This window comes from Enterobacter sp. DSM 30060, from assembly GCF_013375955.1.
In the GTDB taxonomy this organism is placed as follows: Bacteria; Pseudomonadota; Gammaproteobacteria; order Enterobacterales; family Enterobacteriaceae; genus Enterobacter; species Enterobacter intestinihominis.
Window position 1 is genome coordinate 4,635,511 of the sequence record NZ_CP056118.1, and the last position, 54,449, is coordinate 4,689,959.

Annotated in this window: 61 protein-coding genes, 3 tRNA genes and 3 pseudogenes (2 of these 67 only partly in view); 36 read left to right on the forward strand and 31 right to left on the reverse strand. The window is 54.3% G+C overall.

All coding sequences use genetic code 11. From position 1 onward, the window contains the following. Window positions 1–168, forward strand: partial view of an anaerobic C4-dicarboxylate transporter gene (locus HWQ15_RS22085; protein ID WP_063148564.1) — the final stretch only. It extends 1,176 nt beyond the left edge of the window; 168 of the gene's 1,344 nt are visible here — the last part of the coding sequence; its start codon lies beyond the left edge, outside the window; its stop codon occupies window positions 166–168. A gap of 80 nt (window positions 169–248) precedes the next feature. On the opposite strand, the gene HWQ15_RS22090 is transcribed toward HWQ15_RS22085, so the two are convergent. Continuing rightward, complete coding sequence (locus HWQ15_RS22090; protein ID WP_003859683.1) at window positions 249–500, reverse strand: DUF2766 family protein; 252 nt, start codon at window positions 498–500, stop codon at window positions 249–251. A gap of 106 nt (window positions 501–606) precedes the next feature. Next, a complete protein-coding gene (azuC, locus tag HWQ15_RS22095; protein ID WP_003859682.1) occupies window positions 607–690 on the reverse strand; it encodes a stress response protein AzuC in 84 nt (27 codons plus the stop codon). Between the two features lie 214 nt (window positions 691–904). On the opposite strand from azuC, the gene HWQ15_RS22100 reads away from it, so the two are divergent. Then, a complete protein-coding gene (locus tag HWQ15_RS22100; protein WP_063148563.1) occupies window positions 905–2,323 on the forward strand; it encodes an MFS transporter in 1,419 nt (472 codons plus the stop codon). A 42-nt stretch (window positions 2,324–2,365) separates the two neighbouring features. On the opposite strand, the gene HWQ15_RS22105 is transcribed toward HWQ15_RS22100, so the two are convergent. Further along, a complete protein-coding gene (locus HWQ15_RS22105; RefSeq protein WP_003859680.1) occupies window positions 2,366–3,004 on the reverse strand; it encodes an RpiB/LacA/LacB family sugar-phosphate isomerase in 639 nt (212 codons plus the stop codon). 245 nt (window positions 3,005–3,249) lie between these two features. Here HWQ15_RS22105 and yecR point away from each other — a divergent pair, with 245 nt between their 5' ends. Both yecR and ftnA read left to right on the forward strand, forming a co-directional pair. Further along, the gene (gene yecR / locus HWQ15_RS22110) at window positions 3,250–3,588 is read left to right on the forward strand and encodes a YecR family lipoprotein (RefSeq protein ID WP_022648524.1); all 339 of its coding nucleotides are present in this window, start codon (window positions 3,250–3,252) and stop codon (window positions 3,586–3,588) included. 200 nt (window positions 3,589–3,788) lie between these two features. After that, a complete protein-coding gene (gene ftnA / locus HWQ15_RS22115) occupies window positions 3,789–4,286 on the forward strand; it encodes a non-heme ferritin (RefSeq protein WP_022648525.1) in 498 nt (165 codons plus the stop codon). A gap of 36 nt (window positions 4,287–4,322) precedes the next feature. On the opposite strand, the gene HWQ15_RS22120 is transcribed toward ftnA, so the two are convergent. Further along, window positions 4,323–4,562, reverse strand: a complete 240-nt coding sequence (locus HWQ15_RS22120) for a YecH family metal-binding protein (protein WP_063148562.1) — start codon at window positions 4,560–4,562, stop codon at window positions 4,323–4,325. A 188-nt stretch (window positions 4,563–4,750) separates the two neighbouring features. Between HWQ15_RS22120 and tyrP the strand changes: the two genes are divergently transcribed. Next, on the forward strand, window positions 4,751–5,962 hold the full coding sequence (gene tyrP / locus HWQ15_RS22125; RefSeq protein ID WP_063148607.1) for a tyrosine transporter TyrP: 1,212 nt from the start codon (window positions 4,751–4,753) through the stop codon (window positions 5,960–5,962). 28 nt (window positions 5,963–5,990) lie between these two features. On the opposite strand, the gene HWQ15_RS22130 is transcribed toward tyrP, so the two are convergent. After that, window positions 5,991–6,659, reverse strand: coding sequence for a YecA family protein (locus HWQ15_RS22130; RefSeq protein WP_003859671.1), 669 nt, complete (start codon window positions 6,657–6,659; stop codon window positions 5,991–5,993). 411 nt (window positions 6,660–7,070) lie between these two features. On the opposite strand from HWQ15_RS22130, the gene HWQ15_RS22135 reads away from it, so the two are divergent. The 6 genes from HWQ15_RS22135 to HWQ15_RS22160 all read left to right on the forward strand — a co-directional run bounded on the left by HWQ15_RS22135 (window position 7,071) and on the right by HWQ15_RS22160 (window position 12,680). Further along, window positions 7,071–8,192 carry a branched-chain amino acid ABC transporter substrate-binding protein gene (locus HWQ15_RS22135; protein ID WP_046619377.1) on the forward strand — a complete coding sequence of 374 codons (1,122 nt, stop codon included), beginning with the start codon at window positions 7,071–7,073 and terminating at the stop codon, window positions 8,190–8,192. 68 nt (window positions 8,193–8,260) lie between these two features. Continuing rightward, on the forward strand, window positions 8,261–9,175 hold the full coding sequence (locus HWQ15_RS22140) for a branched-chain amino acid ABC transporter permease (RefSeq protein ID WP_003859667.1): 915 nt from the start codon (window positions 8,261–8,263) through the stop codon (window positions 9,173–9,175). 11 nt (window positions 9,176–9,186) lie between these two features. Next, a complete protein-coding gene (gene livM, locus HWQ15_RS22145) occupies window positions 9,187–10,461 on the forward strand; it encodes a high-affinity branched-chain amino acid ABC transporter permease LivM (protein WP_176587413.1) in 1,275 nt (424 codons plus the stop codon). Continuing rightward, window positions 10,458–11,333 (forward strand): ATP-binding cassette domain-containing protein, encoded by an 876-nt coding sequence (locus HWQ15_RS22150; RefSeq protein WP_023300474.1) that lies wholly within the window; start codon window positions 10,458–10,460, stop codon window positions 11,331–11,333. Before livM ends, HWQ15_RS22150 begins: the two co-directional genes overlap by 4 nt. Next, on the forward strand, window positions 11,330–12,046 hold the full coding sequence (locus HWQ15_RS22155) for an ABC transporter ATP-binding protein (RefSeq protein ID WP_032671299.1): 717 nt from the start codon (window positions 11,330–11,332) through the stop codon (window positions 12,044–12,046). Before HWQ15_RS22150 ends, HWQ15_RS22155 begins: the two co-directional genes overlap by 4 nt. A 163-nt stretch (window positions 12,047–12,209) precedes the next feature. Beyond that, on the forward strand, window positions 12,210–12,680 hold the full coding sequence (locus HWQ15_RS22160) for a hypothetical protein (RefSeq protein ID WP_063148560.1): 471 nt from the start codon (window positions 12,210–12,212) through the stop codon (window positions 12,678–12,680). Between the two features lie 5 nt (window positions 12,681–12,685). Here HWQ15_RS22160 and HWQ15_RS22165 read toward each other — a convergent pair whose 3' ends face one another. After that, on the reverse strand, window positions 12,686–13,612 hold the full coding sequence (locus HWQ15_RS22165; RefSeq protein ID WP_063148559.1) for a LysR substrate-binding domain-containing protein: 927 nt from the start codon (window positions 13,610–13,612) through the stop codon (window positions 12,686–12,688). A 353-nt stretch (window positions 13,613–13,965) separates the two neighbouring features. Next, window positions 13,966–14,112 (reverse strand): annotated as a pseudogene (locus tag HWQ15_RS23505) (hypothetical protein); the annotation flags it as partial. Window positions 14,113–14,205: 93 nt separating this feature from the next. Here HWQ15_RS23505 and HWQ15_RS23385 point away from each other — a divergent pair. Beyond that, window positions 14,206–14,337 (forward strand): annotated as a pseudogene (locus HWQ15_RS23385) (integrase); the annotation flags it as partial. Window positions 14,338–14,463: 126 nt separating this feature from the next. On the opposite strand, the gene HWQ15_RS22170 reads toward HWQ15_RS23385, so the two are convergent. The 6 genes from HWQ15_RS22170 to uvrY form a co-directional block, all read right to left on the reverse strand. Then, window positions 14,464–14,550: transfer RNA gene (locus HWQ15_RS22170), tRNA-Leu, on the reverse strand. A gap of 11 nt (window positions 14,551–14,561) precedes the next feature. Beyond that, window positions 14,562–14,635, reverse strand: a tRNA-Cys gene (locus tag HWQ15_RS22175). Window positions 14,636–14,686: 51 nt separating this feature from the next. Then, a tRNA-Gly gene (locus HWQ15_RS22180) sits at window positions 14,687–14,762 on the reverse strand. A 163-nt stretch (window positions 14,763–14,925) separates the two neighbouring features. Next, window positions 14,926–15,474 (reverse strand): CDP-diacylglycerol--glycerol-3-phosphate 3-phosphatidyltransferase, encoded by a 549-nt coding sequence (gene pgsA, locus HWQ15_RS22185; RefSeq protein ID WP_003859652.1) that lies wholly within the window; start codon window positions 15,472–15,474, stop codon window positions 14,926–14,928. Window positions 15,475–15,530: 56 nt separating this feature from the next. Further along, complete coding sequence (gene uvrC / locus HWQ15_RS22190) at window positions 15,531–17,363, reverse strand: excinuclease ABC subunit UvrC (RefSeq protein ID WP_022648536.1); 1,833 nt, start codon at window positions 17,361–17,363, stop codon at window positions 15,531–15,533. Beyond that, entirely contained in the window at window positions 17,360–18,016 is a 657-nt protein-coding gene (uvrY, locus tag HWQ15_RS22195) for a UvrY/SirA/GacA family response regulator transcription factor (protein ID WP_017384478.1), read from the reverse strand. Before uvrY ends, uvrC begins: the two co-directional genes overlap by 4 nt. Before the next feature lie 465 nt (window positions 18,017–18,481). On the opposite strand from uvrY, the gene HWQ15_RS22200 reads away from it, so the two are divergent. After that, on the forward strand, window positions 18,482–18,706 hold the full coding sequence (locus HWQ15_RS22200; RefSeq protein ID WP_003859644.1) for a DUF2594 family protein: 225 nt from the start codon (window positions 18,482–18,484) through the stop codon (window positions 18,704–18,706). Between the two features lie 64 nt (window positions 18,707–18,770). Here the strand turns inward: HWQ15_RS22200 and sdiA are convergent, their stop codons facing one another. The 8 genes from sdiA to HWQ15_RS22240 form a co-directional block, all read right to left on the reverse strand. After that, window positions 18,771–19,493, reverse strand: coding sequence for a transcriptional regulator SdiA (sdiA, locus tag HWQ15_RS22205; RefSeq protein ID WP_032622448.1), 723 nt, complete (start codon window positions 19,491–19,493; stop codon window positions 18,771–18,773). Between the two features lie 223 nt (window positions 19,494–19,716). Next, window positions 19,717–20,469 (reverse strand): L-cystine ABC transporter ATP-binding protein TcyN, encoded by a 753-nt coding sequence (gene tcyN, locus HWQ15_RS22210; RefSeq protein WP_023300479.1) that lies wholly within the window; start codon window positions 20,467–20,469, stop codon window positions 19,717–19,719. Then, the gene (tcyL, locus tag HWQ15_RS22215; RefSeq protein ID WP_003859632.1) at window positions 20,466–21,134 is read right to left on the reverse strand and encodes a cystine ABC transporter permease; all 669 of its coding nucleotides are present in this window, start codon (window positions 21,132–21,134) and stop codon (window positions 20,466–20,468) included. The genes tcyN and tcyL overlap by 4 nt, the downstream gene beginning before the upstream one ends. A gap of 21 nt (window positions 21,135–21,155) precedes the next feature. Then, a complete protein-coding gene (dcyD, locus tag HWQ15_RS22220) occupies window positions 21,156–22,142 on the reverse strand; it encodes a D-cysteine desulfhydrase (RefSeq protein WP_022648541.1) in 987 nt (328 codons plus the stop codon). Between the two features lie 103 nt (window positions 22,143–22,245). Beyond that, window positions 22,246–23,046 (reverse strand): cystine ABC transporter substrate-binding protein, encoded by an 801-nt coding sequence (tcyJ, locus tag HWQ15_RS22225; RefSeq protein ID WP_023300481.1) that lies wholly within the window; start codon window positions 23,044–23,046, stop codon window positions 22,246–22,248. Window positions 23,047–23,132: 86 nt separating this feature from the next. After that, window positions 23,133–23,684, reverse strand: a complete 552-nt coding sequence (gene fliZ, locus HWQ15_RS22230) for a flagella biosynthesis regulatory protein FliZ (RefSeq protein ID WP_023300482.1) — start codon at window positions 23,682–23,684, stop codon at window positions 23,133–23,135. Between the two features lie 54 nt (window positions 23,685–23,738). Continuing rightward, a complete protein-coding gene (locus tag HWQ15_RS22235; RefSeq protein ID WP_003859623.1) occupies window positions 23,739–24,458 on the reverse strand; it encodes an RNA polymerase sigma factor FliA in 720 nt (239 codons plus the stop codon). Between the two features lie 163 nt (window positions 24,459–24,621). Continuing rightward, window positions 24,622–25,947, reverse strand: coding sequence for a FliC/FljB family flagellin (locus tag HWQ15_RS22240; RefSeq protein WP_023300483.1), 1,326 nt, complete (start codon window positions 25,945–25,947; stop codon window positions 24,622–24,624). 269 nt (window positions 25,948–26,216) lie between these two features. On the opposite strand from HWQ15_RS22240, the gene fliD reads away from it, so the two are divergent. The 4 genes from fliD (at window position 26,217) to amyA (ending at window position 30,027) form a co-directional block, all read left to right on the forward strand. Beyond that, window positions 26,217–27,629, forward strand: a complete 1,413-nt coding sequence (gene fliD, locus HWQ15_RS22245; protein ID WP_176587414.1) for a flagellar filament capping protein FliD — start codon at window positions 26,217–26,219, stop codon at window positions 27,627–27,629. Window positions 27,630–27,659: 30 nt separating this feature from the next. Next, entirely contained in the window at window positions 27,660–28,070 is a 411-nt protein-coding gene (fliS, locus tag HWQ15_RS22250; RefSeq protein ID WP_063148558.1) for a flagellar export chaperone FliS, read from the forward strand. Beyond that, window positions 28,070–28,441, forward strand: a complete 372-nt coding sequence (fliT, locus tag HWQ15_RS22255) for a flagella biosynthesis regulatory protein FliT (RefSeq protein ID WP_006811148.1) — start codon at window positions 28,070–28,072, stop codon at window positions 28,439–28,441. The genes fliS and fliT overlap by 1 nt, the downstream gene beginning before the upstream one ends. A gap of 98 nt (window positions 28,442–28,539) precedes the next feature. Further along, a complete protein-coding gene (gene amyA / locus HWQ15_RS22260) occupies window positions 28,540–30,027 on the forward strand; it encodes an alpha-amylase (protein WP_058677600.1) in 1,488 nt (495 codons plus the stop codon). 506 nt (window positions 30,028–30,533) lie between these two features. On the opposite strand, the gene yedD is transcribed toward amyA, so the two are convergent. Both yedD and fliE read right to left on the reverse strand, forming a co-directional pair. Continuing rightward, entirely contained in the window at window positions 30,534–30,947 is a 414-nt protein-coding gene (yedD, locus tag HWQ15_RS22265) for a lipoprotein YedD (protein ID WP_022648547.1), read from the reverse strand. 75 nt (window positions 30,948–31,022) lie between these two features. After that, window positions 31,023–31,337: a flagellar hook-basal body complex protein FliE gene (gene fliE / locus HWQ15_RS22270; protein WP_045308593.1), complete on the reverse strand. Its 315-nt coding sequence runs from the start codon at window positions 31,335–31,337 to the stop codon at window positions 31,023–31,025. A gap of 228 nt (window positions 31,338–31,565) precedes the next feature. Between fliE and fliF the strand changes: the two genes are divergently transcribed. The 14 genes and pseudogenes from fliF (at window position 31,566) to rcsA (ending at window position 43,088) form a co-directional block, all read left to right on the forward strand. Next, window positions 31,566–33,248, forward strand: a complete 1,683-nt coding sequence (fliF, locus tag HWQ15_RS22275) for a flagellar basal-body MS-ring/collar protein FliF (protein ID WP_045308594.1) — start codon at window positions 31,566–31,568, stop codon at window positions 33,246–33,248. After that, a complete protein-coding gene (fliG, locus tag HWQ15_RS22280; RefSeq protein WP_003859608.1) occupies window positions 33,241–34,239 on the forward strand; it encodes a flagellar motor switch protein FliG in 999 nt (332 codons plus the stop codon). The genes fliF and fliG overlap by 8 nt, the downstream gene beginning before the upstream one ends. After that, complete coding sequence (gene fliH / locus HWQ15_RS22285; protein WP_022648550.1) at window positions 34,232–34,939, forward strand: flagellar assembly protein FliH; 708 nt, start codon at window positions 34,232–34,234, stop codon at window positions 34,937–34,939. The genes fliG and fliH overlap by 8 nt, the downstream gene beginning before the upstream one ends. Beyond that, window positions 34,939–36,309 carry a flagellar protein export ATPase FliI gene (fliI, locus tag HWQ15_RS22290; protein ID WP_032624018.1) on the forward strand — a complete coding sequence of 457 codons (1,371 nt, stop codon included), beginning with the start codon at window positions 34,939–34,941 and terminating at the stop codon, window positions 36,307–36,309. The genes fliH and fliI overlap by 1 nt, the downstream gene beginning before the upstream one ends. A 21-nt stretch (window positions 36,310–36,330) precedes the next feature. Beyond that, a complete protein-coding gene (fliJ, locus tag HWQ15_RS22295) occupies window positions 36,331–36,774 on the forward strand; it encodes a flagellar export protein FliJ (RefSeq protein ID WP_006811155.1) in 444 nt (147 codons plus the stop codon). Beyond that, window positions 36,771–37,985: a flagellar hook length control protein FliK gene (gene fliK / locus HWQ15_RS22300; RefSeq protein WP_063148557.1), complete on the forward strand. Its 1,215-nt coding sequence runs from the start codon at window positions 36,771–36,773 to the stop codon at window positions 37,983–37,985. The genes fliJ and fliK overlap by 4 nt, the downstream gene beginning before the upstream one ends. Before the next feature lie 106 nt (window positions 37,986–38,091). Then, window positions 38,092–38,562, forward strand: coding sequence for a flagellar basal body-associated protein FliL (gene fliL / locus HWQ15_RS22305; protein ID WP_003859598.1), 471 nt, complete (start codon window positions 38,092–38,094; stop codon window positions 38,560–38,562). A 4-nt stretch (window positions 38,563–38,566) separates the two neighbouring features. After that, the gene (gene fliM, locus HWQ15_RS22310; RefSeq protein WP_006811158.1) at window positions 38,567–39,571 is read left to right on the forward strand and encodes a flagellar motor switch protein FliM; all 1,005 of its coding nucleotides are present in this window, start codon (window positions 38,567–38,569) and stop codon (window positions 39,569–39,571) included. Then, a complete protein-coding gene (gene fliN, locus HWQ15_RS22315; protein WP_003859592.1) occupies window positions 39,568–39,981 on the forward strand; it encodes a flagellar motor switch protein FliN in 414 nt (137 codons plus the stop codon). Before fliM ends, fliN begins: the two co-directional genes overlap by 4 nt. Before the next feature lie 2 nt (window positions 39,982–39,983). Beyond that, the gene (gene fliO / locus HWQ15_RS22320) at window positions 39,984–40,358 is read left to right on the forward strand and encodes a flagellar biosynthetic protein FliO (protein WP_022648553.1); all 375 of its coding nucleotides are present in this window, start codon (window positions 39,984–39,986) and stop codon (window positions 40,356–40,358) included. Further along, entirely contained in the window at window positions 40,358–41,095 is a 738-nt protein-coding gene (gene fliP, locus HWQ15_RS22325; protein ID WP_022648554.1) for a flagellar type III secretion system pore protein FliP, read from the forward strand. Before fliO ends, fliP begins: the two co-directional genes overlap by 1 nt. A gap of 10 nt (window positions 41,096–41,105) precedes the next feature. Continuing rightward, complete coding sequence (gene fliQ / locus HWQ15_RS22330; protein WP_003859587.1) at window positions 41,106–41,375, forward strand: flagellar biosynthesis protein FliQ; 270 nt, start codon at window positions 41,106–41,108, stop codon at window positions 41,373–41,375. A 6-nt stretch (window positions 41,376–41,381) separates the two neighbouring features. Continuing rightward, window positions 41,382–42,174 (forward strand): annotated as a pseudogene (fliR, locus tag HWQ15_RS22335) (flagellar biosynthetic protein FliR); the annotation flags it as partial. A gap of 290 nt (window positions 42,175–42,464) precedes the next feature. After that, on the forward strand, window positions 42,465–43,088 hold the full coding sequence (rcsA, locus tag HWQ15_RS22340) for a transcriptional regulator RcsA (RefSeq protein WP_022648556.1): 624 nt from the start codon (window positions 42,465–42,467) through the stop codon (window positions 43,086–43,088). A 98-nt stretch (window positions 43,089–43,186) separates the two neighbouring features. Here rcsA and dsrB read toward each other — a convergent pair whose 3' ends face one another. Then, entirely contained in the window at window positions 43,187–43,375 is a 189-nt protein-coding gene (dsrB, locus tag HWQ15_RS22345) for a protein DsrB (protein WP_003859583.1), read from the reverse strand. Between the two features lie 128 nt (window positions 43,376–43,503). On the opposite strand from dsrB, the gene yodD reads away from it, so the two are divergent. Together yodD and HWQ15_RS22355 are read left to right on the forward strand one after the other, a co-directional pair. Further along, window positions 43,504–43,731, forward strand: a complete 228-nt coding sequence (gene yodD / locus HWQ15_RS22350; protein WP_017383339.1) for a YodD family peroxide/acid resistance protein — start codon at window positions 43,504–43,506, stop codon at window positions 43,729–43,731. Window positions 43,732–44,027: 296 nt separating this feature from the next. Beyond that, window positions 44,028–44,828, forward strand: coding sequence for a mannosyl-3-phosphoglycerate phosphatase-related protein (locus HWQ15_RS22355; protein ID WP_023306524.1), 801 nt, complete (start codon window positions 44,028–44,030; stop codon window positions 44,826–44,828). Here HWQ15_RS22355 and dgcQ read toward each other — a convergent pair. The 3 genes from dgcQ to HWQ15_RS22370 form a co-directional block, all read right to left on the reverse strand. Continuing rightward, the gene (gene dgcQ, locus HWQ15_RS22360; protein WP_063148555.1) at window positions 44,813–46,513 is read right to left on the reverse strand and encodes a cellulose biosynthesis regulator diguanylate cyclase DgcQ; all 1,701 of its coding nucleotides are present in this window, start codon (window positions 46,511–46,513) and stop codon (window positions 44,813–44,815) included. The genes HWQ15_RS22355 and dgcQ overlap by 16 nt on opposite strands. A gap of 84 nt (window positions 46,514–46,597) precedes the next feature. Next, window positions 46,598–46,780 (reverse strand): YodC family protein, encoded by a 183-nt coding sequence (locus tag HWQ15_RS22365; protein ID WP_022648559.1) that lies wholly within the window; start codon window positions 46,778–46,780, stop codon window positions 46,598–46,600. Window positions 46,781–46,857: 77 nt separating this feature from the next. Beyond that, window positions 46,858–47,772 carry a DUF808 family protein gene (locus tag HWQ15_RS22370; protein ID WP_169441341.1) on the reverse strand — a complete coding sequence of 305 codons (915 nt, stop codon included), beginning with the start codon at window positions 47,770–47,772 and terminating at the stop codon, window positions 46,858–46,860. 175 nt (window positions 47,773–47,947) lie between these two features. Here HWQ15_RS22370 and yedA point away from each other — a divergent pair, with 175 nt between their 5' ends. Beyond that, complete coding sequence (yedA, locus tag HWQ15_RS22375) at window positions 47,948–48,862, forward strand: drug/metabolite exporter YedA (protein WP_058646935.1); 915 nt, start codon at window positions 47,948–47,950, stop codon at window positions 48,860–48,862. Here yedA and HWQ15_RS22380 read toward each other — a convergent pair. The 3 genes from HWQ15_RS22380 to HWQ15_RS22390 are packed head-to-tail and all read right to left on the reverse strand — an operon-like array spanning window position 48,834 to window position 51,484. Further along, a complete protein-coding gene (locus tag HWQ15_RS22380) occupies window positions 48,834–49,325 on the reverse strand; it encodes a very short patch repair endonuclease (RefSeq protein WP_022648562.1) in 492 nt (163 codons plus the stop codon). The genes yedA and HWQ15_RS22380 overlap by 29 nt on opposite strands. Continuing rightward, window positions 49,306–50,739, reverse strand: a complete 1,434-nt coding sequence (locus tag HWQ15_RS22385; protein WP_139153369.1) for a DNA cytosine methyltransferase — start codon at window positions 50,737–50,739, stop codon at window positions 49,306–49,308. Before HWQ15_RS22385 ends, HWQ15_RS22380 begins: the two co-directional genes overlap by 20 nt. 43 nt (window positions 50,740–50,782) lie before the next feature. Next, window positions 50,783–51,484: a phosphohydrolase gene (locus HWQ15_RS22390; protein WP_063215900.1), complete on the reverse strand. Its 702-nt coding sequence runs from the start codon at window positions 51,482–51,484 to the stop codon at window positions 50,783–50,785. Window positions 51,485–51,778: 294 nt separating this feature from the next. Between HWQ15_RS22390 and ompC the strand changes: the two genes are divergently transcribed. After that, on the forward strand, window positions 51,779–52,945 hold the full coding sequence (gene ompC / locus HWQ15_RS22395) for a porin OmpC (protein WP_022648565.1): 1,167 nt from the start codon (window positions 51,779–51,781) through the stop codon (window positions 52,943–52,945). Between the two features lie 55 nt (window positions 52,946–53,000). Here ompC and HWQ15_RS22400 read toward each other — a convergent pair whose 3' ends face one another. Next, window positions 53,001–53,864, reverse strand: a complete 864-nt coding sequence (locus tag HWQ15_RS22400; protein ID WP_023300495.1) for an N-acetylmuramic acid 6-phosphate etherase — start codon at window positions 53,862–53,864, stop codon at window positions 53,001–53,003. A gap of 153 nt (window positions 53,865–54,017) precedes the next feature. Here HWQ15_RS22400 and HWQ15_RS22405 point away from each other — a divergent pair, with 153 nt between their 5' ends. Continuing rightward, window positions 54,018–54,449, forward strand: partial view of a sensor histidine kinase gene (locus tag HWQ15_RS22405; protein ID WP_063148552.1) — the start only. Its footprint extends 1,185 nt past the window's final position; the window shows 432 of its 1,617 coding nt (coding positions 1–432); its start codon is at window positions 54,018–54,020; the stop codon falls past the right edge of the window.

The window sequence follows — 54,449 nt, forward strand, 5'->3', positions numbered from 1 at the left end:
TTTGTGCTGCCCACCTATCCGAGCGATCTGGCCTGTATTGGATTCGATCGCTCCGGCACCACCCGCATCGGTAAATTCATCATCAACCACAGCTTTATTCTGCCGGGTCTGATTGGCGTCAGCTGTGCCTGCGTGGTGAGCTATCTGCTGGTGCAGACGTTCTTTTGAGCCTTCTGTGGGCGACAGACTCTGTCGCCCTTCGACGTAAAATCAGAAAACGGTTTCTAATTTTAAAACATCGGTTTATTTTAATGTGACTCACCCTGCGGCGTGAAGCGCAGTTCAATCAGCGCGATCGCTTTCTGGATCGCGCGGAGCGTAACCGGGTCCGCCGCAGCAGGATGATTGGTGAAATCGATGTTTTTTAGCTGGGTCGACATCTTTTCGCGTACCTCAACCGGCGCGATAACGTCAATCACATCAAGGATTTGTTTGATAACCAGCTGGCAGGCGACGACGTCAGATACCAGTTCCTGATCGGCGCTCAGGTTTTGTGACATGGGGTTCTCCTTATTCAAAGGCCGCCATAGTAGCAAAACAGACGCCCTTCCATCTCCCTCTCGTCGTCCGCAGACATAAAAAAACCTGCCGAAGCAGGTTTTTTTATCAGAACATCGCACCCGGTGGGACGTCTTTAAACGTTGTGCAGTAGTTAGCCCACATGCTTTTCAGGATTTTGCGCAGTTTCATTATGTTGCTCCAGTAACGTGTTATGCAGGTGTTATTATCAATACGCTTATAATATGACCGTCATCACAAAAATCAACCATTTTGTGACCTGCATCACGGTTAACAAACCCTCAGTGCTGCCGGTTTGTTAAAAAAAGGCACGATAAATCCGCACGTTACAGACTTATAAATTCCAGTAAATTTTTATAAAATTTTTTGAGCGGGCAGGAAGAGAATGAGTGAAAACGTATCCGGCAAAGAGAGCCGTGGATTATCGCCTGCGGCACTGCTGGTAGCCGGTGCTTTCTTTATGGAGTTTCTGGACGGGACGGTGATCGCCACCGCATTGCCGGATATGTCAAAAAGCTTCGGCGTACAGGCCGTGGATCTGAATATCGGCATCAGCGCCTACCTGATCACCCTTGCCGTGCTGATCCCCGCCAGCGGCTGGATCGCCGACCGCTTCGGCGCGCGAAAAGTATTTGCCCTCGCGCTGGCGATCTTCACGCTGGCCTCGGTATTTTGCGGCCTGTCCACCACGCTCGAGGAGTTTGTCGCAATGCGCGTCTTCCAGGGCATGGGTGGCGCGCTGATGGTGCCCGTGGGTCGCCTGGCCGTGTTACGTACAACGCCAAAGCATCAGCTCATCACGGCAATCGCCACCCTGACGTGGCCTGCGCTGGTCGCGCCGATCATCGGCCCGCCGCTGGGCGGGTTCATTACAAGCTATGCCGACTGGCGCTGGATCTTCTTTATTAACGTGCCGCTGGGGATAATCGCCATTTTGCTGGCACTGCGAATCATTCCAGACCTGCATGAAGATACGCGCCGACCGTTTGATTTACCGGGTTTTGTGGTCACCACCCTTGCCATGGTGAGCCTGGTTTATGCGATGGAGTTGATGGGCGCAGAGCCTCTGCGGACAGGATTAACCGCCACGCTGTTTATCGTCGGTGTCGCCGCGTTGAGCCTGGCGCTGCGCCACTTTAAGCGGGCAACCTGGCCGATGATCAGGCTCGATGCGATGCAAGTGCCGACGTTTCGCGTCACCCTGTACGGCGGATCGCTGTTTCGCGCCTCCATCAGCGCGGTTCCGTTCCTGTTACCGCTGATGTTCCAGGTCGGCTTTGGCATGGACGCGTTCCATTCTGGCCTGCTGGTGCTGGCCGTTTTCGTAGGCAATCTCACCATTAAACCGGCGACGACGCCCCTGATCCGCAGCCTGGGGTTTAAGCGGCTGTTGCTGATTAACGGTTCACTGAATGTCCTGGCGCTGCTGGCCTGCGCCTTTCTTACGCCGCAGACTCCTGTGTGGCTCGTCATGCTGATCCTCTATCTGGGTGGCGTTTTTCGTTCGATCCAGTTTACAGCCATCAGTACGCTGGCCTTTGCGGATGTACCCTCTGCGCAGATGAGCTATGCCAATACGCTGTTTTCAACCGCAACGCAGCTTGCCGTGGGACTTGGGATCACACTCGGGGCCATTGGTATTCGTATCGGGGAAAAAGTCAGTGAGACGATGGGGATTGCCGGCATGCCGGGAATGAGCTTCCGGCTGGCATTTGTGGCGATCGCGCTGATCTGCCTGGTGGGAATGGTTGACACGCTGCGTCTGACCAAAAATGCAGGCAGCGCGGTATCATTGAAAAAGTAAGGCTCTGTGCCGGGCGGGCAACGCACCGCCCGGCAAAGGAAATCAGCCAACAATACCGCGCACGAAGGCTTCGATCTCTTTGTCCTGGCAGTTCTCGAAGAAGCACTGCTGGAAGCGCTGGCCTGAGACGGCGGTTTTAACCAGCTCAGGATCGATTGCACGCAGGGTATCCAGATAGTTTTCTTTTACCACCGCCGCTTTCACCTGGTTCAGAATACCGGCGTTACGCACCTGCGGCTCCTTACGCTCTGGTGGATAGCCTTCGCCATTGCGTCCGGTAAACGCTTTCTCAAAAATAAAGCGTACGTTCAGTTCTGCCCCCCAGCCGAAGCCCTTCGCAAACGGCAGAGAAAGCGCGTTACCGTTGTTGATTTGCGCGAACAGGAAAGCATCCGCAGGATCGATGCAGTAACCGCAAATCACACCCGGATGGATGTTCAGGGACATTAACGCGCCCTGCCCGGTACCGCAGCCGGTGACAACAAAATCAACGGCTTTAGCGTTAAGCAGAATGCTCGCCATGATGCCCAGGTGAATATAAGTGAGATGATGATCGTTCTCATCACTCATACCGACGTTATAGACCGGGAAACCTTTCTCATCAGCAACGGCTTTCAGCTCATTAAGGATGATGGGATTCTTAGCGGCCTGGCTGTTTTCCATCATCAGTGCAATTTTCATCTTGTCTCTCCTGAATGCATGGCGGGCGATCCCGCTGTGGATACCTTTTCAACTTAACCTTACTATCAAACAAACGCACTTTCAAATTAAGTGAAAACTTGTTTTAAAAAACAAAGATGCGCTCACAATTTCGCTCGGTGGCCCGGCTCGTTGTAGAGTGAAAGGGCAGATCCTCCGGCTATTCCGGCCATTGCGTCCCGTCGCGTTGGTTACAATGGCGTATTTCCCGTCACGCAGAGTGAAACATGAAACGTGTAATCATAGCCGGAACGATCCTGTTGCTCGCCGGGTGCAGCATCAACCGTCAGGCAGAAGTCAGTAGTACGGATGCCCCAAACGGAATTGTGCGCCTCGACTATGGCCAGACCATGCTCCAAAACGCCTGGTCTGATGACTATGTTAATAACGGTACGGCAACAAAGGCCTGCCAACGCATGGGCTACGCCTCCGCGTCAGCCTACGGGCAGCCGATTAAAACCTGCACCCTGATCAGCGGTTCACTCTGTCTGAACGAAAGTGTGACCATTCAGTATAAATGTCAGGGATATGCCGTTACCTCTTCCAGCCAGAATCCGTGGTATTAACCGCGACTGCCAGTCACGCTGGCAGTTTATTTAATAAGAACAAAAACAATTCTCATTAATAAATACAAATGGCGGCAATGCGTTTTATTCCCATTCGTATTTTTAATAAATAAATATTTATTTTACTTTTTGCAAATAATTAAATAACAAATTATAGTGTCGCTCATCGTGAACCAGAATTAATAAACCGGAGCTGCACCATGTTAAAAACTGAAATGATCGACAAGCTCAATGCGCAAATGAATCTTGAGCTATTTTCTTCCCTGCTTTATCAGCAGATGAGCGCCTGGTGCAGCTATCACAGCTTTGAAGGGGCTGCCGCCTTCCTGCGTCGTCATGCCCAGGAAGAGATGACGCACATGCAGCGTCTGTTTGATTACCTGACGGACACCGGCAGCCTGCCGCGCATTGATAACGTGGTATCGCCTTTCGCCGAGTACGGCTCTCTTGATGAACTGTTCCGTGCCACCTATGAGCACGAACAGCTGATCACCCAGAAAATAAATGAACTGGCTCATGCCGCCATGACCAGTCAGGATTATCCAACCTTTAATTTCCTTCAGTGGTATGTGGCTGAACAGCACGAAGAAGAGAAGCTGTTTAAATCCGTGCTGGATAAATTATCTCTGGCAGGTAAATCCGGGGAAGGTCTGTACTTCATTGATAAAGAGCTGTCGACGCTCGACACGCAGAATTAATAGAAAAGCGGTGCTGAGTTTTCAGCACCGCTTTATTCAATGACGGCAAATTTTACTTTCGTACGTGGAAAATCCGTCTGCTGCCGGAATGAATTTTCCGCGCGCCGCCAGAAACGCCACCAGCTCCGCGGCTGTCATTTCCGAAGCTGAACAGGTATGGAAACGCGCCGCTTCGCCAAAGCGGGCATGTATCGCCTCAACCAGACTCTCCTTCGTATAACGCTCACCTGACTCAATCATCATATTCAGCACGTCGTGTCCGTGAATTGACATCATTACCTCTCGCAAATAAAAAGCAGACTAAATGCTCCCTCCACGGCACGCTTTGCGCTGGCGCAGGTTCCCCCTTTCTTTTTGTAAATTAATCATTACACCCTATGTAACGGTGATTTGACGAGATGGGGCTTTTCCCTTACTCTGCGCCGCAGAATGAGTCGCGGTATGGAAGCGTTGTAGAGGAAAGCGTGAAGAACAGAACTCTGGGAAGTATTTTTATCGTCGCCGGAACGACAATTGGCGCAGGAATGTTGGCCATGCCGTTGGCTGCCGCCGGCGTCGGGTTTGGGGTTACCGTAGTGCTGCTGGGCGGTCTTTGGGCCCTGATGTGTTACACCGCGCTATTATTGCTGGAGGTTTATCAACATGTCCCTGCCGATACCGGCTTAGGCTCCCTGGCTGCACGCTATCTTGGACGCTACGGGCAGTGGATCACCGGTTTCAGCATGATGTTCCTGATGTACGCGCTGACCGCCGCCTACATCAGCGGCGCCGGGGAGCTAATTGCGTCAAGTATCAATGACGGCTTCGGTGCGTCGCTTTCACCGGAAACAGGCGCCATTGTCTTTACGCTGATCGGTGGCGGTGTGGTTTGTGCGGGCACGTCGCTGGTCGATCTGTTTAACCGTTTTTTGTTCAGCGCCAAAATTCTCTTCCTTGTTGTGATGCTGGTGCTGCTGGCACCGCATGTGCACAAGGTTAACCTGCTCTCCCTCCCGCTGGAGAAAGGTCTGGCGCTTTCGGCCATCCCGGTTATTTTCACCTCCTTCGGTTTTCACGGCAGCGTGCCGAGCATCGTGAGTTATATGAACGGTGATATTCGCAAGCTGCGCCGCGTCTTTGTGATCGGCAGCGCCATTCCGTTGGTTGCTTACCTGTTCTGGCAGCTGGTGACGCTGGGCAGTATTGATTCCACCACCTTTATCGGCCTGATGGCAGAGCATTCTGGTCTGAATGGATTCCTGGTTGCCCTGCGTAACGTGGTGGCCTCTTCACACGTGGAGCTGGCGGTACATCTGTTTGCAGACCTGGCGCTGGCAACCTCCTTCCTCGGCGTGGCTCTTGGCCTGTTTGACTATATGGCGGATCTGTTCCAGCGTCGCAATACCGTTGCCGGACGCTTACAGACGGGGGCGATGACCTTCCTGCCGCCGCTAGCCTTCGCGCTCTTTTATCCGCGCGGGTTTGTGATGGCGCTGGGGTATGCTGGCGTGGCGTTATCGGTACTGGCCCTGCTGCTGCCTTCCCTGCTGGCGTGGAAGAGCCGCCAGCAACATCCGCAGCAAGGATACCGCGTGGCGGGTGGTAAGCCGCTGCTGTGCGTGGTGTTTGGTTGTGGGGTGGTGATTATTCTGGTGCAGGTGCTGATTGCAGCGGGAATGCTGCCGGAAGTGGGATAAAAAAAGGGGCTATGAATAGCCCCTTTTTTCAGTGCAGACAGCAACTCTTAAACTTCTTCCCGCTCCCGCACGGACACGGATCGTTACGTCCCACCTTCGACCCGTTCACGATCGGCTTTTTCGCTTCCGGCTGCTGCGGATTAGCCACCCAGTAGTTGTACAAACGCAGCGCCGCAGGCTGAATGCTCTCGATGCTGGCCATATACTCCTCTTCGGTCAGCGCATCCAGCTTCTCGCTGTTCTCTTCCGTTCCGTGCAGGGCAATCACCGCCAGATCCGCTTCCAGCGCTTCCGGCAGGGATGACCAGTCCGTCAGCGCCACGCCGCGCATGTAGCCATAGCACCACTCTTCCACTACGGTATAGCTCTGACCGTCAACGTCGTTATAGCCAAACAGCGGTTCAAACTGATCCGGGTATTCGCTCAGGCGCTCGGCAATATCGTTCATGTGCTTAAAGCAGAGATCGATAAAACGGTTCATCTCACGATCGTTTTTCCAGCGCGGAATATACTTCTCGCCACCCCATACCGCCACCAGCCAGGTGTCGGGCTCCACCACAACGGGACCGGAAAGTACTGCGGTAAGCATGCCGTCCAGTTCGGACACGTCAATCACGGATGCATCGTCGTGTCCGTAAGAGATTAATGTCTCTTCCAGCCACGCCATCTCGCTTTCATTTAATGGGCCTTCAGCCATTGCTGATACTCCTGATAAAAAAAACGATCCTGACATATATCGCCGCGCATGCCTATCTGAAGTTTAGGTCTTTATTGCTGCAAAAACGTGCAAATCGTGACCGTTGCACAACTTATGGGCTTTGTTGTTAAGGAGATGTGATCTCCGCTGTAAATTCATCTCATCCCGCAAAGGCGCATAAAACGGCGCTCTATACTCAACGTGTTGTGACCCGGTCAAGGGATTAACCATTCTGGCAACCTTTTTGCTTAATGTTCTGCGCGCTTCGCGGTGCGTGGGATCCTCGCCGTATTAAGCACGAGATTGCTTCTAAAGTGCATTTTGTTCTCGCTCTTGTTTTTGGATTTACGATGCCATCAGGCGTTCGGGTTTATACCTGGTGCAAAAACCTCTTTGCTAAGGAACATAATAATGTCGCTGAAATTTACCAAAACTCCCCTCTCCCTGTTGCTGGCCGGTTGTCTGGTGACGGCCTTTTCTGCACAGGCCGATATCGTGATCGGCGTGGCCGGGCCGTTCACAGGCCCGAACGCAACCTATGGCGATCAATACTGGCATGGCGCTACGCAGGCGGCGGAAGACATTAACGCCGCTGGCGGGATCAACGGTGAGAAAATCAAACTGGTTCAGGGCGATGACGCCTGCGAACCCAAACAGGCCGTTGCCGTCGCCAACCGCTTAGTCGATCAGGATAAAGTGAAAGCGGTCGTCGGCCACTTCTGCTCCTCGTCGACCATGCCCGCCTCCGAGGTCTATAGCGATGCCGGGATCCTCTCCATCACCCCCGGCTCAACGAACCCGCTTATTACCGAGCGGGGCATGAGCGATATGTTCCGCATGTGCGGACGTGACGACCAGCAGGGCCAGGTCGCCAGCGATTTTATTCTTGATAAGCTTAAAGCCAAACGGGTCGTCATCATCCACGATAAAGACACCTACGGTCAGGGGCTGGCGGACGCCACTAAAGCGGCGCTGGCGAAACGCGGCGTTAAGGATGTGATGTACGAAGGGTTGTCCCGCGGGGAGAAAGACTTTAACGCGCTGGTGACCAAAATTGGCGCACAAAAACCAGACGTGGTGTTCTTCGGGGGCTGTCACCCGGAAGCGGGCCCGCTGGTTCGCCAGATGCGTGAACAGGGCGTGCAGGCGAAGTTCTTCTCGGGAGACTGTATCGTCAATGAAGAGATGGTCACCGCCGCCGGTGGGGCGCAGTACACCAACGGTATTTACATGACCTTCGGTAAAGACCCGCGCCTGATCCCGGACGGAAAAGCCGTCATCGAGAAATTCCGCGCCGGTAAATTTGAACCAGAAGGATACACCCTCTACGCCTACGCGTCTGTGCAGGCTATCGCAGCGGCATTCAAGGCCACGAAAGGGACGGATTCCGCAAAAGCCAGCGAGTGGCTGAAGGCCAACCCTGTCGACACGGTGATGGGTAAAAAAGCCTGGGACAGCAAAGGTGACCTCAAAGTGTCTGACTACGTGGTCTACCAGTGGGACGACAAAGGCAAATATAAAGAAGTGCCATAACGGGACGGAATCTGCTCAACGCCGGCAGGTCTGACTGTCGGCGTAACCCTTTATTCAGGTGCGCGACCATGAGTACATTCTTCCTGCAACAATTAATTAATGGCTTAACGCTGGGTTCGGTCTATGGTCTTATCGCCATCGGCTACACCATGGTGTACGGCATCATCGGTATGATCAATTTCGCCCACGGCGAAGTGTATATGATCTCCGCCTATCTCTCGGCCATTGGCCTGGCCCTGCTGGCGTTTTTTGGACTCCACTCCTTTCCGCTGCTGATCCTGGGAACCCTGGTTTTCACCATCGTGGTCACCGGCGTTTATGGCTGGACGATTGAGCGCATCGCCTATAAGCCGCTACGCAATTCGACGCGTCTGGCGCCGCTGATTTCGGCCATCGGGATGTCGTTGATACTGCAAAACTACGTCCAGCTCAGCCAGGGCCCACGGCAGCAGGGCGTACCGACCATGCTGGATGGCGTGCTGCGTTTTCACCTCGGCGAAGGGTTTGTCCAGATAACCTATACCAAAGTCTTTATTCTCATCGCCTCGTTCGCGGGCATGCTGGTGCTGACCTGGATTATCAACCGTACCCGCTTAGGGCGCATGTGCCGTGCGGTGCAGCAGGATCGTAAGATGGCCTCCATTTTGGGTATCAACACCGACAGAATTATTTCGCTGGTGTTTGTTATCGGCGCAGCCATGGCCGGGCTGGCGGGCGTGCTGATCACCATGAATTACGGCACCTTTGATTTTTACGTCGGGTTCGTTATCGGCATCAAGGCCTTTACGGCGGCGGTGCTGGGCGGCATCGGCTCTCTGCCCGGTGCGATGCTTGGCGGGCTGATTCTGGGCGTCGCAGAAGCGCAATTCTCCGGGATGGTGAACTCGGATTATAAAGACGTGTTCTCGTTTGGATTGCTGGTATTAATCCTGATCTTCCGTCCTCAGGGGCTGCTGGGCCGCCCTGTCGTGGCTAAAGTGTAAGGAACAACGCGATGACCTCTGACGGCTTTTCCCTGAAGCGCTGCATTCTGGACGTGATTTTTTCCGGAATGATCGCCCTGATTATTTTCGGCCCGATTGCGGGCGTGATACTGGATGGTTACAGCTTTAACTTTGAAGGCCAGCGGCTGGCGTGGATTGTAGGCACGGTGATGCTGGGACGCTTTTTGCTGAGCGCCTTTTCAGCTACGGCGGCCGGAAGACGTTTACAGGCGCGGTTTGAATCCGACAATGCGGGGGTGTATGTCCGGCCACCGGCGTATAAAAGCCGCATGCGCTGGATCATTCCGCTGATTGTCACGCTGGCGATCTGCTTCCCGTTTGTGGCCACAAAATACGTTCTGACGGTCGCTATACTCGGACTGATCTACGTCCTGCTCGGTCTTGGGCTGAACATTGTCGTTGGCCTGGCAGGGCTGCTGGATCTGGGTTATGTCGCCTTCTATGCCATCGGCGCTTACGGACTGGCGCTCGGGTATCAGTATCTGGGGCTTGGGTTCTGGAGCATGCTGCCGCTGGCGGCGCTAATGGCTGCGGGCGCGGGCGCCCTGCTCGGCTTTCCGGTGTTGCGCATGGACGGGGATTATCTCGCCATCGTCACGCTCGGGTTTGGCGAGATCATCCGCCTGGTGCTGAACAACTGGCTCACCTTTACCGGCGGGCCTAACGGCGTTTCAGCCCCTGCTCCGACCTTTTTTGGCCTGGAGTTTGGCCGACGCGCCAAAGAAGGTGGCATCCCCTTCCACGAGTTCTTCGGCCTGACCTATAACCCCAACATGAAGTTTATTTTCATCTATGCGGTACTGTTCCTGGTAGTCATGCTGGTGCTGTACATTAAACACCGGCTGACCCGAATGCCCATTGGACGCGCGTGGGAAGCGCTCCGTGAGGATGAGATTGCCTGCCGTTCCATGGGGCTCAACCACGTTCTGGTCAAACTCTCGGCCTTCACCCTGGGCGCATCGACGGCAGGTATCGCCGGGGTGTTTTTTGCCACCTGGCAGGGGTTTGTTAACCCCACCTCTTTCACCTTTTTTGAATCGGCCCTCATCCTCGCGATTGTGGTCCTGGGCGGGATGGGCTCCACCGTCGGCGTCGTTCTGGCCGCCTTTGTGCTGACCGTCACGCCGGAACTGCTGCGCAGCTTTGCGGAATACCGCGTGCTACTGTTTGGCATGCTGATGGTGGTGATGATGATCTGGCGTCCTCGCGGTCTGATCCGCATCAACCGCAGCGGATTTGCCGTGCGTAAAGGAGTGGCGCCATGAACGCAACGATTTTGCGTGTTGAACATCTGATGATGCACTTCGGCGGGATCAAGGCCTTAAACGACGTCAATCTTGAGGTGCAGCGCGGCTCTATTACTGCACTCATTGGGCCTAACGGCGCGGGAAAAACAACCGTCTTTAACTGCCTGACCGGTTTCTACCGGGCCTCCGGCGGCAACATTCTGTTCAATGCACGAAATAAAACTACCAATGTCATTCAGGTGCTCGGCCAGAAACTCCAGCCGGGCGACTGGCTCAGCCCGGCGCAGCTTGGTCAACGCCTGTTCTATAAGATGTTTGGCGGCACGCATCTGGTGAACCGCGCGGGTCTTGCGCGCACGTTTCAGAACATCCGCCTGTTCCGCGAGATGTCCGTTGTGGAAAACCTGCTGGTGGCACAGCACATGCGCGTCAATCGCAATCTGCTGGCGGGGGTGCTGAACACCCCTGCGTATCGTCGGGCAGAGAACGAGGCGCTGGACCGGGCGTTTTACTGGCTGGAGGTGGTGGATCTGGTGGATTGCGCGAACCGTCTGGCCGGGGAAATGTCCTATGGCCAGCAACGACGCCTCGAAATCGCCCGCGCCATGTGCACCGGCCCGGAGATGATTTGTCTCGATGAACCTGCTGCCGGTCTGAACCCGGTGGAGACGCACAAGCTGAGCGAGATCATCCGGTTCCTGCGCGACCACCACGACATCACGGTTTTGCTGATCGAGCATGATATGGGGATGGTGATGGGCATTTCAGATGACATCATTGTGCTCGATCACGGCGATGTTATTGCCAGAGGTAAACCGGCTGAGATCCAGCACAATGAAAAAGTGATTGCCGCGTATCTGGGCACCGACGAAACCGAGGTAAATCTGTGAGCGCACCGATGCTTCAATTTCATAATGTGGACGTTTTTTACGGGGTGATCCAGGCGTTGAAGCAGGTTTCACTTGAGGTAAACAAAGGGGAAACCGTGGCCCTGATTGGCGCTAACGGCGCGGGGAAGTCAACATTACTGATGTCTGTCTTTGGTCAGCCCCGGATCCGCAACGGGCAGATCCTCTTCTGCGGCGAGGATATCAGCCACAAATCCACCCACTATGTTGCCACCGGCGGCATCGCGCAGGCACCTGAGGGACGACGCATTTTCCCGGATATGTCTGTAGAAGAGAACCTGCTGATGGGGACAATCCCCGTCGGCAATCAGCATGCAGCTGAAGATATGCAAAGCATGTTCGACCTCTTCCCTCGCCTCAAGGAGCGGCGTAATCAGCGGGCGATGACGCTTTCCGGCGGTGAACAGCAGATGCTGGCTATTGCCCGGGCGCTGATGAGCCGTCCTAAACTTCTGCTGCTGGATGAACCCAGCCTCGGCCTCGCACCCATCGTGGTTAAACAGATCTTCCATACGCTGCGCGAACTGGCCCGTAACGGAATGACGATTTTTCTGGTCGAGCAGAATGCCCACCACGCGCTGAAGTTGTCCGACCGCGGCTATGTGATGGTTAACGGCCAGATTCGGTTAAGCGGCAGCGGCGAGGCGTTGCTGAAGGATCCGGAGGTGAGAAAGGCGTACCTGGGCGGCGTGTGAAGCCTGGAGGCTATAGTGAGAAAAACTCACAATGATTGCCATTATTAATCGTTTTTCTGATGCGACCGCATTCAAATATCATCTTCACGACCCGCCTTTGCGCGGGTCGATAAAACGTTCAGCCGCAAACTGAATAATAATGATAAGAGGATCCGGGGCAAATATGACACTTGATGCGTTATATCAGTTAATGAAAACTGTATTACCACCTGACACCGATTCAGCCGATGATTTACAGGATTTTATGGCCATGCTTATGGCTAAGAAACATCACTCAGAGGCTCTGTCACCGTTTTCGCAGCGCGTATACATGCTGTCCGTTGCCCATCGCGACCCTAAGCAAGCGGCTGCGCTGATTTCAGCCTGTCATCCTGAAGCAGGAAAGCCCCTTCCGCTGCTCGACTTCTCCGGCTGGCCGCACGTGCGCTACGCCACGTCGGGTGAATTACAGACGCCTGAGACTGAAGGATATTTTCACAGGATTTCGTCTGCCGCCACGATATTACGCGGTGCAATTATTGACGCTGAGCAGCAGAAAAACACGCCAGCATTTTATATTCTGGATAAGGTACTCAGCCTGAACAGCGCTTTGCCAGAACGCTATAAAAAGATGGCAAACATCTCTTACTCATAACGGTATTAATAAACCCGGCTTTCATTGTATTCCAGGTAATCGATATCCAGAGCTGGAACGACCGGGGTATGGTTTTGCAGCCAGCCCAGAAGGTGCTGGATGCTCTCTCTTTTGAGCGAATTTTTTGGCCAGACGAGGTAGTAACCATCTCCCGTCGCGATAGCTTCCCTGAACGGCAGGCCCAGCAGGCCGCTTTTCAGGGCATCAAGCGTGAGATGCAGGTCGGCGATAGCGATGCCGTGCCCGTTCATCGCGGCGATACTTCCCTGTTCAAGGGTATCAAACACCATGCCGCTGCTCATATCGAGCCCCGGAAACAATCCTGTTCTTCGCAGCCAGCGCCGCCAGTCACGTCTGTCCGGTGAAGGATGGATCAAATCGCATTGCGGAAGCCGCTGCCGGGCCGGTTCGATAAGCGATGGGGTGCAAACCGGGATAAGCCATTCATGAAAAAGCAGCTGGCTTTCCGTTGTCTCACCAAAACGGCCATTACCGAGAAGGATGGCGCAGTCGTATGGCTCAAGATTGAAATCAACGGTGTCAATGTCCATCCAGACGCTGGCAATCTCCACCTGCGGTTTTGGATGGTTGTTGCGAAAAGATCGCAGCACGTCGAGAAGCCATCTCATGGTCAGGGTGCTGGGTGTTTTTAACCGCAGCAGATGGTTTTCACTACGGAATGCCCGGCAGGCCCATTCAATGCTCGTGAAGCTTTCGTTCAGCTGTCCGGCAAGCACTCGCCCGGCTTCAGTGACCTCCACGCGAGGACCTTGCCTTTTGAAAAGCTCGCAGTCGAACCACAGTTCAAGGGTACGGACATGTCTGCTGACCGCGCCCGGCGTAATATTGAGCGTTTCAGCGGCTTTACTGAAGGAGTTCAACCGCGCAGCAACTTCAAACGCACGCAGTGCATACAATGGCGGTAAAGACATAGCATCCCTTAAATGAAAAATTCATTATGCTAAAACTTGTTACGGGGCAATGCCAGCAAGTAAATTATGGAGAAAAACAATGAGCCCCAATATACCGAGTCATAGCGATAGGGGTCAAAATCTATATGCAAAAAGCTGCTGACAAACTCGTAGCCATTGGCAAAGATGTTTATCTGAACGGCTGCAATAGCGATTACAAACACCCTATACGCGATAAATAGCGGGTATTTATGCAGCCTGTTAACTTTTAGTTTGCCGAGATAAGCAAGAGAAAATTGCAATAGATACAATAAAATAGGCCACGGCAGGCCAAACAGGTGGATGAAGCGAAAATTCTAACTCTTGAGACATAATCAATTCTCTTTTGCTATCTGGTACATCTGCCAACCCGTAATGCTCCCACTGGTCAAATCCAGCGCCATTGCGGTTTTAGATGCCTCTTGCCAGCCTCTGATATAATCGTGGAATAAACTCCAGGACCTCTCTCTGGGACCCAAAACTTTTCTGCCCGCACCATATGCCGATAAAGAGAGATCAACGACGCCATAGACTAAGTCAGCCTAGTTATTACCATAACCTAACTTCGTAGCAGCAAATCTAAAGGGATATCGGATCTGGAAGGAACGCTTAACGAAAAACAGGGAAACGCTGGTCATAAAAACGCGTCACAGACAGCACGTTATGATAGAAAAATTCCTATAGTTCCGGTAGTCGGAGGGCAGTAATGCCCTCTTTTTATGGTGGAGCCGAATGGCGAAAGAATGGCGAATGGCGAAAATTAGGCAATAAAAAACCACCTTTCGGTGGTTTACACGACACTGCTTATCATTGATTTTATTCTAGTTTTCCCATGGTAGCCGGAGTGGGACTTGAACCCACACAGCGCGAACGCCGAGGGATTTTAAATCCCTTGTGTCTACCGATTCCACCATCCGGCCAGGGAAGAAAGTGGAGGCGCGTTCCGGAGTCGAACCGGACTAGACGGATTTGCAATCCGCTACATAACCGCTTTGCTAACGCGCCTTAAATCTTTTGTCTTTCGACCTGCACCCGCAAACTGCCGATGCATTAATCTGGAGCGGGAAACGAGACTCGAACTCGCGACCCCGACCTTGGCAAGGTCGTGCTCTACCAACTGAGCTATTCCCGCATGTTATCAAGTAACTATTTAACGACTTGCTAAGCACTTGATTTCATTATCGTCCGGCTTACTGTGCCGCCGTTCGATGCGTTGCATTCTACTGATATGACGTTATGAGTCAACGTTATTTTTTGCATCTCAGGATCGTTTGCTGAAAATTAAGCCGAAACGATCACTGTTCAAGCAAATCACCGCGCGCAGCGTTCAAATATTGCAACATTGACCACAATGTCAGCACCGCCGCAACCCACAGCAGACCAATACCGGCCCACTCTACCCAGGCATTCGGACGCCACAGCATCCACACCAGCGCCGCCATCTGCGCAGTGGTTTTAACTTTACCGATCCAGGACACCGCCACGCTGCTGCGTTTACCCAGCTCCGCCATCCACTCGCGCAGGGCAGAGATAATAATCTCACGGCCAATCATGGTCGCGGCAGGCAGCGTCACCCACCAGGTATGATAATGTTCCGCCACCAGCACCATCGCGATTGCCACCATCACCTTATCCGCAACCGGATCGAGGAATGCGCCAAAGCGGGTACTCTGGTTCCAGCGACGCGCCAGATAACCGTCAAACCAGTCCGTCACGGCGGCAATCAGGAAAATAAGCGCACAGGCAAAAGGCGCCCAGACGACCGGCAGGTAAAATGCCAGGACGAAGAAAGGAATGAGCACAACGCGAAAGAGAGTAAGCAACGTAGGGATATTAAATCGCATGATGACGGTAACTGTCTGTTGTCAGTAAAATTTAGCTCTATGTTGCTACAGAGCCCTCAATGTTTCAACGAGTAGTAGATCTTTTCTGCCAGCCCTTGCGAAATACCCGGCACTTTTGCAATTTCTTCCATACTGGCGTTGAGTAATCCTTGCAATCCGCCCATATACTTCAACAGCATCTGGCGACGTTTTGGCCCGACGCCTTCAATCGTCTCAAGGGTACTGGTATTTTTCACTTTCGCCCGTTTTTTGCGGTGTCCGCTAATGGCATGATCGTGCGACTCATCTCGGATGTGCTGGATCACGTGCAGTGCAGGGGAATCTGGCGGCAGGCTAAAGCCCTCGCCTTCCGGCTCAAAGAACAGCGTTTCCAGGCCAGCCTTACGATCTGCCCCTTTCGCTACCCCTAGCAGCAGCGGATGGTTCTTATCCCACTCCACGTCGAGCGATTCGAATACCGCCTTCGCCTGCCCCAACTGCCCTTTCCCGCCGTCGATAAGGATAACGTCCGGGATTTTGCTCTCTTCAATCGCTTTACCATAGCGACGACGCAGCACCTGATTCATGGCGGCATAATCGTCACCGGGCGTAATGCCGGTGATGTTATAGCGACGATACTCTGCCCGCAGTGGGCCATTGGCATCAAAGACCACACACGACGCCACGGTCTGCTCACCCATCGTATGGCTGATGTCGAAGCATTCCATGCGTTTCACTTCCGGCAGCTTGAGCAGCGCAGCAAGCGCGGTTAAACGTTGGCTGACGGTCGATTGCTGGGAAAGTTTGGTGGTCAGCGCCGTGGCGGCATTGGTTCGCGCCAGCTTCAGATAACGCGCACGATCGCCGCGCGGTTTCGTCTGGACATTCACCCGGCGACCTGCCAGCTCTGAAAGTGAGTCCGCCAGCAGGGTTTTATCGTCCAGCGTGAAGTCGAGCAGGATCTCCGAGGGCAGCGTACGCATCTGGCTGCCCTGCAAATAAAACTGGCCGACAAAGGTCTCCACCACTTCACCCATCTCAGTCCCGCCCGGCACTTTCGGGAAGTAACTGCGGCTGCCGAGCACTTTGCCCTGACGAATAAACAGCACGTGGACGCAGGCCAGGCCGGCGTCAAAGGCAACGCCGATGACATCGAGGTCGTCGCCCGTATTGGAAACAAACTGCTTCTCGGTCACCCTGCGCACCGCCTGGATCTGGTCGCGGATGCGTGCGGCCTCCTCAAATTCCAGCGCCGCGCTGGCTTTTTCCATGCGGGTAATCAGTTGCGTCAGCACCTGATCGTCTTTCCCTGCTAAAAACAGGCGGACATATTCCACCTGCTGCGCGTACTCTTCTTCGCTCACCAGCCCTTCAACGCACGGCCCCAGGCAGCGGCCAATCTGATATTGCAGGCATGGCCGGGAGCGGTTGCGATAAACGCTGTTTTCGCACTGGCGAACAGGGAAGATTTTTTGCAAAAGCGCCAGCGTTTCCCGCACGGCATAACCATTCGGGAAGGGGCCGAAATATTCACCTTTCGCATGCTTAGCGCCACGATGCATCGCCAGCCGCGGGTGCGTGTCGCCGCTCAGGAAGATAAACGGATAGGACTTGTCATCACGCAGCAGAACGTTGTAGCGCGGCTGATACAACTTAATGTAGTTGTGCTCAAGGAGCAGCGCTTCCGTTTCCGTGTGCGTTACGGTGACATCAATGTTGTGTATAAGTGCGACCAGCGCTTCGGTTTTACGGGAGGCAAGGTTGCTGCGGAAATAACTTGAAAGGCGTTTCTTCAGATCTTTCGCCTTACCGACATAGATAACCGTACCGCCAGCATCATACATCCGGTAGACGCCTGGCTGGCTGGTGACGGTTTTCAGAAATGCTTTTGAATCGAACGCTTCACTCACTGACTTATTAACGACTCCGCATTGCACAAACCATGGCGAATGGCCAGGTGAGTCAGTTCGACATCACCGTGAATGTTCAGTTTACTGAACATCCGATAGCGATAGCTGTTGACCGTTTTCGGGCTGAGATTCAACTGCTCAGAAATCTCATTCACCTTCTGACCTTTAGTGATCATCAGCATAATCTGCAATTCGCGCTCAGACAAACTGGCAAACGGAGATTCCGTTTTTTCCGGTTCAATCTGACTCAACGCCATCTGTTGAGCAATATCAGAAGCGATATAGCGCTGCCCTGCGTGAACGGTGCGGATCGCATTGACGACTTCCTGCGGTGCAGCACCTTTACTGAGATACCCCGCAGCCCCCGCCTGCATGACCCTGGCGGGCAGCGGATTTTCGGTATGGACGGTCAGCATGATGACTTTGGTATCAACGAACATGCGCGCGATTTTGCGCGTGGCTTCAAGCCCGCCAATACCGGGCATGTTCATATCCATCAGCACCACGTCTGCGGAGTTCGCGCGACACCATTTGACGGCATCTTCGCCACAGCACGCCTCGCCGGCTACTTTAATACCCTTTATATCTTCAAGAATGCGTCGTATCCCTGCGCGCACCAGTTCGTGGTCATCAACAAGAAGGACGTTGATCAAAGGAAATGTCTCCAGAATAGGGATAACGCTACTGACTGCTAATTGGGTTTATATTAACGGTTTTCCATGCAAGATTAAAACGCTAAAAAATCGGCTATACGATTCGGGTCTCGTTTTTGGAAATTAGGCTGTACAGCAAGTGGAAAGAAAACCCATGTGTAGTGGGCTTTACCGCTATTTTTTTAGCACCAGCATTCAAAAAGCCACCAAAACATTTGTTAACGTAAACTAAAAAATGCTCTCATTTTTTTGTAACAACAATTAACGGATGGCGTACCGGCGATAAACATTTAATTGTCGCTAACATATTGGGCAGATTACCTTCATAATCCGCACCGGCCAATAATCAATACGCGTAAAAGTATAAAAAACAACCACTGCATTTTTTGCCGCAGCTTGTGGTATACTCCGCCGCCTTAACTTTCATCGTCGCGCTCATGCGCTGTTTTATAATGAGGAAAATAAATGAGCACACCTGAATTTGCCACTGCCGAGAATAACCAGGAACTGGCACAGGAAGTAAACTGCCTGAAGTCGCTGCTGACGCTTATGCTACAGGCGATGGGCCAGGCTGATGCTGGACGTGTGATCATTAAAATGGAAAAACAGATCGCGCAGATGGAAGATCAGGCGGAATCCGCTGTTTTTGCCAATACAGTTAAGCAAATTAAACAAGCCTACCGCCAGTAACAAAAAAGGCTGGATGCAATGCATTCAGCCTTTTCCTCGTCTGACACGCAGAACGTGATATCAGTCAGATAAGCCCAGTCGCCGCGGCATAACACGCTATCTGGATCTTATTCGGCGCGTTGAATTTCTTCTGCATATTCTTCTGATGGAAGTTGACGGTATTTTCCGAGATGGAAAGAATGATGGCGATTTCTGCCGACGTCTTCCCTTCTGCGGTCCACTTCAGAATTTCCCGTTCACGCTTGCTGAATTTCATTTCCGGCGGCATCACCGTCTCATGTTCAAAGCGCAACAGTGTAGTGAGCGCCATCTGAACCAGCATTTGTAAACGCAGCTCAATTTCTTCACTGGATATCGAGTGTGCCTGTAAGCTAGTACATGACACGGAGAGGAATCCGAGCGCATGATTTGGCAGCATCAGACACTGGGTTATTCCCTTACGTAAACCGTGGTCCCGCGCGCCGTCCCATAATTGCTGGGCATCCGTGAATAATTCATCCGTCCAGGGCAAATGACCCTGAATGAAATTCTCCGGCTTCAGTACCGGGTCAATGGCGAAATAATTCTCGGATTGATATTGCGCCATCCATTGTTGCGGATAACTGGAATGGACGGATGTTCGCGGGCGGGTAAATGGCACAGGGTGTCGAACACAAAGCGCATAATAATCGAATTCAAGCGCCTGCGTTTGTCGCTGAAGTTCCTGATATACCTCGTCAGCACAGGTCATTTCCTGAAACCGGAGGACGCATTCCCGTCGCCAGGTGAAAAAGTCTATATCCCTCATACTTGCCGAATGAAGCCTCTGATAAAGATAATCATTATTATGGTGAATATAACCTAACACATAAAGCAGGATCATTTATATAAAATATCGACCACAGACGGATTATCTTTAATTTGGCGATGGCTTATCCACATCGGGTGGAATAAAAAATCAACAAAACTGAATTTATGGGAGGATAATTTGCTCCAGAAGTGACATCTGGAGCAAATTGAGCGTGAAAATGCTACTGCATTAAGAATTTTTCAAGGAACTGGCGGGTTCGAGGCTGCTGAGGTTTGGCAAAAAGCGCCTTAGCTGGCCCCTGCTCTACTATTCGCCCCTGATCCATGAAAATTGCCCGATCGGCAACGTCGCGAGCGAAGCTCATTTCATGCGTCACAATCACCATCGTGCGTTTTTCCTGCGCCAGCTGTCGGATAGTGTTAAGCACTTCCCCGACCAGCTCAGGATCGAGTGCGGATGTGGGTTCGTCGAACAGGATCACATCCGGGCGCATCGCCAGCGCGCGCGCAATGGCGACACGCTGCTGCTGTCCGCCAGATAACCGACGCGGATAGCTCGTCTCCTTCCCGGCCAGGCCAACCTTCGCCAGCAGCTCGCGGGCGCGGGCCGTCGCGTCTTCCTTTGGTTCACCCTTTACGATGACCGGGCCTTCAATAATATTTTCCAGCACCGTACGGTGCGGAAAGAGATTAAAGCTCTGGAATACGAAGCCAACATGCTGACGCAGGCGGCGAATGAGCCCTTTTTGCTGGCTGATGGGTTTCCCGGTATCAATGGTGATATCGCCCACGCGGATCGTCCCGCCTTCGGGCTGCTCAAGCAAATTAATGCTGCGCAACAGCGTGGTTTTCCCTGACCCACTCGGGCCGATAATTGCCACCACTTCGCCCTGCTCAACCTCAAGGTCGATGCCGTGCAGCACCGTTTGCCCGTGGAATTTTTTCACCAGGTTTTTGACGTCAATTGCACTCATTTTGGATCTCGCTCCTGGCGGTTAAGCTGGTTTTCAAAATAGTTTTGCAGGGCGGACAGCACCGTCGCCATCACCCAGTAAATCAGCGAGGCCGCCAGATACATGGTAAACACTTCCAGCGTGCGCGAGGTGATCAGCTGCGCCTGACGGAACAGCTCCGGCACCTGAATGGTCGCCGCAAGCGAGGTGTCTTTCACCAGGCTGATAAAGCTGTTGCTCAGCGGAGGTAGCGCCACGCGCGCCGCCTGGGGCAGGATCGCCCGGCGCAGGGTCTGCCACGGGGTCATCCCGATACTGGCCGCCGCTTCCCACTGTCCTTTATCGATGGACGAGATCGCCGCACGCAGCGTTTCAGAGGTGTACGCCGCCGTATTCAGCGACAGGCCAATCATCGCCGCCGGGATCGGATCCAGCTCGATACCGAACTGGGGCAGCCCGTAGTAAATCATAAACAGCTGGGCGATAAGCGGCGTTCCGCGAAACACGGAGATGTAAAACCGCGCCAGCCACCGCACCGGCCATATGTTCGACATGCGCATCAGTGCCAGCACAAACCCGAGCACCAGCCCGAAGAACATCCCGCCGATACTGAGCTGTAAAGTAAACACCGCGCCCTTAAGCAAGAACGGCAGCGAATCAATAACCAGTTGAATACTTTCTTGCATTATTATTTTTCTACCTGATTTTTAGACATGGGGATGATAGGCAAACAGCGCAGGCGCCCCGCCAGTATGAACAAACAAAATGGGTCCTTCATCCTTAAAGCGCTTGCGGGCGATGCCGTCGATAAGGCCCGCCATCGCCTTACCGGTATAGACAGGGTCAAGCAGAATACCTTCGAGGCGGGCCAGCAGCTTAACGGCCTCCATCCCTTCATCATTGGGGGTGCCATAACCCGGCGCGAAGTAGTCATCCCACAGCAATATTTCCGCCTTCGCCTGAAGCGCAAGCTGTTCTGCCACCGCCTGTTGCAGGGTGACGACTTTCGGCTTTTGATCCGCAACGCTTCTGGAAACCGTCACGCCAATCAACTCTACGTCCGGCATCAGTTGCTCAAGCCCGACCGCTAAACCGGCATGGGTACCCGCGCTGCCGGACGCCACTACCACCGAGGACAAACTCACCGCGCCTTCGCACTGCTGGGCGATTTCCAGCGCGCTCTCAACATAGCCGAGAGCACCCAGCGCATTCGAGCCGCCAACCGGGATGACGTACGGACGAAAGCCCTGCGCTTCCAGGCGCGTCGCCAGTTCATCAAGCTGTGCAGCCGGGTCGGTCAACGCGTCAACCATTTCAACCTGCACGTTGAACAGATCCAGCATCAGGCGGTTACCGTTAGTCAGGTAATTCTCTGCCTGCGTGCCAATCGGGTTCTCCAGCAGGGCTACGCAGTGAAGGCCCAGCTTCGCCGCCACTGCCGCCGTCTGGCGAACGTGGTTAGACTGAATTGCCCCGGCGGTGATCAGCGTATCCGCGCCCTCGCGCAGGGCATCGGCGGCGAGAAATTCCAGCTTGCGCAGCTTATTCCCGCCCATCGCCATGGGCGTCACATCGTCACGCTTAATGAAAATATCGCGCCCCAGATAGTCAGAAAATCGCGGCAGATACTCCAGCGGCGTGGGTGCGCCGATAAATTCCAGACGGGGAAAGCGCGTTAAATTCTGTAGTGACATGGTTCCTCCGGTCACGCAAACAATTGTTATTTCATTATGCACGCAGACGCGCGAGAAATAAAAAAGGCGCTTTTAAAAGCGCCTTTTTTTGTCGGTCAGAGACTTATTTCGTCACGTCTGCGCCGAACCACTTCTCAGAAAGCGCCTTCAGGCTGCCGTCTTTCTGCATTTCAGCAATGGCAGCATCAATGGCTTTCAGCAGATCCTCGTTACCTTTACGCACCGCCACGCCGGACTCCTGACGGGAGAACGCATCGCCCGCGACGGCCAGGGTATTGTTGGTTTTCTTCACCAGATCCAGCGCTGCCAGGCGGTCAACCAGAATGGCGTCGATACGGCCTACGCGCAGATCCTGGTATTTCGTCGGGTCATCATCATAGGTGCGGATGTCCACGCCCTGCACGTTCTGGCGCAGCCACTCTTCGTAGTTGGTGCCCAGACCGACGCCGACTTTCTTACCTTTCAGATCCGCGGCGGATTTGATGCTGCCTTCGTTACCTTTCTTCACCAGCGCCTGGATACCGGACACGGTGTACGGCGTAGAGAAGTCATACTTCTTCTTACGCTCGTCAGAAATGGTCACCTGGTTAATCACCACGTCGATACGTTTGGAATCCAGTGACGCCAGCATACCATCCCATTTGGTCGGTTTCAGGGAGGCTTTGACGCCGAGATGCTTGGCCAGCTCTTGCGCAAACTCCACTTCAAAACCGGTCAGCTTACCGTCGTCGCCCTGGAAGCTGAACGGAGGATAGGTTCCTTCCAGCCCAACCAGCAGCGTGCCGCGCTCTTTGACTTTGTTGAGCAGATTATCTGCCGCGAACGTTTTCACGCTCATCCCCGCGACCAGCGCAACGGCCATCATCCCCATCAGCGCCTGACGACCCAGAACTGCTAATTTCATAAGTACTCCGATACAGTGGAATTTTTGAGTAGTGTAGAGAAATCGCCTGCAACGTCAAAGGCGGCTGCGCTACATCTTATTCTTTTTTAATATATATCAGAAGTTGTTCCGGCGTGGACTTTCTGCTTTATGACGCCCGGCATCTGGACTTTATATTGCGCGTACTTTCGCAGCGCGATGCGGTAATTGTTGGTACTGGTGGCGGGCAGCCAGGGCTCCAGATTTTCATCCAGGTATCCGGTCGTCAGCAGATCGCGGGAGATATTTTGCATGGTCAAATGCTGACCCAGGCGGCGCAGGCGAACCACGTATTCACGCACGGTGCCGTGACTCATCTCCGTTTGTTCAAACAGGAATTGCTTGAAGCCGATAATATCGAAGAAGTCGCTTTGCTCTTTGCAGTGGAGATCGCCACAGAAACGGCAAAGCGCTACCCACTCTTTTTGCTCTTCAAGCCAGGCGGCTTCATCCATCAGCGTGTCGAGGCGGGAAATCGCAATCTTATTCACGATTTCACCGCGACGAACCAGCGTGATGCGGTCGAGTAATTTTTTACAGTGGGCGCAATGCGTCTGGCTGTGTTTAAAGTCTTTCAGGTAGCGGCTTAAAGGCCGTCTTTTAGATTGCTGCACCGTCATGATAACTCCTGGTTGTCAATACGTTGTGCGGCATTTCCAAGGCGAATGACTCACCTATAACTTACCCAGTTTTGTGCGCAGGCGTTTAATGGCCTGGCTGTGCAGCTGGCTCACCCGTGACTCGCCCACCTCCAGCACGGCGCCAATCTCTTTGAGATTGAGCTCTTCCTGGTAATAGAGGGTTAACACCAGTTGCTCACGTTCCGGTAAAGCTTCAATCGCTTCCATCACGCGCTGGCGTAAATTCCCTTCCAGTAAGTGGTGTAACGGGTTTTCTTGCTGATGTTCATCCGTCACCAGCTCGATGCTATCGCCATGCTCTTCGCGCCACTCATCATAAGAGAAGAGTTGGCTGTTATTAGTATCGAGCAACATCTGGCGATACTCTTCAACAGGAATGCCCAGACGCTCCGCCACTTCGGTTTCCGTCGCGTTGCGCCCCAGTTCCTGTTCCAGCTGCCCCATCGCATGCGCCACTTCGCGCGCGTTGCGGCGAACGCTGCGCGGCACCCAGTCGCGGCTGCGCAGCTCGTCCAGCATCGCACCACGAATACGCTGCACTGCGTAAGTCGTAAATGCCGTTCCTTGCAGAGCGTCGTACCGGTCAACTGCATTCAATAACCCGATACCGCCCGCCTGTAGCAGATCGTCCAGTTCCACGCTCGCCGGCAAACGCACCTGGAGGCGCAATGCTTCGTGACGCACCAGCGGAACATAACGCTGCCACAGCGAGTGTTTATCCATTACACCTTCAGCGGTATAGAGTGAATTCACGATAAACAGCCCTGCGTTAGTTGAGTTATCGGCATGATTATCCGATTCTGGAGGGGTTTTAATCGGGTGAATAGTGGGTGAAATGAGGGGTTATTTGGGGGGTTACGCTTGTGCGTGGATAGAAAAAACCCCGCCGAAGCGGGGTTTAAGCGTAATCAGGCGATTAGCCTTGCAGCAGAGACAGAACCTGCTGAGGAACCTGGTTAGCTTTGGACAGCACGGAGTTACCGGCCTGCTGAACGATCTGCGCTTTAGACATGTTGGACACTTCGGTCGCATAGTCGGCGTCCTGAATACGGGACTGCGCTTCAGACAGGTTGGTGGTGGTGTTGTTCAGGTTGGTAACCGCAGAGCTCAGGCGGTTCTGTACCGCACCCAGAGAAGAACGGAATTTGTCTACGGACGCGATAGCTTTGTCCAGCAGAGCCAGTGGATTATTTGTAGAAGCACCAGCGAACTCAGTAGTTGCAGCAGTAGTACCATTTTGGCTAAGCTCGATCTTGGCCTGGTTACCTGTACCACCATCAATTGTTACAGAGGTAGCTGCTGCCGCTGCATCCGCACCATTGGCATTTGTTAATGAGTTATTTGCAACGTAATTTTTACCTTGTACAGTTACAAAGCCCACTGCATTGTTATCAGCATCAGCACCGACCTGAACCAGGCTACCAGTCTGCGTTGCGTCAGCAACACCATTTGCCTTGTCATTATATGTAACGTCTGCTTTGTTCAGTTTGACTGTGCCATCCTGAGCAACAGAAGCTGCATAGCTCTTATCGCCATACTGAACAACATAGGTAGAAGTCGCATTACCGCCTTTAGTTACGTTATGCAGAGAAACAGCAGAAGCATCAGTGATGTTCAGGTCAGTCAGAACAGACGCGTCCATCTTCACAGCGATTGGCGCACCAGCACCATTCGGGAGTTGGGTAATCGCTTCGCCAGTTTCCAGCGCGTTTTTAGAAACGGAGAATCCGTTCAGACCTAAAGTTGAAGAGTCAATTTTCTGCAAGTCGATGGAAATAGTCTGACCATCGTTCGCACCAACCTGAATCTTCATGGTACCGTCTTTAGCCAGCACGTTCACGCCGTTGAACTGAGTCTGACCGGATACGCGGTCGATTTCAGACAGGCGGGATTTGATTTCGTCCTGGATTGAAGACAGGTCAGAATCAGAGTTAGTACCGGTAGTTGCCTGAACGGTCAGTTCACGAACACGCTGCAGGTTGTTGTTGATTTCAGACAGCGCGCCTTCAGTGGTCTGTGCCAGAGAGATACCGTCGTTAGCGTTACGTGCAGCCTGAGTCAGACCTTTGATGTTAGAGGTGAAGCGGTTAGCGATAGCCTGGCCCGCAGCGTCATCTTTCGCGCTGTTGATACGCAGACCAGAAGACAGACGCTCGATAGAAGAAGACAGAGCAGACTGGTTCTTGTTGATGTTGTTCTGAGTGATCAGCGAGAGGCTGTTGGTATTAATGACTTGTGCCATGATTTCGATTCCTGTTGTTCATCAAATCTGTTTGGTTAGATTTGGGTTTCCACCCTTCGGCTTCATCGCCGTCAAAGGTGTTATCGTCTGGTCCAAACCAACCTTTAGATTTTTTTTCAGGATCGCGTTAATTTTTTTAGCCACGGAAAAGCTCTTCTCTATTACCGTTATTCCCGCCATTAAAAAAAAGAAATTAACCGTAAACTTTCCCCCATAAAAGCCGATAACCCCACTATTCGTTCTACGTGTCGATAGATTAAGGAATAAATATGGCAAGTATTTCATCATTGGGGATCGGTTCGGGTCTTAAGTTAGCAGACATTCTGGATAGTCTGACCACGGCCGAAAAAGCACAGTTGACGCCGATAACCAAACAACAGTCATCTTATACCGCCAAGCTTAGCGCTTACGGCACGTTGAAGAGTTCGCTGGAAGCGTTTCAGACTGCAAACACCGCGCTGAATAAAGCCGACCTGTTTACGGCGACCAGCACGTCGAGTAGCTCCACGGCATTCAGCGCCACCACTACCGGCAGCGCGATTGCCGGTAAATACACCATCAGCGTGTCGCAGCTGGCGCAGGCGCAAACCCTGACGACCAAAAACGCACAGCCGGATACCAAAACGGCCATTGCCACGGCTGACAGCAAGATCACCTTTACCGCCGGAAACGGTAAAGATCCGGTGACCATCGATATCAGCGCGGCAAATTCCTCGCTGACCGGCATTCGCGATGCGATTAACAAAGCTGACGCCGGCGTGACCGCCAGTATTATTAACGTCGGTAATGGTCAATATCGTCTGTCCATCACCTCCACCGAAACCGGAGCGGACAACGCGGTCAGCATCAGCGTAAGCGGCGATAGCGCCCAGCAATCCTTTATGGGTTACAACGGCACCAGCACCGATGCCAGCAACGGTATGATGGAAAGCGTTACCGCGCAAAACGCGAAGCTGAAGGTGAATAACGTAGATATCGAAAACAGCAGCAACACCATTAGCGATGCGCTGGAAGATATCACCCTGAACCTGAACGACGTCACCACCGGTAACCAGACGCTGACGATTACTAAAGATACGTCTAAAGCGGAAACGGCGATGAAAGCCTGGGTGGATGCCTACAACACCCTTCAGGACAGCTTTGCATCGTTAACCAAATATACGGCGGTTGATGCGGGCACAGATGCGCAGGATTCCAGCAACGGCGCCCTGCTCGGAGACACTACGCTGCGTACTATCCAGACGCAGCTGAAAACCATGCTGAGCAACACCGTCGGCGGAACCGCCTATAAAACGCTGTCTCAGGTTGGCATTACCTCAGATCCAAGCACGGGCAAGCTGGAGCTGAGCAGCGAAAAGCTGAAAAAAGCGCTGACGGATAACCCGTCTGCGGTGAAAGATCTGGTTGTAGGTGACGGAAAAACCACCGGGATCACCACCACCATGGCCACCCATCTGACTGACTGGCTTTCCAGTAAAGGCATTATCCAGGCAGCCAAAGATGGCGTCAGCAAAACGCTGAACAAGTTAACGGATCAATATAACGCCGTGAGCGAACGTATTGATGCAAGAGTGGCGCAGTACAAAGCCCAGTTTACCCAGCTGGACGTACTGATGACCTCGCTGAACAACACCAGCAGCTACCTGACGCAGCAGTTCGAAAATACGTCCAGCAACAAGTAGTAAACGCTAATCAGACCCGAGGGGGATAACATGTACGGCGCAAAAGGCACGCAGGCCTACGCAAAGATAGAAGTTGAAAGCGCGGTGATGAGCGCCAGCCAGCAGCAGCTGGTAATCATGCTATTTGATGGAGCCCTCAGCGCGCTGGTACGCGCGCGTCTGTTCCTGGCAGACGGTAATATCCCGGCAAAAGGGCTGGCGCTCTCAAAAGCCATCAACATTATCGAAAACGGGCTGAAGGTGGGCCTGGTGGAAAATAACGATGATGAGCTTACGCAAAACCTGATTGCCCTTTATGCCTATATGGTACGTCGCCTCCTGCACGCCAATGTGAATAACGACGCCAGCGCCATCGAAGAGGTGGAAAACCTGCTGCGCAATATCGCTGACGGGTGGAAGGAGGTTGCCGGTACGCCACAACTGATGCAGGACGCCGTCTAATGAGTAACGCACCGCAACTTTATGCCCTTTATCAGCAACTCCTTGAGCAGAGCCAGTTGATGTTGCGACTGGCGCGGCAGGGACTATGGGATGATCTAATCATCTGTGAAACCGACTATGTTAATGCGGTGCACTCACTGGCTCGTCTCACTCAGGAAAGTGAACCTTCGATGCAGATTCAGGAGCAGCTTCGCCCGACGCTGCGGGTGATCCTGGACAACGAAGGCCAGGTAAAAACATTGCTGCAAGCCAGAATGGATGAGCTGGCGAAGCTGGTTGGGCAATCCTCCATCCAGAAAACCGTTCTCTCCACCTACGGTAACCAGGGCGGTCATGTCCTTGTTCCGCAAAGTAATAGCGATATTAATTAGCCATTTAACTGGCGGGCAAGCGTTAACCGTTTCGTTCGCCAGGCATTTCTGCCAAACCTGCTCCATACTTGAATTTCGCGACCTCATGGAGATGGTGCATGCGCAACCCAACACTTTTACAATGTTTTCACTGGTACTACCCCACCGGCGGTGAATTGTGGCGAGAAGTCACGGCATTAGCCCCTAACCTGAACGAAATCGGCATCAATATGGTCTGGTTACCCCCGGCCTACAAAGGCGCATCCGGCGGCTATTCCGTCGGGTATGACTCTTATGACCTTTTCGACCTCGGTGAGTTTGACCAGAAAGGTAGCGTCGCCACCAAATACGGCGATAAAGCCCAGCTGCTGGAGGCCATCAACGCCTTAAAAAGTAACCAGATTGCGGTGCTTCTGGACGTGGTGGTCAACCATAAAATGGGGGCCGATGAAAAGGAACCCGTCCGCGTGCAACGCGTGGATGCTCAGGATCGCACCCAAATCAGCGATGAGATCATCGAATGTGAAGCCTGGACGCGCTACACCTTCCCCGTTCGGGCCGGGCAGTATTCGCAGTTCATCTGGGATTACAAATGCTTTAGCGGTATCGACCACATTGAAAATCCCAGTGAGGACGGTATCTTCAAAATCGTTAACGACTACACCGGCGAAGGCTGGAACGATCAGGTCGACGACGAGATGGGCAATTTCGATTACCTGATGGGTGAAAATATTGATTTTCGCAACCACGCGGTGACGGAGGAGATCAAATACTGGGCGCGCTGGGTGATGGAGCAAACCCACTGCGACGGCTTCCGCCTGGACGCGGTAAAACACATTCCGGCCTGGTTCTATAAAGAGTGGATTGAACATGTCCAGGAGGTGGCCCCGCAGTCGCTATTTATTGTGGCGGAATACTGGTCTCACGAAGTGGATAAATTGCAGCAATACATCAATCAGGTGGACGGCAAAACCATGTTGTTTGACGCGCCGCTGCAAATGAAATTTCACGAAGCGTCACGCCAGGGACGCGACTACGATATGAGCCAGATTTTCACCGGTACGCTGGTGGAAGCCGATCCGTTCCATGCCGTAACGCTGGTGGCCAACCATGACACCCAGCCCTTGCAGGCGCTGGAAGCCCCGGTTGAAGCCTGGTTCAAACCGCTGGCCTACGCGCTCATCCTGCTGCGTGAAAACGGCGTGCCGAGCGTGTTCTACCCGGATCTTTTTGGCGCCAGCTATGACGACACTGGCGGGGATGGTGAGACGTATCACATTGATATGCCGGTGATTGAACAGCTCCACGAGCTGATCCTCGCCCGGCAGCGTTTTGCCCACGGCGTGCAAACCCTCTTTTTCGATCATCCAAACTGCATTGCGTTTAGCCGCAGCGGGACAGAGGAGCACCCGGGCTGTGTGGTGGTGCTGTCGAATGGTGATAACGGTGAGAAGACGATCTGCCTCGGCGAGAATTACGGCAATAAGACCTGGCGTGATTTTTTAGGCAACCGCGAGGAAACCGTGACCACGGCGGCGGATGGCGAAGGGACGTTCTTCTGTAACGGGGGAAGCGTCAGCGTCTGGGTGATTGAAGACGCGCTGTAGTACGGGAAAGGTGCGGCCTGATGCCCTCACCCCGACCCTCTCCCACAGGGAGAGATATCCCCAGTAATTTGAAAGCAGAAGCAATAACGTTGCCTTCATAATAACTGAGGACTTTCAGCAATGCCCTGGTCCGGCTGTAAATCGCCGAAGCGTTTCCGTAAGGCCGGGGCGAGGCGCAGGGAAGCGCCGAGAGGGCGTGGCCTGCATGGATGCAGGCTCATGCCCGACCCGATAGCCTGAAGGAAAAAGCTGAGGGTACCGCGAAGCGGCGATTTTCCGCCGGGAGCCCGGGTCGCCAGGGTGGTGGCGACTGAGCCACCCTGGCACGTTCACCGCTCATGTCGCTACAGAGTAGCAAGGAACATAAAGTGAACGGAATGACCACCAGAGCCGTATGTTCCCCCTCACCCCAGCCCTCTCCCTCCAGGGAGAGGGGGCCGACGGTGAAGGCATTATTTTGTGGAGATCCCTCAGACCACGGGTAGAGGGCGCAAACTCCAAAACGGTTACGGAAGCTTACTCTCCAGCGGATTCTTGCTCAGGTAATCTGCGCATTCCACCGTTGGGCGGTCAACCTTGTACAGTTCCATGCCGTCATACTCCAGCGCCGCCCCATCACGATCGAGCGGATAGACGTCTCGTTTTTCGGTCACGTTATAATAATCATCTGAACGCAGCATGATCTTACCAGGCACCGCGATAACGCGCTGCCACTGACGGCAGTCCAGGGTATCACCCTCTGGCGTCACCACCAGCGTGGCAATCGCCTCCGGGCTCACCATCGCGCTCTGCGGCCCTTTCGACTGCCAGTAACCTGCCAGATGCGAAGGTGCCGGATGCTTAACCACTTCCTGATAGTTTTCGACCTGAACGCATCCCGCTAACGTCAGCATTGCAGCCACAATTGCTACTTTTTTCATCATCTTTCCTGCATGCGAAGAAAAAAATATTGTGGCATTAAAGCCATCAGGCTGCCAGCGTAAGATTGGAAGGTTTCACACCTGCATCGACATCACGTCCTGATACGCCGACACCAGCTTGTTACGCACCTGCAACCCCATCTGCAATGACACCGACGCTTTTTGCAGATCGGCCATCACATCGTTGAGCGCCACGCCGGGTTCACCGAGGGTAAATCTCTCAGCCTGGGTACGGGCCGTGTTTTGCTTATCGCTGATCCGGTCCAGCGCCGCATGCAGTTGACCGGCGAAGCTAATGCCCTGCGGCTGGTCAGTTACGCTCTGATTACGGGCGGTCATCGCCGTTGCCTGTAACTGACTGAGTACCCCTTCAATGCCCTGTATAGCCATGACTCTCCCCTGGATGGTTTTTTACGAGGTCAAGACTAACAGCTTGTCAATAAGATAATGGCGGTAAATAGCGTTAAAAAACCAGGTTATTTGACGCATAGAAAATCCCGATTCATCAAATAATGGCAGGGCCATCAGTATGGAACTTTTGTCGTGTTTGCCGACCCGGGAGTCAGTTTTGTTTCTCTACACGAATAACGTAAACCACCAGGATTTAAGAGGTGCGCAATGAGTGCGACAGCAGCATCGACAGCGCCGCAGAATAAATCACTCGAGTGGATGAACCGCCTTCGCGCCAACCCTAAGATCCCGTTGATTGTGGCAGGCGCTGCCGCCATTGCGATCATTGTCGCGATGGTCTTATGGGCAAAAAGCCCGGATTACCGCACGCTCTACAGCAACCTTTCCGACCAGGATGGCGGTGCCATCGTCACCCAGTTGACCCAGATGAACATCCCGTATCGCTTTGCCGATAACGGCGGTGCGCTTGAAGTGCCGGCAGATAAAGTGCACGAGCTTCGCCTGCGTCTCGCCCAGCAGGGGCTGCCGAAAGGCGGCGCGGTTGGGTTTGAACTGCTGGATCAGGAAAAATTCGGCATCAGCCAGTTCAGCGAGCAGGTTAACTACCAGCGCGCGCTGGAAGGTGAGCTGGCCCGTACGATTGAAACCTTAGGCCCGGTGAAAAGTGCCCGCGTGCACCTGGCGATGCCTAAGCCGTCCCTGTTTGTCCGCGAACAAAAGTCCCCTTCTGCCTCTGTGACGGTTAACCTCGAACCCGGTCGTGCGCTGGATGAAGGCCAGATCAGCGCCGTCACGCACCTGGTCTCCAGTGCGGTAGCCGGTCTGCCGCCGGGTAACGTTACGCTGGTGGATCAGAGCGGTCACCTGCTGACGCAGTCCAACACCGCCGGGCGCGATCTCAACGACGCCCAGCTGAAATACGCTGCCGACGTGGAAGGCCGTCTCCAGCGTCGCATCGAAGCGATTCTGGGCCCGGTGGTGGGCAACAGCAACGTGCATGCGCAGGTCACCGCGCAGATTGATTTCTCGAATAAAGAACAGACCGAAGAGCAGTACGCCCCGAACGGGGATGCTTCTCGCGCCGTGTTACGCTCGCGTCAGATCAATGAGACGGAACAGGTCGGTGGCCAGTATCCTGGCGGTGTGCCGGGTGCGCTCTCTAACCAGCCTGCGCCTGCCAACGCCGCGCCAATCTCCACGCCGCCGGCCAACCCGCAGAACGGTCAGCAAACGAATCAGCAGACGACCTCGACCGCGAACAGTGCCGGCCCGCGTAACAGCAGCCGTAACGAAACGACCAACTACGAAGTCGACCGGACTATCCGCCATACCAAACTGAACACGGGAGATATTCAGCGTCTCTCTGTTGCCGTGGTGGTGAACTACAAAACGCTGCCGGACGGTAAACCGCTGCCGCTCACGGCAGAGCAGATGAAGCAGATCGAAGATTTGACCCGCGAAGCGATGGGCTTCTCTGAAAAACGTGGCGATACCCTCAACGTTGTGAACTCACCGTTCAACCCGGTGGATGAGACCGGTGGCGAACTGCCGTTCTGGCAACAGCAGGCGTTCTTCGATCAGCTGATGTCCGCAGGTCGCTGGCTGCTGGTGCTGATTGTCGCGTGGCTGCTGTGGCGTAAGGGTGTCCGTCCTCAGCTTCAGCGTCGCGCTGAAGCCGAAAAAGCTGCGCTGGAACAGAAGAACGCGCGTCCGGACGAGGAAGAAGCGGTTGAAGTTCGTCTCAGCAAAGATGAACAGATGCAGCAGCGCCGTGCTAACCAGCGTATGGGCGCAGAGGTGATGAGCCAGCGCATTCGCGAAATGTCAGATAACGATCCGCGCGTCGTCGCGCTGGTCATCCGCGGTTGGATGGGTAACGAACATGAGTAATACGCTTACAGGCACCGATAAGAGCGTCATCCTGCTGATGACCATTGGCGAAGATCGCGCGGCGGAGGTGTTTAAACACCTCTCTCAGCGAGAAGTGCAGATCCTCAGCGCGGCGATGGCCAACGTGCGCCAGATCTCCAACAAGCAGCTGACCGAAGTGCTGGCGGAGTTTGAGCAGGAAGCCGAGCAGTTTGCTGCGCTCAACGTCAACGCCAACGAATACCTGCGCTCCGTGCTGGTTAAGGCGCTGGGCGAAGAGCGCGCCGCCAGCCTGCTGGAAGATATTCTCGAAACGCGCGACACCGCCAGCGGGATCGAAACGCTCAACTTTATGGAACCGCAAAGCGCCGCCGATCTTATTCGCGACGAGCACCCGCAGATTATCGCCACCATTCTGGTCCACCTCAAACGGGGCCAGGCGGCCGATATTCTGGCGCTGTTCGACGAGCGCCTGCGCCACGACGTGATGCTGCGTATCGCCACCTTCGGCGGCGTCCAGCCAGCCGCGCTGGCGGAGCTGACCGAAGTGCTGAACAACCTGCTCGACGGCCAGAACCTCAAGCGCAGCAAAATGGGCGGCGTGAGAACGGCAGCGGAAATCATCAACCTGATGAAAACGCAGCAGGAAGAGGCGGTTATTACGGCGGTGCGCGAGTTCGACGGCGAACTGGCGCAGAAAATTATCGACGAGATGTTCCTGTTCGAAAACCTGGTCGAAGTGGACGATCGCAGCATCCAGCGCCTGCTTCAGGAAGTGGATTCGGAGTCCCTGCTTATCGCCCTCAAAGGCGCCGAGCAGCCGCTGCGCGAGAAGTTCCTGCGCAACATGTCCCAGCGTGCGGCCGATATCCTGCGCGACGACCTGGCCAACCGTGGCCCGGTGCGTTTGTCTCAGGTGGAGAACGAACAGAAAGCGATCCTGCTTATTGTTCGTCGTCTGGCAGAAACCGGCGAGATGGTGATTGGCAGCGGAGACGACACCTATGTCTGATGAACTGTCGTGGAAGCGCTGGACGCCTGACGACCTCTCCCCTCCCACCGCAGAGTTCACCCCTGCCATAGTGTCGTCCGATGAGGGCGACGCCGGGGCGGGCGTGCCCGAGCTGAGTGAAGAGGAACAGCGCGCCCAGATGCTGGCCCAGATGCAAATGCAGGCGCACGAGCAGGGCTTCAACGCCGGGATGAACGAAGGCCGTCAGACCGGGCACGCACAGGGTTATCAGGAAGGGCTGGCGAAAGGTTTAGAGCAGGGCATTGAGCAGGCGCGCCAGCAGCAGGCGCCGCTGCATGCCCGCATGCAGCAGCTGGTGAGCGAGTTTCAGCACACGCTGGATGCGCTGGACAGCGTGATTGCTTCGCGCCTGATGCAGATGGCGCTGGAGGCGGCCCGTCAGGTGATCGGCCAGACGCCGGTCGTGGATAACGCCGCGCTGATTAAGCAAATCCAGGGGCTGCTCCAGCAGGAGCCGCTGTTCAGCGGCAAACCGCAGCTGCGCGTGCATCCTGATGATTTGCAGCGCGTGGAAGAGAGCCTCGGCGCGACGCTGAGCCTGCACGGCTGGCGGCTGCGCGGCGATCCGTCGCTCCATCACGGAGGCTGTAAGGTCTCGGCGGATGAGGGCGATCTGGATGCCAGCGTCGCGACCCGCTGGCAGGAACTGTGCCGCCTGGCGGCACCGGGAGTCGTCTGATGACCGCTCGCCTTACGCGCTGGCTTAACACGCTCGATAATTTTGAAACGAAGATGGCGCAGCTGCCATCCGTTCGTCGTTATGGACGCCTGACGCGTGCCACCGGTCTGGTCCTGGAAGCCACGGGTCTGCAACTTCCGCTCGGCGCCACCTGCGTGATTGAGCGTCAGGACGGGAGTGAGACGCGTGAAGTGGAAAGTGAAGTGGTCGGGTTTAACGGCCAGCGACTGTTTCTGATGCCCCTTGAGGAAGTGGAAGGGATTTTGCCCGGCGCCCGCGTCTACGCGAAAAACATTAGCGGTGACGGCCTGCAAAGCGGCAAACAGCTCCCGCTCGGTCCGGCGCTGCTGGGCCGCGTGCTGGACGGGAGCGGCAAACCGCTCGATGGCCTGCCCTCCCCTGATACCACCGAAACCGGCGCGCTGATCACCCAACCCTTTAACCCGCTGCAACGCACGCCAATCGAGCACGTACTGGATACAGGCGTGCGGCCGATTAACGCCCTGCTCACAGTGGGACGCGGCCAGCGTATGGGGCTGTTTGCCGGCTCCGGCGTGGGTAAATCGGTCCTGCTCGGCATGATGGCGCGTTATACCCAGGCGGACGTTATCGTCGTCGGCCTGATTGGTGAGCGTGGTCGCGAAGTCAAAGATTTCATCGAAAACATTCTTGGTGCGGAGGGTCGCGCCCGCTCGGTGGTGATCGCCGCCCCGGCGGACGTGTCGCCGCTGCTGCGTATGCAGGGTGCCGCCTACGCCACGCGTATCGCGGAAGATTTCCGCGACCGGGGCCAGCACGTGCTGCTGATTATGGACTCCCTGACCCGCTACGCGATGGCGCAGCGTGAGATTGCGCTGGCCATCGGCGAGCCGCCCGCCACCAAAGGTTACCCGCCGTCGGTCTTCGCCAAGCTCCCGGCGTTGGTTGAGCGTGCGGGGAATGGCATCAGCGGCGGAGGTTCCATCACCGCGTTCTATACGGTACTGACCGAAGGCGATGACCAGCAGGACCCGATTGCCGATTCTGCGCGCGCGATCCTCGACGGCCATATCGTGCTGTCGCGCCGTCTGGCCGAAGCCGGGCACTACCCGGCGATTGATATTGAAGCCTCGATCAGCCGTGCGATGACGGCCCTGATCACTGAGCAACACTACGCCCGCGTGCGTAACTTCAAACAACTGCTCTCCAGCTTCCAGCGCAACCGCGATCTGGTAAGCGTCGGAGCGTACGCCAAAGGCAGCGATCCGATGCTCGATAAAGCGATTGCCCTCTGGCCGCAGTTGGAGGCATTTCTGCAACAGGGTATTTTTGAACGCGCCGACTGGGAAGATTCCCTCCAGGCACTGGAGCTGATTTTCCCGCAGGTGTAACACAGGTGGAGGGCGAAGGTCATGGCGCAGAACAGCGCGTTATCAACGCTGAAAGATCTGGCTGAAAAAGAAGTTGATGATGCCGCATTGCAACTTGGCGCAATGCGACGCGGGTGCCAGCAGGCTGAAGAACAGTTGAAGATGTTAATCGACTATCAGCATGAATATCGCACCAACCTTAACACCGACATGACGCAGGGCATTGGTAGCCAGCGCTGGATTAACTATCAGCAGTTTATCCAGACGCTGGAAAAGGCGATTGAGCAGCATCGCCAGCAGCTTAACCAGTGGACGCAAAAAGTCGATACCGCGCTGAATTTCTGGCGCGAGAAAAAACAGCGGTTGCAGGCCTGGCAAACCTTACAGGACCGGCAGATTGCAGCCTCGACCCTGGCGGAAAACCGTCTGGATCAGAAAAAAATGGATGAGTTTGCCCAGCGCGCATCAATGAGGAAACCAGAATGATCACACTGCAACAACTGCTGATGACCGACAGCGACCCGTCCGGCGGCACACTGACCGGAAAAGGCGCTGAGGGCGCGCAAGATTTTCTCTCTCTGCTGGCGGGCGCGCTGACCGAGACCACCGGCAAAGGCAAAGATGCTCCGCTGACGCTGGCCGATCTGAAAGCGGCGGGAAGCAAGCTGTCGACAGCGGCACAGGAAAAAAACGGTGATACCACGCTCCAGGCCAAAATCGCCGAGCTACTCTCCCGCCAGGAGACCCTGACTGATGAAGATACCGCCGTCTCCCTGCAAAGCCTTGTCTCCGGTCTGAAACCCGCAGCGAATACGGATGCGCTGAAGGCGCTGACCCGGACGGACGCGAAAGCAAACAGCGAGACCACGACTGAAGAAGAGGAGCTGGCCGGGTTAAGCGCGCTGATGGCGATGTTACCGCACCAGCAGACTACCACCCCAATGGCGACGCAGCCAGCAAGCACCGGGGAGGTCGCCCCCCGTGCCGCCCTCCCCTCTGCGCTAGCCCAGACGGACAACGGCCAGCATCAGCCGCTTAGCCATGCGTTAACGGTTCAGGAAAAAACGTCGGTTCAGGACAGCGACACGTCGCTGCCCGCCACGGCAGCCGTTACGCCAGCTGTTGCCGCCGTCGCGGAGAAGCAGGACGTAGTGAGCACGGCGTCGTCTGCCGCCAGCCCAACCGCGACGCTGGCACCGATCATCAGTCACCTGGCAACCCCCCAGTCTGCCGCTACCGTTGCGACCGCGCCGGTGTTAAGCCAGCCGCTGGGCACGCACGAATGGCAGCAGAATCTAAGCCAGCACATCACCCTGTTCACCAGACAGGGCCAACAGACCGCAGAGCTACGCCTGCACCCGGAAGATCTGGGTCAGGTGCAAATTTCGCTTAAGCTGGATGACAACCAGGCGCAGTTGCAGATGGTTTCGCCCCACAGCCACGTTCGTGCGGCGCTGGAAGCGGCCCTGCCGATCCTGCGCACGCAGCTTGCGGAAAACGGCATTCAGCTTTCCCAAAGCAGCGTCAGCAGCGAAGGCTTTGCCGGGCAGCAGCAATCTTCATCCGGGCAACAACAGCATGCTTCGCGTTCAGGCCAGCATGGCGGGTTTAACGAGGAGAGCGAAGAGTTATTGCCAACCCCTGCCGCCCTGCAATCCGCCGCGCGCGGCAGCCGTGCCGTAGACATCTTTGCCTAAACGCCAGAGGTAACGTGATTATCCCCGTCTTTTCCACGCTTTGACCTAAGCCGGACACGGGATAATCACCGTATTAAGCTGTACCGAAACAGGAAGCTCGTATCAGATGACAGACTCCGCTATCACCAAAAAAAGCAAGCGTTCCATCTGGATCCCGCTGCTGGTGTTGATTACCCTCGCGGCCTGCGCCACCGCAGGCTACAGTTACTGGCGTATGCAGCAGGAACCCTCAAGCGCAGCCGCCAAAGCTGAAGCGCCGCCTCCACCGGCGCCGGTCTTCTACCCGCTGGATACGTTCACCGTGAACCTCGGCGATGCGGATCGCGTGCTTTACGTGGGCATTACGCTGCGTCTGAAAGATGAAGCGACCCGTGCACGTCTGAACGACTACCTGCCAGAAGTGCGTAGCCGTCTGCTGCTGCTGTTTTCTCGTCAGGATGCCTCCGCGCTCGCCACCGATGTGGGCAAGCAAAAGCTGGTCGATGCGATCAAACAGACGCTGGCGACCCCGCTGGTCAACGGCCAACCTAAGCAGGAAGTCACTGACGTTCTGTATACAGCCTTCATTCTGCGGTAACGACATGGGCGACAGTATTCTTTCTCAGGCAGAAATCGATGCGCTGCTCAATGGCGACAGCGATAAGAGTGACGATCCGAAGCCGGGTCTGACCGGCGACGATAATATTCGTCCCTACGATCCCAATACCCAGCGTCGCGTGGTGCGCGAGCGTTTACAGGCGCTGGAGATCATCAACGAACGTTTCGCACGTCAGTTCCGAATGGGGCTGTTTAACCTGCTGCGTCGTAGCCCGGATATCACCGTCGGTGCGATCCGCATTCAGCCGTATCATGAGTTTGCCCGCAACCTGCCGGTGCCAACCAACCTTAACCTGATCCATCTGAAACCGCTGCGTGGTACCGGCCTGGTGGTGTTCTCGCCAAGCCTGGTGTTCATCGCGGTGGATAACCTGTTCGGTGGCGATGGCCGTTTCCCGACCAAAGTGGAAGGCCGCGAGTTTACCCATACCGAACAGCGCGTTATCAACCGCATGCTGAAGCTGGCGCTGGAATCCTACAGCGACGCGTGGAAAGCGATTAACCCGCTGGAAGTGGAGTACGTGCGTTCCGAGATGCAGGTGAAGTTTACCAACATCACCACTTCACCGAATGACATCGTGGTGAACACCCCGTTCCACGTCGAAATCGGCAACCTGACGGGCGAGTTCAACATCTGCCTGCCGTTCAGCATGATTGAACCGCTGCGCGAACTGCTGGTGAACCCGCCGCTGGAGAACTCACGCCATGAAGATCAGAACTGGCGTGAGAACCTGGTGCGCCAGGTTCAGCACTCGCAGCTGGAGCTGGTGGCTAACTTTGCCGACATCTCCATGCGGTTATCGCAGATCCTGAAATTACAACCCGGCGACGTTTTGCCGATAGATAAACCCGACCGCATTATTGCCCATGTGGATGGCGTACCCGTGCTGACAAGTCAGTACGGCACGATTAACGGCCAGTATGCGTTACGCGTTGAGCACTTGATTAACCCGATTTTGAATTCGCTGAATGAGGAACAGCCCAAATGAGTGACATGAACAATCCGTCCGATGAAAACAGCGGAGCACTGGACGATCTGTGGGCTGACGCGTTAAACGAGCAAAAAACGACGCCGACGAAAAGCGCGGCAGACGCGGTCTTCCAGCAGTTAGGCGGCGGCGACGTCAGCGGGACGTTACAGGACATCGACCTGATTATGGACATTCCGGTCAAGCTGACCGTTGAGCTGGGCCGCACCCGCATGACTATTAAAGAGCTGCTGCGCCTGACGCAGGGTTCCGTGGTGGCGCTTGACGGTTTAGCGGGTGAGCCGCTGGATATTCTGATCAACGGCTACCTGATTGCACAGGGCGAAGTAGTGGTGGTGGCCGATAAATACGGCGTACGTATCACCGACATCATTACCCCTTCCGAACGTATGCGTCGCCTGAGCCGTTAAGTATGAAAACCCAGGCAACACTGTCCGCGCCCTCCGCCGTACCCGGCTCCCCGCTGCTTCAGGTGAGCGGCGCGCTGTTCGGTATTATTGCCTTTATCCTTATCGCCGCCTGGCTGGCAAAGCGTTTTGGGCTGGCGGGGAAAACGGCCGGCACGCGCGGTTTGAAGGTCAGCGCCAGCACCACACTCGGGCCACGCGAGCGCGTGGTCATTGTGGAAGTGGAAGATGCACGACTGGTGCTGGGGGTGACTGCCTCCAGCATTAACGTTCTTCACACGCTGCCCCCTGCGCCTGTCACGGTGGAGGCTAACGCCCAGGCCCCTGCGGATTTTCAGTCCGTTATGAAGAGTTTGCTCAAGCGTTCCGGGAGATCCTGATGCGCCGTTTGTTATTGCTTACGCTGGCAGGTCTGGGCCTGTTCGCGCCTTCTGTGTATGCGCAGCTGCCGGGGCTGGTTTCCACGCCGCTGGCGAACGGGGGACAAAGCTGGTCCCTCTCCGTGCAGACGCTGGTGTTCATCACCTCACTGACCTTTATCCCGGCGATCCTGCTGATGATGACCAGTTTCACCCGCATCATCATTGTGTTTGGTCTGCTGCGAAATGCGCTCGGCACGCCGTCCGCGCCGCCCAATCAGGTGCTGCTGGGTTTAGCCCTGTTCCTGACCTTTTTCATTATGTCGCCGGTGATCGACAAGATTTACACCGAGGCGTACCAGCCGTTCAGCGAAGATAAAATTTCCATGCAGGTTGCCCTGGAAAAGGGGGCTCAGCCATTACGTGAATTTATGCTTCGCCAGACGCGCGAAGCGGATTTGGCCCTGTTTGCCCGTCTCGCTAACACGGGCGAGTTACAGGGACCGGAAGCGGTGCCGATGCGCATTCTGCTGCCAGCGTATGTGACCAGTGAGCTGAAAACGGCGTTCCAGATTGGCTTCACCATTTTCATTCCGTTCCTGATTATTGACCTGGTGATCGCCAGCGTCCTGATGGCGCTCGGGATGATGATGGTCCCGCCCGCAACCATTGCCCTGCCCTTTAAGATCATGCTGTTCGTGCTGGTCGACGGCTGGCAGCTGCTGGTCAGCTCGCTGGCGCAGAGTTTCTACAGTTGAGGAGCGCGCAATGACGCCTGAGTCGGTCATGATGATGGGCACGGAAGCGATGAAAGTCGCGATTGCCGTCGCCGCGCCCCTGCTTCTGGTTGCGCTGGTAACCGGTCTGATTATCAGTATTCTTCAGGCCGCCACGCAGATTAACGAAATGACCCTGTCGTTCATCCCGAAGATCATCGCCGTCTTCGTGGCGATTATCGTTGCCGGGCCCTGGATGCTCAATTTGCTGCTGGACTACATGCGCAACCTGTTCACCAATCTGCCTTACATCATCGGCTGACGGACGATGCTGCAATTCACCAGCGATCAGTTTGTTCAGTTGCTCGGGATCTATTTCTGGCCGATGCTGCGCATCATGGCGCTGATCTCCACCGCCCCCATACTCAGTGAAAAGTCAGTGCCTAAACGCATTAAAATTGGGTTGGGCATGGTTATCACCATTATCGTTGCCCCTTCCCTGCCGGCGGTGGATATTCCGATTTTTTCCCCGAATGCGATCTGGATTGCCCTGCAACAGGTGATGATTGGCGTGGCGGTCGGATTTACGATGCAGCTCGCCTTCGCCGCGGTACGAACGGCGGGCGAACTGATCGGTTTGCAGATGGGTCTGTCTTTCGCGACGTTCGTTGACCCGGGCAGCCATCTGAATATGCCCGTGCTGGCGCGTATTATCGACCTGCTGGCGATGCTGTTGTTTCTCTCGTTCAACGGCCACCTGTGGCTCATCTCTATGCTGGTGGACACCTTCCACACGCTGCCGATTGGCGACAACCCGGTGAACAGTAACGCTTTTCTGGCGCTGGTGCGGGCTGCCGGGCTGATCTTCCTCAACGGGCTGATGCTGGCGCTGCCTGTCATAACCCTGCTGCTCACCGTTAACCTCGCATTGGGTTTACTCAACCGAATGGCCCCGCAGCTGTCGGTATTCGTCATCGGCTTTCCGGTGACGTTGACGGTTGGCCTTTTATTAATGTCATTATTGATGCCACTTATCGCCCCCTTCTGCGAGCATTTATTCAGCGAGATATTCAATCTCTTAGCGGATATTGTCAGCGAACTTCCACGCAAATAATAACCCGCAGTGTTTGCAATGTCTTTCTGAGGATATTCCTAAAAATAATCTTGAAAAACATCTACCAGGATATATCTGACGCGGTTTAAATGTTTCTAACCACCTCACAATACTTAATATTTACTTTACTTTAAGATGATTCCTGGCAAATTATACGTAACTTTACGGGATAGTGAGTTCGCCTGAAAGTCTTTGTCATGCTCACAGGTTTTATTAGATTTTTTCCATCCCGTATGGCTGTTTATGAGCTCTCAGGCAGGTGGTGAATTATCGTTACGCATTGAGTGAGGGTATGCCATGTCAACGATCATTATGGATTTATGCAGCTACACCCGGCTAGGGTTAACCGGGTACTTAGCAAGCAGAGGGGTAAGAAAGAGAGACATCAACGATGCACACACCGTTGAAGAACTCGCAGCCGCTTGTGAGACTCACAAGCCCGGCGTGGTGTTTATTAATGAGGACTGTTTCATTCACGACCCCGCTAACAGTCAGCACATTAAGCAGATCATTAATCAGCATCCCAGAACCCTGTTTATTGTTTTTATGGCCATCGCCAATATTCATTTCGATGAGTATTTGTTGGTGCGTAAAAACTTATTAATCAGTTCGAAATCGATTAAACCAGAGTCGCTTGATGACATTCTGGGCGATTATTTGAATAAAGAAGTTAAGAATGTAGGGGCGGTTAACTTACCCACCCTATCATTAAGCAGAACTGAATCAAGTATGCTAAGAATGTGGATGGCTGGACAAGGGACAATTCAGATCTCAGACCAGATGAATATCAAGGCAAAAACAGTATCGTCACACAAAGGAAATATTAAAAGGAAAATTAAAACGCATAATAAGCAAGTGATATACCATGTCGTACGCCTGACAGATAATGTGACGAATGGGATTTTCGTTAATATGCGCTAATTTGCACGGCCATGTTGTACCCTACCTTGATCTCTGGCCTGGCCAGAGATTTTGCTTTTCAGCAGCCGGGCCGGGGAGAAGACGCCCCCGACGCCGCCCTATTCCGCCGTTTCCACAAAGATCCCATCCGGGTGCCCCAGTTCGTTGAAGAACCAGATGCCGAGCGGGTAATCTTCCAGCGACACCAGATACATTGTGCCTTCATTAAACTCTTCTATTGCCAGCACCACGCCCGGGCGGCGCGGCCCACCGTCCGTTTTGACGGTTACCCGATCGTTGACCTTCATACATTCCTCCTGTGGTTTTGAGCCAGTGTAGAACAAATTACCCTGGCTGGCATCGCCGCCTGACGCGAATGGCGTTTTTGTGTGCGGTCTATACTTAGCTGTTGAGACGGTTAAATGAGGAGCCCGCCATGAAGACTGACAAAGAGTACAGCGACACCATTAAGCGTGAGGTGGAAGTGGATGTCGATGCCCTGCTTGCCGCCATTAATGAAATCAGTGAGTCCGAAGTTCATCGCGCGGAGGATAATTCAGACCGTGTCGTGGTCAATGGTCGTGATTACCATACCTACCGTGAACTGGCTGAAGCATTCGAGTTGGATATCCATGACTTTAGTGTCTCGGAAACGAACCGCTAAGGCGAAAAAAATCCCGGTCATGGGGATGACCGGGATCAAACTTGCTTATGCAAGAAGCACTTGTAAATTCGTTACACCAGGAAATCTGATGCAGGTAAGACATTATCCCCAACAGATTTGTCTTACAAGCATATATTCTCTTAGCGAATATTATATTTTATACATGTGAATTTTGGTTATGAGTATAAACATGCGCTGCGTGTGGGTTTATCGGGATCGTTTCCACTTCAACGGGACATCAATGCTGAGTTTTTTTAAGACTTTTCTTAGATGAACATCATTATTCAGGAGACGTTATGCCTTCGCTAAAGGAGACTCTGCTCGTCTTTACCGATCTCGACGGTACGCTGCTGGATTTTCACACTCTCGACTGGCAGCCTGCCGCTTCCTGGCTGAAGAGATTACAGGATGAACAGGTACCAGTCATTCTGTGCAGCAGCAAAACCGCGTCCGAAATGCGTGACATCCAGCAGGAACTTGGCCTTGGCGGGCTGCCCTACATTGCGGAAAACGGCGCGGTGATCCAGCCTGACGTACGGTGGGAAAACGCCGCACGGTTCATCTCAGAAAAGAAGCATGACGATATCTGGCAGTTTATTGCCCGGGTACGCCAGGAGATGCATCTGAAATTCACCACCTTCGACGATGTGGATGAGCGCGTGGTCGCCGAATGGACCGGGCTAAGCCGTCCCCGTGCGGCGCTTGCACGTAAACACGAGGCTTCCGTGACGCTGATCTGGCGTGACAGTGATGAACAAATGAAACGCTTCGCAGCCGAACTGGCCCGGCAGGGGCTGAAGATCGTCCCGGGTGCTCGCTTCTGGCATATTCTGGACACGAGCTGTGGCAAAGACGTGGCGGTGCACTGGCTTGTGGAACAGTATCGCCTGCACGACGGATTTGACCCGACAACGTTGGGCCTGGGCGACGGCCCCAATGATGCCCCTCTGCTGGACAGCGTAGCCTTCGCCGTGGTGGTGAAAGGCTTCAACCGGGAGGGGGTCAGCCTTAAGAACAACGATCCCACACGGGTTTATCGCACTCAGCACACCGGACCGGCCGGCTGGCGCGAGGGGCTTGATTACTTTTTAACGTGATCCTGCCAGATGACCCGGTTACGCCCGCGCTGTTTCGCCTCATACAGACGCGCATCGGCGGTGGATTGCAGATTTTCGAAGTGATAATTGCCCTTCTCCTGCGCGCCAGAGACGCCAAACGACGCGCTCACGCGCAGGGTAGTACTTTTCTTAATCAGGATCTCTTTGCTGTCGATACGCTCACGGATCTGCTCTGCAACTTCCGCCGCCTCTTCAAGCGTCATGCCGGGCAGTACCACACAGAACTCTTCGCCGCCGACGCGCCCGGCAATATCTTTAGTGCGCAGGGTACTGGCAATCAGCCCCGCAGCATGGGACAACACCTTATCACCCGCCTGGTGCCCGAACCGGTCATTAATGCTCTTAAAGCAGTCAAGATCGATCTGGATGACAGAGAAAGGCAGCGCCTGCTGTTCACACTGCTTCGCCAGTATTTTCGCCCGCTCAAACAGCGACCCACGATTATTCAACCGGGTCAGAGGGTCGTGCCAGGCCTGCCATTGCAGCGAATTCTGCAACGAATACATATTACTGACCATGCGCCGGATCACCAGCCATGAGATGAGCAGCATCGCGGTGAACAGCGCCCAAAGCAATGCCAGCACAATACTGATGCTGCCGAAATCGCCGCGCACCCCTTCTTCCAGGGTGTGCACGCGCAGGACGATGCCATCAAAGTGGTCGAGACGCTCCCAGCTGACAAAACGACTCCCCAGGCGAATGCCGCCTTCGGAATCCGATTCTATTGCGTGCGCTATCTGCGCTAGTTCGGGCGCGTCAAAATGATTAACGTCCGCAGCAGATGATCCAGACGTCGCGAGCAGGGTGAGACGACTGTCATACAGCTGGTATTCCCCTTCCGGGTTATCGCCTACGGCCTCCACCAGCAGACGACGCAGGGTGGCAAAGGTGAAATCCATCGCCACCACGCCATACCAGACGTGATTGTAATAAACAGGCACACTGGCGGTGATCAGCGGCTTTTTGCCCACAAAGGAGGAAGGAGGCGAGATAAACCAGCGCACGGCACGCGCACGGTTCTCACGCTCGGACTGTTGGGTAAACCAGGGCTGAGTGACCAGATAGTAGTAACGCTGCACGATATCGCTGGCATTTTCCGGCGTATCCGTTTCCAGAAAGAATCCGGCGCGAGAGACATAAATCACGCGCTCTTCGTTGCCGGAAGAACTGGATGCCAGACGCAATAAATACCCCACTTCAAGCGCGGCGGACAGTTCATTATCAAGAAACTCATCATCGCGATTCAGAAGGGTGGTCTTTTCAACGAAGGCATCCGACACACCGTTGATCGGCAATGTGCGCTGTTTATCAACCTCAATTTGCCAGGTGGGGGATGTGCGCAAACGGGCAAAACGCTTTACCGCATCATGTAGCACGCCAAACGCCAGCGGCGTTTCCAGCGCATCACGCATGCTGTGGCGAAAAAACAGCATTTTATCGACGCTGAACTGGAGTTGTCTGTCCAGCGCACTGGCAACCGTTTCCAGATGGTTACGCTGACTGGAGATATAGGCATCTTCCAGTACCACAACTTCGCGCCAGGTCAGGAGGGTGGAAAAGATCAGGACAACGATAAAACAGAGGTTAACAACCAAACGGGGATTGCTACGCTTATGCAGCCACTGCAAAAAAGATTGTTTTACAACAAAGGTATTGTGCTGCACACGCACTCCCTGAGTGTCGCTCACCATCCGATATGATAAGTCTTCTGCCAGTAAAAACGCCCGGCAGGGCCGGGCGTTGTGTGATTAAGCCTTATCGCGTTTTTGCCTTTTATCACCAGGCTGAAGCTCATCTTCACGAAAAGCCTCCCGCTTAATGCCGTATCCGTCATGCCACCGACACTCCACCATTCCACTGGAATAACCGGTGACAATCATGCATGGACCACCATTCTTTGGCTTAACTTCATCACTGACCAAAAAGACCATACCTGCCTCCTGTATCAGGGTGAAACGTTTTCAATTTAGACGAGGAATGGTCTTTTTGCATCCGGGGTCAGCAAAAATTAATGCGATTTTCCGCGTACTTTTTCTACCAGCTTGACCACTGCCACCACAATGACACCTACGATAAAGCCCAACACAAGGTTAAGCAGCGTCGGCAGAATGGCGGCGATCACCGAACCATGTCCCGACGCCAGATGTTCAATTGCATGATGCAGCGAAGCAACGCCGTGCACGATAATACCGCCGCCGACCAGGAACATCGCCAGAGTTCCCACTATCGATAAACTTTTCATCAGCCACGGCGCCAGCACCAGCAGGCTTTTGCCGATAACGCGGGCAATGGCGCTGGATTTTTTTTCCAGCCAGAAGCCGATATCATCCAGCTTGACGATCAGACCGACCAGCCCATACACCCCAACCGTTACAAGAATGGCAATCAACGAAAGCACCATGACCTGATTCATCAGCGGTGCTTCGGATACGATCCCAAGCGTAATCGCCACAATCTCGGCCGAAAGGATGAAGTCAGTACGGATCGCACCTTTGACCTTATCGCGCTCGAACGTTTTTGGATCCTGCGCGGCCAGCGCTTCCAGACGCTGCTGGCGCATTTCCGGGGTGTCTTTCTCTTTGCGTGCGGCAAACATATGCAACACTTTTTCGGCACCCTCGAAGCACAGGAACGCCCCGCCAATCATCAGCAATGGCGTAATGGCCCAGGGTATAAAGGCGCTAATGAGAAGCGCCAGCGGAACAAGGATCACCTTGTTAATAAAGGACCCTTTCGCTACGCCCCACACCACCGGCAGCTCACGGTTCGCCCGCACGCCGCTGACCTGCTGCGCGTTAAGCGACAAGTCATCCCCCAGTACCCCGGCGGTTTTTTTCGCTGCCAGTTTCCCCATGACTGAAATGTCATCCAGCAAGGTGGCGATATCGTCCAGTAATGTTAATAAGCTACTTCCTGCCAAAATCTCTATCCTTCTTTTTTTGCTAATTAAGTGAATAGTATGGAACAAAACTCACCGCCCGGAAACAGGCACCTCACGTCAACAAAAATTTCACATTAACAACACAATTAAAGCACTCGCCAGCCCGATAGTTTTGGCGTTAACTATGAGCGAACTTTTTATTTCGTCGTGAGGGACTATGCGTTTTCGGCATTTATTACCGCTCATTGGAGCACTTTTTTCCCTGTATATCATCTGGGGATCCACCTACTTTGTCATTCGTATTGGCGTGGAAAGCTGGCCCCCGCTGATGATGGCCGGTATTCGTTTCCTTATGGCTGGCGTGCTGCTGATGGCGTTTTTATTGCTGCGCGGTCACAGGCTACCGCCGCTGCGTCCCTTGCTTAACGCCGCCCTGATTGGCCTGCTGCTGCTAGCGGTGGGCAATGGCGCAGTAACCGTCGCCGAACACCAGAACGTGCCGTCGGGCATCGCCGCCGTGGTCGTCGCGACCGTGCCGCTGTTTACGCTCTGCTTTAGTCGTCTGTTCGGGATCCGCACCCGTAAGCTCGAATGGCTGGGCATCGCGATTGGGCTTGTAGGTATTATCATGCTGAACAGCGGCGGTAACCTGAGCGGAAACCCCTGGGCTGCCGTTATGATCATGATCGGCTCGATGAGCTGGGCCTTCGGCTCAGTCTACGGCTCCCGCATTGAACTGCCCTCCGGGATGATGGCGGGTGCCATTGAAATGCTCGCGGCAGGCATCGTGCTGCTGATTGCCTCGGCGTTGACGGGTGAAAAACTGACGGCAATGCCAGATCTCTCAGGTTTCCTGGCCGTCGGGTATCTGGCCCTGTTTGGCTCGATTATTGCCATCAACGCCTATATGTACCTGATCCGCAACGTCTCACCGGCGGTTGCCACCAGCTACGCCTACGTTAACCCGGTGGTTGCCGTGCTGCTGGGTACCGGTTTTGCGGGCGAAGTGCTGTCGACGATTGAATGGCTGGCGCTGGGCGTGATTGTCTTTGCCGTGGTGCTGGTCACGCTGGGTAAATATTTACTGCCCGCGAAACCCATTGTCACGGCGTGTGAGGTGGAGAAACCGTGATCGGGTGAATGCCCTGGGTATCGATCTGCGCGGCCTGACCGCCGCCGCAGATCCACTCTTCCAGCCGCTCCGTCAGTTCCACGTCATTCAGCTTCATTCTTCCGCGCAGTGCGCACTCCCAGACAATCAGCACCCGCCAGCCCTGGGCGTAAAGCTGCGAAACATCGCGTTTATCACGCTCGACGTTCCTGCCAATCTTCTCCAGCCAGAAGTCGGTGCGTGTCGCCGGGACTTTAAACAGATAGCAGTCGTGATGATGCCAGAAACAGCCGTGGGTAAAGATGATGCATTGATACGCATCGATCACGAAATCAGGACGCCCGGCAAGCGTGGCATCCTGAACCCTGAATTCAAACCCGATGGAGGTCAGGAGGCCAGCGATCCGTTTTTCGATCGCGGTATCACGCGTGCCGATGGCACGCATGTTTTTACTGCGCGTGGCCTTATTGTGAACGTCCGCCATTGACGGCCTCACTCTGACGCAGCTGAACGGCCTTGCTGATGCGTAAGGCCAGCAGTTTTGCGACGGCGGCAAAGGCTGGCACCACCACCGAGTTGCCAAACTGACGATAGGCTTGTGTATCCGACACCGGAATGCGAAAACTGTAGCCCTGCGGCGCCTCAAAGCCCATTAAGCGGGCGCACTCGCGCGGCGTTAAGCGCCGCGGTCGGTGCTGTTGATTCTGTGGATCGTCGAAATCTTTTTCGCCCAGCGCCTTATCCCAGCCCCGATCGATAAGAATTTCCGCGCCATCTTTGTAATAGCGCGCCGACAGCGTACGCGTCACGCTGTCAGGATTAAGCGGATTGACCATGCCAAACCCAAAGCCATTGCCTTTGGCCTGATGCTTTTTGGCATAGCGATAGAGGTATTTCCACAGCACTGGCGTCAGAATGAATTTCGCATCGACGGCGGGCTCCAGCAGATCGGCCACTGTCGGACGGCGCGCCGGATACAGCGAGGGCAAATCGCGCAGCGTAAAATCGCCTTTCAGATTGAGATCGCGGCGGAATCCCACCAGCACGATGCGTTCGCGGTGCTGTGGCAGGAAGTGTTTGCCGTCGATAATTTTCGGATCGTCAGGCCCCATGTCCTCTGCATCCGCCACGTCGTAACCCAGTTCATCCAGCGTTTGCATGATAATGCGGAAGGTTTTGCCGCCGTCATGGCTCTTTAAATTCTTGACGTTCTCCAGCACAAAAATTGCCGGACGGCGGGCATCAATAATCCGGGCAACATCAAAGAACAGTGTGCCCTGCGTATCACAGGCAAAGCCGTGTGCGCGTCCCAGCGCGTTCTTTTTCGACACGCCAGCCAGTGAGAACGGCTGACACGGGAAGCCTGCCAGCAGCACATCGTGCGCCGGAAGGGTGTTGCGAATGTGCTCAGCGGCTTCTTCGTCGCTGACGCCGGTTTTGTGGCTCAGGGTGACGTCGCGGATGTCGGCATTGAACTGGTGCTCGTCGGGGTCGCAGTACCAGTTCGCCTTATAGGTGCGGACGGCATGTTTGTTCCATTCACTGGTGAACACGCACTGCCCGCCAATAGCTTCAAAGCCATGGCGAATGCCGCCAATACCGGCAAAGAGATCGATAAAGCGAAAGGCATAATTCGGATGCGCAGCAGGCGGGTGCGGCAGCAGGTTACGCAGATAACAGAACTCGCCGTCGCTCAGGCGGTGCCCTGCCCTGTCGCTTATCAGCAGCCGCTTGAGTATTGCCGGGCTCCAGTGGCTCTCGCCATGTGCCACCAGCTGGTTTGCCAGCGTTTTAGCATCATACATTTCCAGCAGCTGACGCAGGAGTGCCTGCACGGCTGCCGTTGATTTCTCAACCCGCTCAGGCGCGGGCACAGTCACTGATCGATTTTCCTGCATTCTCTTAACCGGACAATAAAGACAGAAAACAGAGTACCACAGTTCAGGATCGCACACTGCGACGGAAATGGGTCAATATCTGGCTGTCGGTTCCGAGGTAATCGCCCTGTAATTCGGCACTCAGCTTCGCCATAAACTGGATCAGAAAATCGGCATTGTGACGCGCAAGTTCGCGTCCCCGTGCGGTTTGCATGGTGTCCGGCAGGCGCAGGAGTTTGGTCTGAAAGTGATCGAGCGCGAAAGCTTTATCATCCAGCGCACGCGCCCCGGCAAACGGGTCGTCGGCATCAAACAACGCGGTGCCCAGCGCACCGGACACGGCAAAGACGCGCGCAAGGCCGATGGCGCCTAACGCCTCCAGCCGGTCGGCATCCTGGACCGTTTTGGCCTCCGGGCTTTGCGGCGCGATACCGGCACTGAAGCTGTGCGCTTCAATGGCATGCTCAACGGCCGCATACCGATCGGGCGGAAAATCAGGAAAATCGCGGCTCAGGATCTGGCGCGTTTCTCGCGCTGCCAGCCGCGAGGAGTGACTACGCTGCGGGTGATTTTTCGGCAGGCTGACAATGTCATGGAAGTAGCATGCGGTCAGCACAACCAGCGGATCGCATTCCCCGTCAGCCATAATGTGCTGCGCCGTCATCCAGACGCGGCGAAAATGGGCGATATCGTGCGCCGCATCATCAGTAAAATGATTTTCGTCGAGCCAGCGCTCAAAACGGTGCTGCCACTGCGCAAGTTCCATCATCCCATCCTGTTGCTCAAAAGAGAGTGAATTATAATACACCCGAATCAAAACCCTTAATAAATAGAATTTAGAAATACTTAATAATAATTACCCGCTATATTTTCAATGAATTAATTCACACGAAAAATAAAGAGATAAAAAGAAATATTTTGTAATATTTTGTAATATTTTTACTAGTTTAATTACATTTATTTTTGAACCTAAATAATAATCCATAGAATAGTATCAGCCATGTAGTTACGGAGGGTAATTACATATATTCAGACAATTTATATTTAAAGGGAATATATAATGAAAAGAAAAGTTCTGGCAATTCTCGTACCCGCGTTATTAATGGCTGGCGCAGCAAATGCGGCGGAAATGTATAACAAAGACGGCAACAAAGTTGACCTGTACGGTAAAGTTGATGCACGTCATACCTTCTCCGACAACCCAGGCGACGACGGCGATGAAACCTATGTCCAGATTGGTTTCAAAGGCGAAACACAAATTAATAACGATCTTATTGGTTACGGCCAGTGGGAATATAAAACCTACGCTAACGATACCGAAGGCGCAGGCGACACCTCTTTTAACCGTCTGGCCTTTGCTGGCCTGAAATACGGCGAATATGGCTCATTCGATTATGGCCGTAATTACGGCGTCGTGTATGACGTTGAAGCCTGGACCGATATGCTGCCAGTATTTGGTGGCGACTCCTATACCTGGACCGACAACTATATGGTTGGCCGTACTAACGGTGTGGCGACCTACCGTAATAATGACTTCTTCGGTCTGGTTAACGGCCTGAACTTTGCACTGCAATATCAGGGTGCTAATGAAGGTGCTAACGCAAACGAAAATCAGGAAGGCACCAAAAACGGCCATGATGATGTTCGTTTCCAGAACGGCGACGGCTTCGGTATGTCAACTACCTATGACTTCGATTTCGGTCTGTCGCTGGGTGCCGCTTATTCATCGTCTGACCGTACCAACGACCAGGTTGCTTACGGCGCAGGTACCTATAATCGCTTCAGCAAATATGCCGGCGGTGAACGTGCGGAAGCGTGGACAATCGGTGCAAAATACGATGCGAATGATGTCTACCTGGCAATGATGTATGCGGAAACCCGCAACATGACTCCGTACGGCAACGATGGCATCGCCAACAAAACTCAGAACTTTGAAGCCGTAGCACAGTACCAGTTTGACTTCGGTCTGCGTCCATCCCTGGCGTGGGTCTATTCAAAAGGCATCGATTTGGGTGGTAACGATTATCATCCAGGCAATGGTTATGACTATGTTGACCAGGATCTGGTTAACTACATCGACGTGGGCATGACCTACAGCTTCAACAAGAACTTCTCCACCTACGTTGATTATAAAATCAACCTGCTGGACGAAGATGATGCCTTCTACAATGACAACGGTATTGCAACCGATGACATCGTTGGCATCGGTATGATCTACCAGTTCTGATCCCCATAAATAGCAAAGCCCGCAACGCGGGCTTTTTTTATTTGACGCTGAAATATTACGGCGCTTCCTGCAAGGCCAGGCGAACAAACCCGTTATTCTGCGCCAGTAATTCATGTGCTTTCCAGGCATCCATACCCGTCAGCACCATTAGCACCGCCGTTTTACACTGATGGTTACAGCTTTCCAGCGCCGCCTTCGCCTGCGCCCGGGAGCATCCCCCCGCTTCCATTACAATGGCAATTTGTCGCTCGGCCCATCTGGTATTGCTTGCCTCCAGATCAACACGCAGGTTGCTGTACACCCGTCCTGTCCGTATCGCCAGACCGGTGGTGACCATATGCATTATCATGCTTTGCGCAATGCCCGCTTTGGCGTTGGTATACCCGGCAACCACATCCGCGCCCAGATCGGGGGCAATAACCATGCTCGCCAGCTGCGCCGCTTCACTCTGCGCATCCTCCGTAATGAGCGCGACCGTTGAGCCCAGAGACCACGCATGACGCATCGCGCCCCAAACCCATGGCGTTTTGCCGCTGACGGACAGCGCCAGCATCATGTCGTGCTCGCCGAATTTTATCGTCTGAAGGTCGGCAACGCCGCGCGCGTAGCTTCCGGCGTTATCGCCTGCTGTCATCGCAATGACCGGATGTTTTCCCGGCGCGAACGCTTCTGCCGCCTGCTTCGCCACGCCTCCGGACGCGCCTGCGCCGATCAGCACCAGACGTCCGCCGTGACTTAGCGTCGCCGCCGCGTTATCCACCACGCGAGCCAGCATACTTAAGTGAGGGGTAAGTGCAGAAGAGATTTGTGCGTCATCCTGGTGTATGACATTAAGCATATCCAGCGTAGATAATCTGTCGATGTTCATCGTGCTGGCGTGCCGTCTTTCCCTGGCCGTACCGGTAAGCATAATGCTCATAAACTGCCTCCTTATTATGAGTACCCCCACACTATAAAGTGTTTTATACAGGTCACATGAGAGAAGGCTCACGAAACGCCTCTCTTTACATGGCTTTATGAAATGCCCGTCATCAGCGATAATTAGCCCTTTCTTTTTCATCGCGGAGTGTTAATGAGCGATTTGCAGCCCTTCCCCCCGACGCGCAAGCGCCCTATGAAGCTGAATACGCTGGTTACGCTGATGGTGTGCGCCATTATCGGCTCTGTGCTGCTGGTGGTCTTCGCGCTGTACTCTGTGCAGATCACCCGTGCCACGCGCGATGACGTGAAAGATACTGCGCTGGGTATCGCCCGAACGCTGGCCGACAGCCCGGAGATCAAGCGTGGCCTGATGGAATCGCCGCAGGCCGGCATCATCCAGCCGATTGCCCAGGCGGTTACGAAGCGCAACGACCTGCTGTTTACCGTGGTTACCGACCTGCGTGGGATCCGCTATTCCCATCCAAACGAAGCGCTGTTAGGTTTGCATTTTATTGGCGACGATCTGACGCCCGCCCTCGAAGGGAAAGAGAATGTCTCCGTGAACCGCGGCGCGCTCGCGGAA

What these genes read in the sequence shown, in the direction of transcription:
- fliE (WP_045308593.1), bottom strand. Translation starts at nt 31,337, where the DNA reads ATGGCTATACAGGGCATTGAAGGGGTACTCAGTCAGTTACAGGCAACG.
- fliT (WP_006811148.1), top strand. Translation starts at nt 28,070, where the DNA reads ATGAGTAACGCACCGCAACTTTATGCCCTTTATCAGCAACTCCTTGAG.
- yodD (WP_017383339.1), top strand. Translation starts at nt 43,504, where the DNA reads ATGAAGACTGACAAAGAGTACAGCGACACCATTAAGCGTGAGGTGGAA.
- tcyN (WP_023300479.1), bottom strand. Translation starts at nt 20,469, where the DNA reads ATGAGTGCAATTGACGTCAAAAACCTGGTGAAAAAATTCCACGGGCAA.
- HWQ15_RS22160 (WP_063148560.1), top strand. Translation starts at nt 12,210, where the DNA reads ATGACACTTGATGCGTTATATCAGTTAATGAAAACTGTATTACCACCT.
- dsrB (WP_003859583.1), bottom strand. Translation starts at nt 43,375, where the DNA reads ATGAAGGTCAACGATCGGGTAACCGTCAAAACGGACGGTGGGCCGCGC.
- fliG (WP_003859608.1), top strand. Translation starts at nt 33,241, where the DNA reads ATGAGTAATACGCTTACAGGCACCGATAAGAGCGTCATCCTGCTGATG.
- ompC (WP_022648565.1), top strand. Translation starts at nt 51,779, where the DNA reads ATGAAAAGAAAAGTTCTGGCAATTCTCGTACCCGCGTTATTAATGGCT.
- HWQ15_RS22105 (WP_003859680.1), bottom strand. Translation starts at nt 3,004, where the DNA reads ATGAAAATTGCACTGATGATGGAAAACAGCCAGGCCGCTAAGAATCCC.
- fliM (WP_006811158.1), top strand. Translation starts at nt 38,567, where the DNA reads ATGGGCGACAGTATTCTTTCTCAGGCAGAAATCGATGCGCTGCTCAAT.
- fliZ (WP_023300482.1), bottom strand. Translation starts at nt 23,684, where the DNA reads ATGACGGTGCAGCAATCTAAAAGACGGCCTTTAAGCCGCTACCTGAAA.
- HWQ15_RS22135 (WP_046619377.1), top strand. Translation starts at nt 7,071, where the DNA reads ATGTCGCTGAAATTTACCAAAACTCCCCTCTCCCTGTTGCTGGCCGGT.
- fliS (WP_063148558.1), top strand. Translation starts at nt 27,660, where the DNA reads ATGTACGGCGCAAAAGGCACGCAGGCCTACGCAAAGATAGAAGTTGAA.
- tcyJ (WP_023300481.1), bottom strand. Translation starts at nt 23,046, where the DNA reads ATGAAATTAGCAGTTCTGGGTCGTCAGGCGCTGATGGGGATGATGGCC.
- sdiA (WP_032622448.1), bottom strand. Translation starts at nt 19,493, where the DNA reads ATGAGGGATATAGACTTTTTCACCTGGCGACGGGAATGCGTCCTCCGG.
- HWQ15_RS22400 (WP_023300495.1), bottom strand. Translation starts at nt 53,864, where the DNA reads ATGAGCATTATGCTTACCGGTACGGCCAGGGAAAGACGGCACGCCAGC.
- fliJ (WP_006811155.1), top strand. Translation starts at nt 36,331, where the DNA reads ATGGCGCAGAACAGCGCGTTATCAACGCTGAAAGATCTGGCTGAAAAA.
- yedD (WP_022648547.1), bottom strand. Translation starts at nt 30,947, where the DNA reads ATGAAAAAAGTAGCAATTGTGGCTGCAATGCTGACGTTAGCGGGATGC.
- fliH (WP_022648550.1), top strand. Translation starts at nt 34,232, where the DNA reads ATGTCTGATGAACTGTCGTGGAAGCGCTGGACGCCTGACGACCTCTCC.
- tcyL (WP_003859632.1), bottom strand. Translation starts at nt 21,134, where the DNA reads ATGCAAGAAAGTATTCAACTGGTTATTGATTCGCTGCCGTTCTTGCTT.
- pgsA (WP_003859652.1), bottom strand. Translation starts at nt 15,474, where the DNA reads ATGCGATTTAATATCCCTACGTTGCTTACTCTCTTTCGCGTTGTGCTC.
- fliI (WP_032624018.1), top strand. Translation starts at nt 34,939, where the DNA reads ATGACCGCTCGCCTTACGCGCTGGCTTAACACGCTCGATAATTTTGAA.
- fliO (WP_022648553.1), top strand. Translation starts at nt 39,984, where the DNA reads ATGAAAACCCAGGCAACACTGTCCGCGCCCTCCGCCGTACCCGGCTCC.
- fliD (WP_176587414.1), top strand. Translation starts at nt 26,217, where the DNA reads ATGGCAAGTATTTCATCATTGGGGATCGGTTCGGGTCTTAAGTTAGCA.
- rcsA (WP_022648556.1), top strand. Translation starts at nt 42,465, where the DNA reads ATGTCAACGATCATTATGGATTTATGCAGCTACACCCGGCTAGGGTTA.
- livM (WP_176587413.1), top strand. Translation starts at nt 9,187, where the DNA reads ATGACCTCTGACGGCTTTTCCCTGAAGCGCTGCATTCTGGACGTGATT.
- HWQ15_RS22365 (WP_022648559.1), bottom strand. Translation starts at nt 46,780, where the DNA reads ATGGTCTTTTTGGTCAGTGATGAAGTTAAGCCAAAGAATGGTGGTCCA.
- HWQ15_RS22390 (WP_063215900.1), bottom strand. Translation starts at nt 51,484, where the DNA reads ATGGAACTTGCGCAGTGGCAGCACCGTTTTGAGCGCTGGCTCGACGAA.
- fliN (WP_003859592.1), top strand. Translation starts at nt 39,568, where the DNA reads ATGAGTGACATGAACAATCCGTCCGATGAAAACAGCGGAGCACTGGAC.
- fliP (WP_022648554.1), top strand. Translation starts at nt 40,358, where the DNA reads ATGCGCCGTTTGTTATTGCTTACGCTGGCAGGTCTGGGCCTGTTCGCG.
- HWQ15_RS22380 (WP_022648562.1), bottom strand. Translation starts at nt 49,325, where the DNA reads ATGGCGGACGTTCACAATAAGGCCACGCGCAGTAAAAACATGCGTGCC.
- azuC (WP_003859682.1), bottom strand. Translation starts at nt 690, where the DNA reads ATGAAACTGCGCAAAATCCTGAAAAGCATGTGGGCTAACTACTGCACA.
- dcyD (WP_022648541.1), bottom strand. Translation starts at nt 22,142, where the DNA reads ATGTCACTACAGAATTTAACGCGCTTTCCCCGTCTGGAATTTATCGGC.
- yecR (WP_022648524.1), top strand. Translation starts at nt 3,250, where the DNA reads ATGAAACGTGTAATCATAGCCGGAACGATCCTGTTGCTCGCCGGGTGC.
- amyA (WP_058677600.1), top strand. Translation starts at nt 28,540, where the DNA reads ATGCGCAACCCAACACTTTTACAATGTTTTCACTGGTACTACCCCACC.
- fliF (WP_045308594.1), top strand. Translation starts at nt 31,566, where the DNA reads ATGAGTGCGACAGCAGCATCGACAGCGCCGCAGAATAAATCACTCGAG.
- fliK (WP_063148557.1), top strand. Translation starts at nt 36,771, where the DNA reads ATGATCACACTGCAACAACTGCTGATGACCGACAGCGACCCGTCCGGC.
- HWQ15_RS22150 (WP_023300474.1), top strand. Translation starts at nt 10,458, where the DNA reads ATGAACGCAACGATTTTGCGTGTTGAACATCTGATGATGCACTTCGGC.
- HWQ15_RS22355 (WP_023306524.1), top strand. Translation starts at nt 44,028, where the DNA reads ATGCCTTCGCTAAAGGAGACTCTGCTCGTCTTTACCGATCTCGACGGT.
- fliQ (WP_003859587.1), top strand. Translation starts at nt 41,106, where the DNA reads ATGACGCCTGAGTCGGTCATGATGATGGGCACGGAAGCGATGAAAGTC.
- HWQ15_RS22240 (WP_023300483.1), bottom strand. Translation starts at nt 25,947, where the DNA reads ATGGCACAAGTCATTAATACCAACAGCCTCTCGCTGATCACTCAGAAC.
- yedA (WP_058646935.1), top strand. Translation starts at nt 47,948, where the DNA reads ATGCGTTTTCGGCATTTATTACCGCTCATTGGAGCACTTTTTTCCCTG.
- fliL (WP_003859598.1), top strand. Translation starts at nt 38,092, where the DNA reads ATGACAGACTCCGCTATCACCAAAAAAAGCAAGCGTTCCATCTGGATC.
- HWQ15_RS22100 (WP_063148563.1), top strand. Translation starts at nt 905, where the DNA reads ATGAGTGAAAACGTATCCGGCAAAGAGAGCCGTGGATTATCGCCTGCG.
- HWQ15_RS22140 (WP_003859667.1), top strand. Translation starts at nt 8,261, where the DNA reads ATGAGTACATTCTTCCTGCAACAATTAATTAATGGCTTAACGCTGGGT.
- HWQ15_RS22165 (WP_063148559.1), bottom strand. Translation starts at nt 13,612, where the DNA reads ATGTCTTTACCGCCATTGTATGCACTGCGTGCGTTTGAAGTTGCTGCG.
- HWQ15_RS22120 (WP_063148562.1), bottom strand. Translation starts at nt 4,562, where the DNA reads ATGATGTCAATTCACGGACACGACGTGCTGAATATGATGATTGAGTCA.
- HWQ15_RS22385 (WP_139153369.1), bottom strand. Translation starts at nt 50,739, where the DNA reads ATGCAGGAAAATCGATCAGTGACTGTGCCCGCGCCTGAGCGGGTTGAG.
- ftnA (WP_022648525.1), top strand. Translation starts at nt 3,789, where the DNA reads ATGTTAAAAACTGAAATGATCGACAAGCTCAATGCGCAAATGAATCTT.
- HWQ15_RS22090 (WP_003859683.1), bottom strand. Translation starts at nt 500, where the DNA reads ATGTCACAAAACCTGAGCGCCGATCAGGAACTGGTATCTGACGTCGTC.
- HWQ15_RS22130 (WP_003859671.1), bottom strand. Translation starts at nt 6,659, where the DNA reads ATGGCTGAAGGCCCATTAAATGAAAGCGAGATGGCGTGGCTGGAAGAG.
- HWQ15_RS22200 (WP_003859644.1), top strand. Translation starts at nt 18,482, where the DNA reads ATGAGCACACCTGAATTTGCCACTGCCGAGAATAACCAGGAACTGGCA.